At 36.5% G+C, this 56877-nt stretch carries 69 protein-coding genes (2 of these 69 cut by a window edge); 14 read left to right on the plus strand and 55 right to left on the minus strand.

The features are described 5' to 3' along the window. Window positions 1-445, minus strand: the 5' portion of a protein-coding gene (locus AC1DS7_RS17925) for a tripeptidase T (protein WP_002015107.1). It extends 674 nt beyond the left edge of the window; 445 of the gene's 1119 nt are visible here — the first part of the coding sequence; its start codon is at window positions 443-445; its stop codon lies beyond the left edge, outside the window. Window positions 446-572: 127 nt separating this feature from the next. Further along, window positions 573-1118 (minus strand): GNAT family N-acetyltransferase, encoded by a 546-nt coding sequence (locus tag AC1DS7_RS17930; RefSeq protein WP_002015105.1) that lies wholly within the window; start codon window positions 1116-1118, stop codon window positions 573-575. A 188-nt stretch (window positions 1119-1306) separates the two neighbouring features. Between AC1DS7_RS17930 and prli42 the strand changes: the two genes are divergently transcribed. After that, the gene (prli42, locus tag AC1DS7_RS17935) at window positions 1307-1399 is read left to right on the plus strand and encodes a stressosome-associated protein Prli42 (RefSeq protein ID WP_000549036.1); all 93 of its coding nucleotides are present in this window, start codon (window positions 1307-1309) and stop codon (window positions 1397-1399) included. A gap of 90 nt (window positions 1400-1489) precedes the next feature. Here the strand turns inward: prli42 and AC1DS7_RS17940 are convergent, their stop codons facing one another. The 19 genes from AC1DS7_RS17940 to AC1DS7_RS18030 form a co-directional block, all read right to left on the minus strand. Then, window positions 1490-1729 carry a DUF3894 domain-containing protein gene (locus AC1DS7_RS17940; protein ID WP_002088543.1) on the minus strand — a complete coding sequence of 80 codons (240 nt, stop codon included), beginning with the start codon at window positions 1727-1729 and terminating at the stop codon, window positions 1490-1492. A gap of 64 nt (window positions 1730-1793) precedes the next feature. Beyond that, the gene (locus AC1DS7_RS17945) at window positions 1794-2354 is read right to left on the minus strand and encodes a L,D-transpeptidase (RefSeq protein WP_002015103.1); all 561 of its coding nucleotides are present in this window, start codon (window positions 2352-2354) and stop codon (window positions 1794-1796) included. 16 nt (window positions 2355-2370) lie between these two features. Further along, window positions 2371-3339: an aromatic acid exporter family protein gene (locus AC1DS7_RS17950; protein ID WP_002033971.1), complete on the minus strand. Its 969-nt coding sequence runs from the start codon at window positions 3337-3339 to the stop codon at window positions 2371-2373. Window positions 3340-3439: 100 nt separating this feature from the next. Continuing rightward, complete coding sequence (locus tag AC1DS7_RS17955) at window positions 3440-4162, minus strand: amino acid ABC transporter ATP-binding protein (RefSeq protein ID WP_002088545.1); 723 nt, start codon at window positions 4160-4162, stop codon at window positions 3440-3442. Next, entirely contained in the window at window positions 4155-4814 is a 660-nt protein-coding gene (locus tag AC1DS7_RS17960; RefSeq protein ID WP_002067073.1) for an amino acid ABC transporter permease, read from the minus strand. The genes AC1DS7_RS17955 and AC1DS7_RS17960 overlap by 8 nt, the downstream gene beginning before the upstream one ends. A gap of 36 nt (window positions 4815-4850) precedes the next feature. Next, window positions 4851-5630: a transporter substrate-binding domain-containing protein gene (locus tag AC1DS7_RS17965; protein ID WP_215588484.1), complete on the minus strand. Its 780-nt coding sequence runs from the start codon at window positions 5628-5630 to the stop codon at window positions 4851-4853. A gap of 250 nt (window positions 5631-5880) precedes the next feature. Continuing rightward, window positions 5881-6294: a BrxA/BrxB family bacilliredoxin gene (locus AC1DS7_RS17970; protein WP_002015097.1), complete on the minus strand. Its 414-nt coding sequence runs from the start codon at window positions 6292-6294 to the stop codon at window positions 5881-5883. A gap of 143 nt (window positions 6295-6437) precedes the next feature. Further along, a complete protein-coding gene (locus tag AC1DS7_RS17975; protein WP_215588485.1) occupies window positions 6438-6845 on the minus strand; it encodes a YjdF family protein in 408 nt (135 codons plus the stop codon). Window positions 6846-6967: 122 nt separating this feature from the next. Then, window positions 6968-7432, minus strand: coding sequence for an NUDIX hydrolase (locus tag AC1DS7_RS17980; RefSeq protein ID WP_476999145.1), 465 nt, complete (start codon window positions 7430-7432; stop codon window positions 6968-6970). Between the two features lie 73 nt (window positions 7433-7505). Continuing rightward, window positions 7506-8210 (minus strand): DUF421 domain-containing protein, encoded by a 705-nt coding sequence (locus AC1DS7_RS17985; protein ID WP_215588487.1) that lies wholly within the window; start codon window positions 8208-8210, stop codon window positions 7506-7508. Window positions 8211-8316: 106 nt separating this feature from the next. Further along, on the minus strand, window positions 8317-9495 hold the full coding sequence (locus AC1DS7_RS17990) for an FtsW/RodA/SpoVE family cell cycle protein (RefSeq protein WP_000831174.1): 1179 nt from the start codon (window positions 9493-9495) through the stop codon (window positions 8317-8319). A gap of 340 nt (window positions 9496-9835) precedes the next feature. Then, window positions 9836-11161 carry a dihydrolipoamide acetyltransferase family protein gene (locus AC1DS7_RS17995; RefSeq protein ID WP_340813200.1) on the minus strand — a complete coding sequence of 442 codons (1326 nt, stop codon included), beginning with the start codon at window positions 11159-11161 and terminating at the stop codon, window positions 9836-9838. Between the two features lie 15 nt (window positions 11162-11176). Next, window positions 11177-12160: a 3-methyl-2-oxobutanoate dehydrogenase subunit beta gene (gene bfmBAB / locus AC1DS7_RS18000; protein WP_000290070.1), complete on the minus strand. Its 984-nt coding sequence runs from the start codon at window positions 12158-12160 to the stop codon at window positions 11177-11179. 13 nt (window positions 12161-12173) lie between these two features. Further along, a complete protein-coding gene (gene bfmBAA / locus AC1DS7_RS18005) occupies window positions 12174-13175 on the minus strand; it encodes a 3-methyl-2-oxobutanoate dehydrogenase subunit alpha (RefSeq protein ID WP_000852549.1) in 1002 nt (333 codons plus the stop codon). 27 nt (window positions 13176-13202) lie between these two features. Continuing rightward, complete coding sequence (lpdA, locus tag AC1DS7_RS18010; protein WP_002033960.1) at window positions 13203-14624, minus strand: dihydrolipoyl dehydrogenase; 1422 nt, start codon at window positions 14622-14624, stop codon at window positions 13203-13205. A gap of 4 nt (window positions 14625-14628) precedes the next feature. Further along, entirely contained in the window at window positions 14629-15732 is a 1104-nt protein-coding gene (gene buk, locus AC1DS7_RS18015; protein WP_002088555.1) for a butyrate kinase, read from the minus strand. A gap of 87 nt (window positions 15733-15819) precedes the next feature. Continuing rightward, window positions 15820-16920, minus strand: a complete 1101-nt coding sequence (locus AC1DS7_RS18020; RefSeq protein WP_002015088.1) for a leucine dehydrogenase — start codon at window positions 16918-16920, stop codon at window positions 15820-15822. Between the two features lie 35 nt (window positions 16921-16955). Further along, complete coding sequence (gene yqiS / locus AC1DS7_RS18025) at window positions 16956-17855, minus strand: phosphate butyryltransferase (protein ID WP_002033959.1); 900 nt, start codon at window positions 17853-17855, stop codon at window positions 16956-16958. 195 nt (window positions 17856-18050) lie between these two features. Beyond that, window positions 18051-20123: a sigma 54-interacting transcriptional regulator gene (locus tag AC1DS7_RS18030; protein ID WP_476999146.1), complete on the minus strand. Its 2073-nt coding sequence runs from the start codon at window positions 20121-20123 to the stop codon at window positions 18051-18053. Between the two features lie 137 nt (window positions 20124-20260). Between AC1DS7_RS18030 and AC1DS7_RS18035 the strand changes: the two genes are divergently transcribed. Further along, window positions 20261-20494, plus strand: coding sequence for a DUF2627 domain-containing protein (locus AC1DS7_RS18035; protein ID WP_001190193.1), 234 nt, complete (start codon window positions 20261-20263; stop codon window positions 20492-20494). Window positions 20495-20545: 51 nt separating this feature from the next. On the opposite strand, the gene AC1DS7_RS18040 is transcribed toward AC1DS7_RS18035, so the two are convergent. Next, window positions 20546-21274 (minus strand): glycerophosphodiester phosphodiesterase, encoded by a 729-nt coding sequence (locus AC1DS7_RS18040; RefSeq protein WP_002033957.1) that lies wholly within the window; start codon window positions 21272-21274, stop codon window positions 20546-20548. A 50-nt stretch (window positions 21275-21324) separates the two neighbouring features. Between AC1DS7_RS18040 and AC1DS7_RS18045 the strand changes: the two genes are divergently transcribed. Next, window positions 21325-21471, plus strand: a complete 147-nt coding sequence (locus AC1DS7_RS18045; RefSeq protein ID WP_001247671.1) for a YycC family protein — start codon at window positions 21325-21327, stop codon at window positions 21469-21471. Between the two features lie 240 nt (window positions 21472-21711). On the opposite strand, the gene AC1DS7_RS18050 is transcribed toward AC1DS7_RS18045, so the two are convergent. From AC1DS7_RS18050 to accB, 15 genes are all read right to left on the minus strand, one after another. Further along, window positions 21712-22275, minus strand: coding sequence for a PRK06770 family protein (locus tag AC1DS7_RS18050; RefSeq protein ID WP_215586823.1), 564 nt, complete (start codon window positions 22273-22275; stop codon window positions 21712-21714). Window positions 22276-22572: 297 nt separating this feature from the next. After that, window positions 22573-23367, minus strand: a complete 795-nt coding sequence (gene spo0A, locus AC1DS7_RS18055; RefSeq protein WP_002015081.1) for a sporulation transcription factor Spo0A — start codon at window positions 23365-23367, stop codon at window positions 22573-22575. Between the two features lie 286 nt (window positions 23368-23653). Beyond that, complete coding sequence (gene spoIVB, locus AC1DS7_RS18060; protein WP_476999147.1) at window positions 23654-24946, minus strand: SpoIVB peptidase; 1293 nt, start codon at window positions 24944-24946, stop codon at window positions 23654-23656. A gap of 119 nt (window positions 24947-25065) precedes the next feature. Then, window positions 25066-26805 carry a DNA repair protein RecN gene (gene recN / locus AC1DS7_RS18065; RefSeq protein WP_002088564.1) on the minus strand — a complete coding sequence of 580 codons (1740 nt, stop codon included), beginning with the start codon at window positions 26803-26805 and terminating at the stop codon, window positions 25066-25068. Window positions 26806-27075: 270 nt separating this feature from the next. Then, window positions 27076-27525, minus strand: coding sequence for an arginine repressor ArgR (gene argR / locus AC1DS7_RS18070; RefSeq protein WP_002015076.1), 450 nt, complete (start codon window positions 27523-27525; stop codon window positions 27076-27078). 142 nt (window positions 27526-27667) lie between these two features. Next, entirely contained in the window at window positions 27668-28507 is an 840-nt protein-coding gene (locus AC1DS7_RS18075; protein WP_002015074.1) for a TlyA family RNA methyltransferase, read from the minus strand. 3 nt (window positions 28508-28510) lie between these two features. After that, window positions 28511-30403 carry a 1-deoxy-D-xylulose-5-phosphate synthase gene (dxs, locus tag AC1DS7_RS18080; protein ID WP_002143098.1) on the minus strand — a complete coding sequence of 631 codons (1893 nt, stop codon included), beginning with the start codon at window positions 30401-30403 and terminating at the stop codon, window positions 28511-28513. A gap of 307 nt (window positions 30404-30710) precedes the next feature. Further along, a complete protein-coding gene (gene ispA, locus AC1DS7_RS18085; RefSeq protein WP_215588491.1) occupies window positions 30711-31604 on the minus strand; it encodes a polyprenyl synthetase family protein in 894 nt (297 codons plus the stop codon). After that, on the minus strand, window positions 31604-31834 hold the full coding sequence (gene xseB / locus AC1DS7_RS18090) for an exodeoxyribonuclease VII small subunit (protein WP_000428422.1): 231 nt from the start codon (window positions 31832-31834) through the stop codon (window positions 31604-31606). The genes ispA and xseB overlap by 1 nt, the downstream gene beginning before the upstream one ends. Beyond that, window positions 31824-33182, minus strand: a complete 1359-nt coding sequence (gene xseA / locus AC1DS7_RS18095) for an exodeoxyribonuclease VII large subunit (RefSeq protein WP_002015068.1) — start codon at window positions 33180-33182, stop codon at window positions 31824-31826. The genes xseB and xseA overlap by 11 nt, the downstream gene beginning before the upstream one ends. Window positions 33183-33208: 26 nt before the next feature. Then, complete coding sequence (folD, locus tag AC1DS7_RS18100) at window positions 33209-34069, minus strand: bifunctional methylenetetrahydrofolate dehydrogenase/methenyltetrahydrofolate cyclohydrolase FolD (protein ID WP_002067081.1); 861 nt, start codon at window positions 34067-34069, stop codon at window positions 33209-33211. Window positions 34070-34092: 23 nt separating this feature from the next. After that, on the minus strand, window positions 34093-34485 hold the full coding sequence (gene nusB / locus AC1DS7_RS18105) for a N utilization substance protein NusB (RefSeq protein ID WP_002067080.1): 393 nt from the start codon (window positions 34483-34485) through the stop codon (window positions 34093-34095). A gap of 348 nt (window positions 34486-34833) precedes the next feature. Beyond that, window positions 34834-35226 (minus strand): Asp23/Gls24 family envelope stress response protein, encoded by a 393-nt coding sequence (locus tag AC1DS7_RS18110; RefSeq protein ID WP_000807630.1) that lies wholly within the window; start codon window positions 35224-35226, stop codon window positions 34834-34836. Window positions 35227-35248: 22 nt separating this feature from the next. After that, a complete protein-coding gene (accC, locus tag AC1DS7_RS18115; RefSeq protein WP_002015065.1) occupies window positions 35249-36601 on the minus strand; it encodes an acetyl-CoA carboxylase biotin carboxylase subunit in 1353 nt (450 codons plus the stop codon). 16 nt (window positions 36602-36617) lie between these two features. Then, window positions 36618-37106, minus strand: coding sequence for an acetyl-CoA carboxylase biotin carboxyl carrier protein (gene accB / locus AC1DS7_RS18120; RefSeq protein WP_002033941.1), 489 nt, complete (start codon window positions 37104-37106; stop codon window positions 36618-36620). Window positions 37107-37577: 471 nt separating this feature from the next. On the opposite strand from accB, the gene AC1DS7_RS18125 reads away from it, so the two are divergent. Continuing rightward, window positions 37578-37775: a hypothetical protein gene (locus AC1DS7_RS18125; protein ID WP_012261697.1), complete on the plus strand. Its 198-nt coding sequence runs from the start codon at window positions 37578-37580 to the stop codon at window positions 37773-37775. A gap of 58 nt (window positions 37776-37833) precedes the next feature. On the opposite strand, the gene AC1DS7_RS18130 is transcribed toward AC1DS7_RS18125, so the two are convergent. The 9 genes from AC1DS7_RS18130 to AC1DS7_RS18170 are packed head-to-tail and all read right to left on the minus strand — an operon-like array spanning window position 37834 to window position 43355. Further along, window positions 37834-38490 (minus strand): SpoIIIAH-like family protein, encoded by a 657-nt coding sequence (locus AC1DS7_RS18130; protein ID WP_002015062.1) that lies wholly within the window; start codon window positions 38488-38490, stop codon window positions 37834-37836. A 15-nt stretch (window positions 38491-38505) separates the two neighbouring features. After that, window positions 38506-39168: a stage III sporulation protein AG gene (gene spoIIIAG / locus AC1DS7_RS18135; protein WP_002088572.1), complete on the minus strand. Its 663-nt coding sequence runs from the start codon at window positions 39166-39168 to the stop codon at window positions 38506-38508. Further along, complete coding sequence (gene spoIIIAF, locus AC1DS7_RS18140; protein WP_002015059.1) at window positions 39158-39790, minus strand: stage III sporulation protein AF; 633 nt, start codon at window positions 39788-39790, stop codon at window positions 39158-39160. The genes spoIIIAG and spoIIIAF overlap by 11 nt, the downstream gene beginning before the upstream one ends. Window positions 39791-39802: 12 nt before the next feature. Next, window positions 39803-40975 (minus strand): stage III sporulation protein AE, encoded by a 1173-nt coding sequence (gene spoIIIAE, locus AC1DS7_RS18145; RefSeq protein ID WP_002067101.1) that lies wholly within the window; start codon window positions 40973-40975, stop codon window positions 39803-39805. Window positions 40976-40985: 10 nt separating this feature from the next. Continuing rightward, window positions 40986-41369, minus strand: coding sequence for a stage III sporulation protein AD (gene spoIIIAD, locus AC1DS7_RS18150; RefSeq protein WP_078172833.1), 384 nt, complete (start codon window positions 41367-41369; stop codon window positions 40986-40988). 23 nt (window positions 41370-41392) lie between these two features. Continuing rightward, window positions 41393-41596 (minus strand): stage III sporulation protein AC, encoded by a 204-nt coding sequence (gene spoIIIAC / locus AC1DS7_RS18155; protein ID WP_000020914.1) that lies wholly within the window; start codon window positions 41594-41596, stop codon window positions 41393-41395. A 14-nt stretch (window positions 41597-41610) separates the two neighbouring features. Next, on the minus strand, window positions 41611-42126 hold the full coding sequence (spoIIIAB, locus tag AC1DS7_RS18160) for a stage III sporulation protein SpoIIIAB (RefSeq protein WP_002088574.1): 516 nt from the start codon (window positions 42124-42126) through the stop codon (window positions 41611-41613). Beyond that, window positions 42120-43046 carry a stage III sporulation protein AA gene (spoIIIAA, locus tag AC1DS7_RS18165; RefSeq protein ID WP_002143102.1) on the minus strand — a complete coding sequence of 309 codons (927 nt, stop codon included), beginning with the start codon at window positions 43044-43046 and terminating at the stop codon, window positions 42120-42122. The genes spoIIIAB and spoIIIAA overlap by 7 nt, the downstream gene beginning before the upstream one ends. A 27-nt stretch (window positions 43047-43073) precedes the next feature. After that, window positions 43074-43355, minus strand: coding sequence for a YqhV family protein (locus AC1DS7_RS18170; protein ID WP_000816054.1), 282 nt, complete (start codon window positions 43353-43355; stop codon window positions 43074-43076). 178 nt (window positions 43356-43533) lie between these two features. On the opposite strand from AC1DS7_RS18170, the gene AC1DS7_RS18175 reads away from it, so the two are divergent. Further along, complete coding sequence (locus AC1DS7_RS18175) at window positions 43534-44115, plus strand: GNAT family N-acetyltransferase (RefSeq protein WP_016100631.1); 582 nt, start codon at window positions 43534-43536, stop codon at window positions 44113-44115. Then, window positions 44096-44416 (plus strand): hypothetical protein, encoded by a 321-nt coding sequence (locus AC1DS7_RS18180; protein ID WP_016100630.1) that lies wholly within the window; start codon window positions 44096-44098, stop codon window positions 44414-44416. Before AC1DS7_RS18175 ends, AC1DS7_RS18180 begins: the two co-directional genes overlap by 20 nt. 35 nt (window positions 44417-44451) lie before the next feature. Here AC1DS7_RS18180 and efp read toward each other — a convergent pair whose 3' ends face one another. From efp to AC1DS7_RS18200, 4 genes are read right to left on the minus strand one after another with little or no spacing between them, the layout of a single operon-like run. Beyond that, entirely contained in the window at window positions 44452-45009 is a 558-nt protein-coding gene (gene efp / locus AC1DS7_RS18185) for an elongation factor P (RefSeq protein ID WP_002033989.1), read from the minus strand. A gap of 21 nt (window positions 45010-45030) precedes the next feature. After that, on the minus strand, window positions 45031-46092 hold the full coding sequence (pepQ, locus tag AC1DS7_RS18190; protein WP_002033991.1) for a Xaa-Pro dipeptidase: 1062 nt from the start codon (window positions 46090-46092) through the stop codon (window positions 45031-45033). Window positions 46093-46096: 4 nt separating this feature from the next. Further along, window positions 46097-46537, minus strand: a complete 441-nt coding sequence (aroQ, locus tag AC1DS7_RS18195) for a type II 3-dehydroquinate dehydratase (RefSeq protein ID WP_002015049.1) — start codon at window positions 46535-46537, stop codon at window positions 46097-46099. 55 nt (window positions 46538-46592) lie between these two features. After that, window positions 46593-47078, minus strand: a complete 486-nt coding sequence (locus AC1DS7_RS18200; protein WP_002015048.1) for a YqhR family membrane protein — start codon at window positions 47076-47078, stop codon at window positions 46593-46595. A gap of 244 nt (window positions 47079-47322) precedes the next feature. On the opposite strand from AC1DS7_RS18200, the gene AC1DS7_RS18205 reads away from it, so the two are divergent. After that, window positions 47323-48243: a DUF1385 domain-containing protein gene (locus tag AC1DS7_RS18205; protein ID WP_002015047.1), complete on the plus strand. Its 921-nt coding sequence runs from the start codon at window positions 47323-47325 to the stop codon at window positions 48241-48243. 79 nt (window positions 48244-48322) lie between these two features. Next, window positions 48323-48724: an SA1362 family protein gene (locus AC1DS7_RS18210; protein ID WP_002015046.1), complete on the plus strand. Its 402-nt coding sequence runs from the start codon at window positions 48323-48325 to the stop codon at window positions 48722-48724. 80 nt (window positions 48725-48804) lie between these two features. Here the strand turns inward: AC1DS7_RS18210 and AC1DS7_RS18215 are convergent, their stop codons facing one another. From AC1DS7_RS18215 to splB, 3 genes are all read right to left on the minus strand, one after another. Next, entirely contained in the window at window positions 48805-49452 is a 648-nt protein-coding gene (locus tag AC1DS7_RS18215) for an HAD family hydrolase (RefSeq protein WP_002033993.1), read from the minus strand. A gap of 53 nt (window positions 49453-49505) precedes the next feature. Next, on the minus strand, window positions 49506-49934 hold the full coding sequence (gene mntR / locus AC1DS7_RS18220; RefSeq protein ID WP_002143106.1) for a transcriptional regulator MntR: 429 nt from the start codon (window positions 49932-49934) through the stop codon (window positions 49506-49508). 133 nt (window positions 49935-50067) lie between these two features. Further along, a complete protein-coding gene (splB, locus tag AC1DS7_RS18225) occupies window positions 50068-51093 on the minus strand; it encodes a spore photoproduct lyase (RefSeq protein ID WP_002015042.1) in 1026 nt (341 codons plus the stop codon). Window positions 51094-51249: 156 nt separating this feature from the next. On the opposite strand from splB, the gene AC1DS7_RS18230 reads away from it, so the two are divergent. The 3 genes from AC1DS7_RS18230 (at window position 51250) to AC1DS7_RS18240 (ending at window position 53284) form a co-directional block, all read left to right on the plus strand. Beyond that, complete coding sequence (locus AC1DS7_RS18230; protein WP_002143107.1) at window positions 51250-51567, plus strand: PadR family transcriptional regulator; 318 nt, start codon at window positions 51250-51252, stop codon at window positions 51565-51567. A 5-nt stretch (window positions 51568-51572) separates the two neighbouring features. Then, entirely contained in the window at window positions 51573-52244 is a 672-nt protein-coding gene (locus AC1DS7_RS18235; RefSeq protein ID WP_016100629.1) for a DUF1129 family protein, read from the plus strand. 200 nt (window positions 52245-52444) lie between these two features. Continuing rightward, entirely contained in the window at window positions 52445-53284 is an 840-nt protein-coding gene (locus AC1DS7_RS18240) for a hypothetical protein (protein ID WP_061689629.1), read from the plus strand. 28 nt (window positions 53285-53312) lie between these two features. On the opposite strand, the gene AC1DS7_RS18245 is transcribed toward AC1DS7_RS18240, so the two are convergent. Beyond that, on the minus strand, window positions 53313-54149 hold the full coding sequence (locus AC1DS7_RS18245; RefSeq protein WP_002033999.1) for a lipoate--protein ligase family protein: 837 nt from the start codon (window positions 54147-54149) through the stop codon (window positions 53313-53315). Window positions 54150-54318: 169 nt separating this feature from the next. On the opposite strand from AC1DS7_RS18245, the gene AC1DS7_RS18250 reads away from it, so the two are divergent. Continuing rightward, window positions 54319-54702, plus strand: coding sequence for a rhodanese-like domain-containing protein (locus tag AC1DS7_RS18250; RefSeq protein ID WP_002034000.1), 384 nt, complete (start codon window positions 54319-54321; stop codon window positions 54700-54702). Between the two features lie 35 nt (window positions 54703-54737). Here AC1DS7_RS18250 and AC1DS7_RS18255 read toward each other — a convergent pair whose 3' ends face one another. After that, window positions 54738-55274 (minus strand): hypothetical protein, encoded by a 537-nt coding sequence (locus tag AC1DS7_RS18255; protein WP_016100627.1) that lies wholly within the window; start codon window positions 55272-55274, stop codon window positions 54738-54740. Between the two features lie 317 nt (window positions 55275-55591). Here AC1DS7_RS18255 and AC1DS7_RS18260 point away from each other — a divergent pair, with 317 nt between their 5' ends. Beyond that, window positions 55592-56569: a LacI family DNA-binding transcriptional regulator gene (locus AC1DS7_RS18260; protein ID WP_002034002.1), complete on the plus strand. Its 978-nt coding sequence runs from the start codon at window positions 55592-55594 to the stop codon at window positions 56567-56569. A 98-nt stretch (window positions 56570-56667) separates the two neighbouring features. Beyond that, on the plus strand, window positions 56668-56877 hold the beginning of the coding sequence (locus tag AC1DS7_RS18265; protein ID WP_002034003.1) for a TetR/AcrR family transcriptional regulator. 372 nt of this gene lie beyond the right edge of the window; the window shows 210 of its 582 coding nt (coding positions 1-210); it begins with the start codon at window positions 56668-56670; its stop codon lies off the right edge, out of view.

Raw genomic sequence — 56877 nt, forward strand, 5'->3', positions numbered from 1 at the left:
CTTTTGCGCCAATAAGACCAGATTCTTCTCCAACTGTAATAATAAATTCAATTTTACCATGAGGAATGTTTTTCTCTTTTAAGACACGAATTGCTTCAAACATAGATGCTAATCCAGCTTTGTCATCGGCTCCTAAAATTGTAGTACCATCTGATACGATATATCCATCTTTAATAGAAGGCTTAATTCCATTACCAGGAACTACTGTATCCATATGAGAAGTGAAATAAATTGTATCAACACCGTCTTTTGTTGCTGGTAAAGTACAAATTAAGTTACCTGCACCATGACCAGTCACACCCATCGTGTCATCCTCAAATACTTCTACACCTAAAGCAGTAAATTTCTCTGTTAACACTTTGCAAATTTCTGCTTCAAATTTTGTTTCAGAATCTACTTGTACTAACTCCATAAATTCATTTACTAAACGTTCTTGATTAATCATAAGACTGCGCCTCCTGCACTACCATTATGTATGTAACAACATTAATTATAACAGAATTTCGCAAAAGTTTCGAAATACAAGACAAAAAACAGATGGTTAACACATCTAGATACCCATCTGCCTTCTATTACTCGTTTAACAATACCCAGCGCATATGATCTTCCCAGATGCCATTTACCATTAGCATTTTTCGAGATACACCTTCATATTGAAATCCTATCTTCGTCACTACTTGTATAGATGCTAAATTTCGTGGCATAATTGGTGCTTCTATACGATGTAAATGAAATTCTTCAAAGGTAACTTGAATTGCTTTTCTAAGCGCTTCTGTTGTGTAACCTTTATTCAATTCTTCCTTATCTAATTTATAACCGAGTACACAAGATTGATAAATTCCGCGAACAATTAGATTAAATGAAATACATCCAATAATTTTTGTATCATCACCCTTTTTAAAAATCCAAAGCCTGATAATCTTGCCTTCCGCGAACTCTTTTCTATCCTTTTGTAACTTTTTCTTTTGATAATCTAACGTGAAAAACCCCTCCGGTCTATACTCTTCCCACGCTTTTAAAAATTCACGATTTTTGTCGTAATATTGAAGAACTTTTTCCGCATACGACTCATCAATTTCTCTTAAATGTAAACGATCTGTCTCGTATATTTTCATCATTGTATCTCCATTCTTCAGCTTGCATAACAAAAAATTAATAATCTATCTTTTAACATATTCTCTACGTATGCTCAAATTTCCTGTAATATTTTGCACCCCCTTCCCGAATTTTGTCCTTTCTCTCCCCTTGTCCACAATTTCATTTCTCGTTACAATGAAATTGTACTGATTTGCAAGGAGGTTTAACGATGCATAAAAAAGCTCAAAAAATTATGGTTTATATAATGCTAATTTCTATGCTTGTAACAACATTACTTACTGGCGCAAGTATGTTTTGGTAAAAAGGACGATTCACTCGTCCTTTTTTTACTGCTTACACATACAAAATAGACCATCTCGAAATCGAGATAGTCTATCTTGTAATGAACATTTTATTTTATATATATTACAATTGCTACAATGCTAAAGGAAAAGGCCATTACAAGTGCTATTACAAAACTTGTATATTGTTTCTGCTGAAATGCCCCAATAACAAAAGTAAGATTGAGTAATGCCATAAATACGATCGCTACAACGTAAGAACATATATTAAAAGTTGCCAATATGAATGTAATAACAAATAGAAAACCAACACAAAACTGCATGTAAGAAATTTTTGGATTTAAATACATATGAGCAACCCCTTTACTCAATTATCTTTATATATTCTCATTAACGCATGGTTATGTACACATGTCAAGACAACTTATAATAAAAGAAAAAGCCAACCGTTTCGTTGACTTTTCCAAATACTATGGCCCCTTTTTCCTTCGCCAATTGCTGAAATGTTTTTTTCGATTTCACAATCGATACTTTCGTTCCAATTGGAATACGATCAAACAAATATTCCACATCATGTTTCTTCATTCTTATACATCCTTGCGAAATATATTTTCCAATTGAACTAGGTTGGTTTGTCCCGTGTATCCCATACTTACTTCCATCCGTGCCTCTTGCATTAAATCCCATCCATCTCGATCCAAGTGGATTTTTGGGAGAGCCCCCAGGAATATCCTTCGCAATATAATAGGGATCCTTCGCCTTCAATACAATGTCAAAGGTTCCTTCTGGGGTTAATTCATTTGTTTTCCCTGTCGCTACTGGAAAAACCTTTTGGATCTTCCCATCATCGATGTAAGCTAGTTTATTCGTTGCTTTATTTACAATTATAAAAGGATCTCCAGCACGTGGGTTATCACCAAGAGGCCAGATCGGCGATAGAGAAAGACATAATAATAAAGAAAGAAGATACGGCATATATAGTTCCTACCTTCTAAATAAGTTCTTTTATATTATCCTTTCCCTTAAAACGACTTTTAATGAGTAAATATTGCTCCATCTCATAAACAAGTTGAACAAGTTTTGCACGTATTTCAAATTCTTCTCGCGAGACTGGTAAAGGCATTTCTCTAAATACTTCTCGCATTTCTTGAAGTTGTCTTAACGAAATGACCCCTGTACTTTCAGGTCGAATAGAATTCCCTATATTTTCAATTACGTCTGCAATCATATCAGCTTGTTCATACGTCCAAGATAGTGATGCAGCTAATGGTATCATGCGCTCCAAAATTTCAAATTGTTGCATACGCATATCAAAATACCGATAATAATAGTCATCTTCACGCATAAATTCATTCTCAAGTTTTTTAAATGATAAATCTTTCGCTTCTTTCAGCATCATTTCTGTTTCAATTAATTCGGCCCCACTCCAATTACTATCTCGATTCCGTAAATAAACGACCATTTCAAACAAAATCGTTCTGAAATGCTCTTCTATTTTTCCTTGATACTCTTTCAGTTTATTCTCACTGCTTGGCATGTACATGTTTACTAATAAAGCGACACTAATTCCAATCGTTAATATAGCAATTTCATTACCAACTATAGACCATGTAATTTGCTTTAATGAATACAGATGCATAACGATAACCGAACTCGTAACAATCCCTTCTTGAATTTTGCACATAACTGCAGTTGGAATAAAGGTAAGCAGTAATACGCTAATCGCAAGTGGTGTATAACCAATCGTTTCAAAAATACAAAACGCAAATACCATCGATAATACACAAGCTAAAAAACGGTGCAACGATACTTGAACGGATTTTCGTTTCGTATTTTGCACACATAAAATGACTAAAATACCAGCTGAACTATAAAATTCTAATCCTAATAACTGAGCAATAAAAACTGCCGCTCCCGTTCCAAGCGCTGTTTTCACTGTTCTATATCCAATTTTAAACATATCATTACCCCTATATGTATAAACGTATTTACAGTTAGTATAAAAAAAGGATGACGCAATGTCATCCTTTTCTACCTATTATTCACGTACCCTTCACATATTACAATATCTTTTGCAAAAATTCTTTTGCACGGTCACTTTTTGGTGCTGTAAAAAACTCTTCCGGATTACTATCTTCTACGAGCTTTCCACCATCTAAAAAGAGAACACGGTCTGCTACTTCTTTTGCAAATCCCATTTCATGTGTAACGATTGCCATCGTCATTCCTGTCGTAACTAATGATTTCATAACTTCTAACACTTCTTTCACCATTTCTGGATCTAGCGCAGAGGTAGGTTCATCAAATAACATAACTTCCGGTTCCATCGCTAACGCTCTTGCAATTGCTACACGTTGCTTTTGTCCTCCTGAAAGACGATTTGGATATGCATCTTTCTTATCTAATAACCCCACTTTTTCTAGAAGTTTCTCAGCTTTTTTTTCAGCTTCTTGCTTCGTTACTTCTTTTACATTGATAGGAGCATACGTAATATTTTCTAATACAGTCATATGAGGGAATAAGTGAAAATGTTGAAATACCATTCCGACATTTTCACGAACGTGCATAATATTTGTTTTCGGATTCGTTACTTCTTCCGTTCCAATCCAAATGTGACCATCTGTCGGCGCTTCCAATACATTCATACAGCGTAAAAACGTTGACTTTCCAGATCCAGACGGTCCAATAATTGCAACAACCTCTCCTTTCTCAATCGTTGTTGTAATTCCTTTTAATACTTCATTTTTCCCAAATGATTTATGAAGGTTGTCAATTTTAATCACTTTTCTTCATTCTCCCTTCAATGGCTTTCCCGACTAATGTAAGAATAATTACTAATATATAATAAATAAGTCCAACAAAAAGTAATGGCTCAAGATATTTAAATGTTTCACCACCTACAATATAAGCACGGCGCATTAAATCAGTCGCTCCTATTACGGTTACTACAGCCGACTCTTTCGTAAGTGTCGCAAACTCATTCACAAGTGCTGGTAATATATTTTTTAAAGCTTGAGGAAAAATAATATTTCTCATCATTTTACTGTACGGAATACCTAAAGCCATTGCTGCTTCTGTTTGTCCTTTATCGACTGCTTGAATGCCGGCACGAATTACTTCTGACATATATGCACCTGAATTTAAGCTAAATGCAAGTACAGCTGCTAAAAAGGCCGGTATCTCATAACCCATCATTTGCGGAACACCGAAATAAATAATCATTAATTGTAATACTAGCGGTGTGCCACGAAATATTGACGTATAAATATCTGCTGCAATATTTAATACTCGTATTCTAGCAATTTTGCAAAGTGCTAATAACGTTCCTAAAATAAATCCTACCACAGCTGATGCAGCTACAATTTTCAATGTAACTTCTAATCCCTTTAATATATATGGTATTGAAGGCGTAATTGCCGAAAAATCTAGATTCATCCTTTTCATTCCCCTCACAGAAAAGTGAAAGGCAGCTTATTTTCCGCTGCCAAACCATTTCTTCACTAATTTATCCATTTCTCCATTTTCTTGCATTTTCTTAATTACTTTATTAAATTCTTCTGTTTTATCACTATTTTTCGGAAGAGCAATTGCTGCACCTACTTCTTCTGGTGCTTCTTGAATTTCAATTCCTTGTAGTTCTTTCATTTTTTCTAAATAATTTTTTGCAACTGTGTCTTCTATAATTGCAGCGTCAAAACGACCAGCTTTAATTTCTTGTACGATTTCTGGTATACGGTCACGTCCCTCAGCTTTGAAATCGACTTGTTTCTGAAATTCTTTTGCCTTTTCTTCTTGAATTGATCCTGTTTGTACTCCTACTTTTTTCCCTTTTAAATCTTCTAACGATTTAATATTAGAGCCCTTTTTTGAAACGATCATATTTTTTGCAACAAAATATATATCTGTGAAATCAGCATTATTTTTACGCTCTGCAGTTGGCGTCATACCCGCCATAACGAAATCAACTTTTCCTGAATTAAGAGATGCTAATAATCCGCCGAAATCCATGTCTTTCACTTTCACTTCGTATCCAAGTTCTTTTCCGATATATTTGGCAATATCAACATCAAAGCCGATAATTTCATCACTTTTTGAAGCTTCCACGTATTCATACGGTTTATAGTCTGCTGAAGTCCCCATAACGAGTACTTTTTTATTTTTGCCATTCGCCTTTTCTTCCCCATTACTACAAGCACTGAACATACTTACAATTAAAATAAGTGCAAATGATATTGATAATAACTTCTTCATCTTTCTTCCCCCTAATAATGTATATTTAAAAGTTTAATAGAATATTTATTCGATGTTTGTATTGTATCAGCACTTTCATTTTTATGCAATATTTAAAATAAAAATAAATATAAAAACAGCATTAAAGCTGTTGTCAATGCATAAAAACATGTATAAAATAATAACTTCCTGCATGTTTAATTATTTTAAAAACTAAATAAAAAAGGCGGTACACCCACTTGATCGTGGACGTACCGCCTTTTTCTCTTCCTTATAGTTCTTCGCAATTATCTTCGAAATAAGATTGTAGTTTTGCAATTACTTGCATTGGTTCATGACCTTCAATTTCATGACGTTCTACCATCGTTACAATTTTTCCATCTTTCAATAACGCAAATGATGGAGATGAAGGTGGATATCCTTCAAAATATTCACGAGCTCTTGCTGTTGCTTCTTTATCTTGACCCGCAAATACTGTTACAAGGTGGTTAGGGCGTTTATCATAATGTACGGAATGTGCAGCAGCAGGACGAGCAATGCCACCTGCACAACCACATACAGAGTTTACCATTACAAGTGTTGTACCATTTCTTTTAAATGCTTCTTCGACTGCTTCTGGTGTCGTCAATTCTGTATATCCCGCAGAGACAATCTCTTCACGCGCTTGACGGACAACATCATTCATAAAAAAGTTAAAGTTAATCAATCTTTTCCCTCCTCTAATTCTACCTATTTGTATCTTACCAGTTAATGTTTAGAGAATACAAGTAAGTTTACTTGTATTTCAGCATAGAAAAGGTGTTAGAGCCCTTCTCTAACACCTTTTCTTTAATGACCACGATGTTTTTGCTTTGCTTTTTGTACTTTTATAAAACGTTTTCTCTGCTTTTCAGCTTCCCGTTTCTCCTTAGATTGCACTTTCTGTTCTTGTTTATGCAGTTCATAAGATAAACTAATTGCTTCTTGCGCCTTTGTAAAACGTTTTACATTTACTTCTTTTGCCGCTTGTCGTATGATACGTTTTATATTTTTGGGACGCTGTTTTTCTTTCACTTCCACACCGCATTTTGCAACGTGCTGGAAATATACTAACATTGGACCATTCACAAATATAAGTACTTCTTCATCTGAAGGTTCCATTCCAAAAATATACCTTGCTCCATACAATTTTCCTTTTTCTTTATGCGTAATAATTCCTACGAAAAATTGACCATCGTGATATACTGTCAAATCCATTGACAGCCCCTCCTTTTAAAAAATTAGAAATACAGGACATCCCGGAGGGGAAGGTTACTGACATGAAATCATGTGTCTGGACTACCGACCAGAACTGTGTTTTTGTATTTCTTCCAATATTATTATATATTCTTTTCCATAATTTTCATATATTCCGCAATCATTTTTTTATGCGATCCTACAATATAATCAGGTAGCTCTGTTACCGGGAAGAATTTAAGCTGAACCGCTTCTTCTTTATTCATAACAAAATTCCCTTCGTATTTATCGGTATAATAGGCTGTCGTTACGGATTGAAACTCATCACCGTTTGTTAATTTTGAAAAATAGTTCGCTCCAGAAAATACATTGATTAATCGGAGGTTCTTTACTTCTATTCCTGTCTCTTCATATACTTCACGGTAAGCTGTTTCTTCTGGTGATTCACCAAGCTCCATTAGCCCGCCAGGCAACCCCCATTTTCCGTACGGCTCTGTTCTTTTCTGTAATAATACATATCCACTTTCATTTATAACGAGTACAACAGCACCAACTAAAATTAAAGGGCGATGACCAACTACTTTTCGTAATTCCTCTACATATCCCATGGAAACACCTCCCATTTTTTCGTTGTCTACACTATTGTATCATATGTATGAAACGACAAAATGCGTATATTTTTCATTTTTTTAACAAAATATTTATTTTATGCGCTTCATCTACTGTAGCTAACATAATGGATTCGATTTCTGCACTCTTCTCTAAACACTCTTTCGCCCACTCTTCTGTTTTTCCTACTAAAGCTAGAACATCTTGCTGAATCCTCCCATCCTTTACTAATACAAAAGAAACTGGAGATCTTCTTCCCGCCACTTTCAGATCAAGCCGCGAAACTGCTTCATATTCTGGATACTGAAATATAGAAACAACACCATTCGCTTCCCACAATGCTAATTTAATCGTTTGAATATCGCTCACATTTCGCATACGAATTTCCGAAAATAAATATTCCACCGTAATTCTCGCTTTTTTCAAATTGCTAAAATCAATGGAACCATTGTGTATAAGAATAATAGGTGCTGGCTCTAAAAAGCGTCTCCATCTATCCCATTTCAACATTAAGACTGAGCTTATAATGTGAAGTACAACGAGTATGAACGTTGTAATCATCGAGCCGAGTAACCCCACTTTTTCATCAGATAATGCGTTAGAAATATTCCCACCAAGCAATAATACTAATACGACATCTAAAAAACGAAGTTGTGCGATGGACCTTTGTCCCATCGCTTTCGCAACTAATATTAAAAATATGTATGCTATGATAGCTCGAATAACCCATTCACTATTAGATAGATGCCGTGCTCCTTCAAAAATATGCATATGCATCACTTTGCACTCCTTACCCGTCTCAAACTGCTATTCTGTCTTAGTTTGCAACGTTTAAGGGCATATATGTAAAAAAGCTAGTTCGTTTTTACACGAACTAGCTTTTTTACTTAACTGAAAACATATATTTTTTATACGTTTTCCGTACCGATAATATGAGCCCCATCATAATCATATTCGAAAATAAGGAACTTCCCCCATATGATAAGAAAGGTAATGCGATACCTTTTACAGGCATTAATCCAACGATCATACCGATGTTTTGGAATATTTGAACCGTTAGTATTCCTATTGATCCAGCACATAATAATGTACCAAATAAATTATCAGCAGAATAACCGATAATAATTGTTCGATATAGTAGTAATAGGAACAAGAACACAACTAACGCCGCTACTATAAATCCACCTTCTTCGGCAATTGTAGCGAAAATAAAGTCAGTGTGTTTCTCTGGAATATAGACGTTCCCTTCACCGAATCCTTTCCCTTCCATACCTCCACTACCTACAGCTAAAATCGATTGCTGTGTTTGATAGCCTTCATTTGCATTCTCAAATGGATTTAGCCAACCTATAATACGTGATTGTTGGTGAGGCTTTAACAAAGTAACTAATTTATTAAAGAAGAAATCTGGATATTTTACAAATATAAATATTAATGTAGACAATATGGTCACCGGAATGACTGTACATAACGCAATTAATTTCTTTTGAATTCCTGACATAAATAAAATACATGCGATAGCTGCTGCATATAAGAACACCATACCTGTATCCGGTTGGCTATATACAACGGCCATAGGCGGGAGGGATACTAGCATAATTTTACCTACTAATTTTAAATCCGTTTGGAATGTCCTTGCCATATACTGTGCATTATGCTTCACTGCTATACTTGCTACTACAAGAAGCAATGCGATTTTGAAAAACTCGGATGGCTGAATTTGTCCAAGTACTGGAAAAACGAACCACCTTTTTGCCCCTAACTTTTCAGGTGTGAAACCTGATGGTGGTAATACTTTCAAAAGAATAAGTGAAGCAAACCCAGCAATATAAAGCGGCCAAGACAATTTTTGCAACTGATCTAAGTCGATGCTAGCAACAAGAAGTAACAATACAACCCCAATTATGTAGTTAACTCCCTGCTTCATAGCAAAGTTTGCATCTCCATACTGTCCGGTTTGCTGACTGCTATATATAGCAGTTATACTTATAACACAAAATGCACACAAAATTAAAATTAATTTTACATCTAAACTTTTTAGAAACTCGGTACTTCTTTTCATGACATCCTCCTGAAACATTGTTACAGCAAAATAAAAAACCAGGAGTCAACATTCTTCATGTTTTGACGACTGATTACACATTATCTATAAAACACTTATATAGAATAACTCTCTTTTTCATACAATACAATATATTATACTACAGTTTCATCAGTAAGATTTGCCAAAAAAATTATTCTTTTCTTATTTTATATCCATATACCATATATCAGCAATGTATTTTCATAAATTCCTAATACATAATCGTTCATTGTAAGATTACTGGGAAAGATATTATACATATAGTAGGATGTAGATGAAGAAATAAGATGATAAAAAGCTCGCATAAGCGAGCTTTTTATTAATATACAGATGTATTATTTTCTGACGTATTTTCTAGAATTTCTTTTACACGTCCTAAGAACTTACCACAAATTAGGCCATCTAGTACACGGTGGTCAAGTGATAAACATAAGTTAACCATGTCGCGAGCACCGAACATACCGTTATCCATAATTACTGGGCGTTTTACAATTGATTCAACTTGTAAAATAGCCGCTTGTGGGTAATTAATAATACCCATAGATTGAACAGAACCGAATGATCCTGTGTTATTAATTGTAAATGTTCCGCCTTGCATTTCGTCCGCTTTTAACGATTTCGTACGTACTTTTCCTGCAAGCTCTGTAATTTCACGAGCGATACCTTTAATCGTCTTCTCGTCCGCGTGTTTAATTACTGGTACAAATAGTTCATCCTCTGTTGCAACAGCGATAGAAAGGTTAATATCTTTCTTCTGAACGATCTTATCGCCAGCCCACATTGAATTGATTTGAGGATACTCTTTTAACGCTTGTGCTACTGCTTTTACGAAGAAAGCAAAGAACGTTAAATTAAAACCTTCGCGCTTTTTGAAATCACCTTTAATTGAATTACGGTATGACACAAGGTTTGTCACATCTACTTCAATCATCATCCAAGCATGTGGCGCTTCGTGTTTACTACGTAACATGTTCGCTGCAATTGCTTTACGCACACCTGTTACTGGAATTTCGATATCGCCAGGCATTGTTGGTACAGAAACTGGTTTTGCAGCTTCTACTTTTTGTGCTACTGGCGCTGCTTTTGGTGCTTCTGGACGCGCTTCTACTACTGCTGCTGCTACCGCTACCGCTTCCTCTTTCTTCGCACCTGCTTGCGGAATATTTCCAGATTCCACTAGCTTTAAAATATCTTTACGAGTGATACGGCCATTTGCTCCCGTACCTTCTACTAAATCTAAATCAACATTATGCTCACCCGCAAGTTTTAAAACAGCTGGTGAAAAACGTGGTTTTCCATCAGTTGGTTGTTTTGCTTTCGGTGCTTTTTCAGGCGTAGTTATATCTGCCTTTGGTTCTTCTTTCGTTTTTTCCTCAACAGCTGTCGCTGCTACTTCATCTGCGCCTTCTACTTGAATAACACAAACTACTTCACCTACAGCTAACGTCTCACCTTCACCAGCGATTAATTCTTTCACAATACCAGTGAAAGAAGATGGTACTTCAGCATTTACTTTATCAGTCATTACTTCTGCAAGCGGATCATACTTGTTTACGTGATCGCCAACATTAACGAGCCATTTACTAATTGTACCCTCTGTAACGCTCTCCCCGAGCTGAGGCATTGTGATATTTTCTACAGCCATGTATAGTCCCCCCGATTAAAATTCCGCAAGTTCACGCATTGCTTTTTCAACTTTATCTGGATTTACCATAAAGAATTTTTCCATTGTTGGTGCATATGGCATTGCTGGAACGTCTGGACCTGCAAGACGTGCGATTGGCGCATCTAAATCAAACAGACAGTTTTCAGCAATAATTGCTGCCACTTCACTTATAATACTTCCTTCTTTATTGTCTTCTGTTACAAGAAGAACTTTACCTGTTTTAGAAGCCGCTTCAATAATCGCTTCTTTATCTAACGGATATACCGTTCTTAAATCAAGAATGTGTGCAGAGATTCCATCTTGTGCTAACTTCTCAGCTGCTTGAAGAGCAAAGTGAACACATAATCCGTAAGTGATAACAGTAATATCATCACCTTCGCGTTTTACATCTGCTTTTCCGATTGGTAATACATAGTCATCTTCTGGCACTTCACCTTTAATTAAGCGATATGCACGCTTATGCTCAAAGAATAATACTGGATCTTCATCACGAATTGCAGCTTTTAATAAGCCTTTTGCATCATATGGTGTAGAAGGGATAACAATTTTCAAACCTGGTTGGTTCGCAAACATCGCTTCTACAGATTGTGAATGATACAATGCACCGTGAACACCGCCGCCGAATGGCGCACGAATTGTAACTGGACAAGTCCAATCGTTGTTAGAACGATAACGAATTTTTGCTGCCTCAGAAACAATTTGGTTTACTGCTGGCATGATGAAATCAGCAAACTGCATTTCAGCGATTGGACGCATACCATACATTGCCGCACCAATTGCTACCCCAGCAATTGCAGATTCTGCAAGCGGTGCATCAAGCGCACGATCTTCACCAAATTGATCATATAATCCGTGTGTCGCTTTAAATACGCCACCTTTTTTACCAACATCTTCACCTAAAACAAATACTTTCTCATCGCGTTCCATTTCTTCGCGCATTGCTAATGTAATAGCATCAATATAAGACATTACAGCCATGAAACGTTCCCCCCTATTCTGCGTATACGTGCTTCAATGCATCTTCAGGTGCTGCATACGGAGCATTTTCTGCATATTCTGTTGCTTCATTTACGATATGCATAATTTCGTCTAACATTTGTTTTTCAAATTCCTCAGTTAACACGCCAGCTTCTTTTAAATAAGCTGCAAATGTTATAATTGAATCTTTTTTCTTTGCTTCTTCTACTTCTTCTTTATCACGATAAACACGATCATCGTCGTCACTAGAATGTGCTGTTAAACGATATGATACTGTTTCAATTAAAGTTGGGCCTTCACCACGACGGCCGCGGTCTGCTGCCTCTTTTACAGCTTTATATACTGCAAGCGGATCGTTTCCGTCTATTGTATATCCAGGCATACCGTAACCAATTGCACGATCTGATACGTTTTTACATGCTAATTGTTTTTCAACTGGAATAGAGATTGCGTATTTATTATTTTCACACATGAAAATAACAGGTAGTTTGTGTACACCAGCAAAGTTTGCTCCTTCATGGAAGTCACCTTGGTTTGAAGAGCCTTCTCCGAATGTAACGAACGTTACTAAATCTTTCTTCTCCATTTTTCCAGCTAGTGCAATACCAACTGCATGTGGTACTTGCGTTGTTACTGGTGATGATCCTGTAACAATACGATTTTTCTTTTGACCGAAGTGACCAGGCATTTGACGACCACCAGAGTTTGGATCTCCAGCTTTTGCGAAAGCAGACAACATAAGCTCTTTAGCTGTCATACCAAACGCTAGTACAACACCCATATCACGGTAGTATGGTAATGCATAATCTTTCTCTCTATCAAGAGCGAACGCCGCTCCAACTTGTGCAGCCTCTTGTCCTTGACAAGAAATTACGAATGGAATTTTACCTGCACGGTTTAATAACCACATACGTTCGTCAATTTTACGTGCAAGTAACATCGTACGGAACATTTCTAATACTTGCTCATCACTTAAGCCAAGCTCTTCATGGCGCTTTTCTTTTACTTCTGCCATTTTTCATAACCTCCTAAATCCACATTTTTATGCGTGTAACGCTCTTCCATCTACAGCAAGTGCAGCTTCACCAATCGCCTCAGATAATGATGGATGCGGATGAATTGTATGTGCTACTTCCCAAGGTGTTGCATCAAGTACTCTTGCAAGACCAGCTTCAGAAATCATATCTGTTACATGTGGTCCGATCATATGAACACCGAGAATGTCATTTGTTTCTTCATCAACTACAAGTTTTACAAAACCGTCTGATTCTCCGTATACAAGTGCCTTTCCGATTGCACGGAATGAGAACTTACCTACTTTTAACTTATAGCCTTTTTCTTTTGCTTCTTGTTCTGTTAAGCCGACAGAAGCAACTTCTGGACTACTATATACGCATTTTGATACCATAGAATAATCAATTGGTGTAACTTCTTTACCAGCGATATGTTCTACTGCAACAATTCCTTCATGAGAAGCAACGTGAGCAAGTTGCAAGCCACCGATTACATCTCCAATTGCGTAAATATGAGATTCCTTCGTTTGATAAAACTCATTTGTTTGAATGTATCCTTTTTCCACAACAATATCTGTGTTCTCTAAGCCCATATTTTGCGTATTCGCTTGTCTTCCGACAGATACAAGCATTTTTTCTGCTTTAAATGCTTTGTTCTCACCGTTATGTTCAGCTTGAATTGTTACTCCATTATCTTTTACCAATGTTTCTGGTAATACTTTTGCACCAGTTACCACTTTAATACCTTTTTTCTTGAATAGACGTTGCATTTCTTTTGAAACGTCATTATCTTCTAGTGGTAATATGTTTTTCGCATATTCTAATACAGTAACTTCTACACCGAAGTCAGCAAGCATAGATGCCCACTCAATACCAATTACACCGCCACCAACGATAATGATTGAGCTAGGAAGCGTTTCCATTTTTAGGGCATGATCCGAAGACATTACATACTCTCCGTCTAACTCTAATCCTGGTAATGAATTTGGACGAGAACCTGTTGCAACAAGCACATTTTTTGGAATTAACATTTCATTCTCTTCTCCACTTGCAAGTTCAACTGAAATTGTACCTGGCATTGGAGAGAAAATAGATGGGCCAAGAATACGGCCAATACCTTCAAACACATCAATTTTACCTTGTTTCATTAAATGCTGAACGCCTTTATGAAGCTGCGTTACAATCTTCTCTTTACGCTCTTGTACTTTAGCAAAGTTTAGTTCTACATTACTTGCAATAACTCCGAACTCTTCTCCTTTTTTAGCAGTTGCGTATACTTCCGCACTACGTAAAAGAGCTTTACTAGGAATACATCCTTTGTGTAAACAAGTACCACCAAGATTTTCTTTTTCAACAAGTGCAGTTTTTAACCCTAGTTGTGATGCACGAATAGCAGCAACATATCCACCAGTACCGCCGCCAACGATGACTAAATCATATTCTCTTGCCATTATCTCAACCCCTAGCTACTGTTTGTTTTTCTCGTACAATATATTCTTTTGGAGCTTCTTCTTCACGTAATACACGAAGTGCTCCTTCTGCTAACGCTTGTAATTCATCTTCTCCTGGATGTACGATAACATCTGCAATCCAGTGAACACGTTCTTTTATTTCATCGACAAGAATTTTACTGTACGCAAGTCCACCAGTTAATACGATTGCATCGATTTTCCCGTGAAGTACAGCACTAGCTCCGCCAATCTCTTTTGCAACTTGATACGCCATTGCTTTATAAATAAGAGTTGCCTCAGGATCACCTTTTTCAACCATTTGTTCTACTTTAATTGCATCGTTTGTACCGATAAGGCTTACAAGTCCACCTTGTCCGACAAGTTTTTTAACCATTTCGTCTCGGTAATACTCACCAGAAAAACACATTTCAACTAATTGTCCTACTGGTACTGTACCAGCACGCTCTGGACTAAATGGTCCTTCTCCGTTTAAGCCATTATTCACATCGATAACTTTTCCTTTTTTATGAGCACCAACTGTAATACCGCCGCCCATATGTGTAACTAATAAATTTAAATCCTCATATTTGTGATTTAATTCATCTGCTACTTTACGAGCAACTGCTTTTTGATTTAATGCATGGAAGATACTTTTGCGTTCCATACCAGCAATACCACTTATACGAGCAATTGGCTCCATCTCATCTACAACGACAGGATCCACAATGAATGCAGGAATGTTTAATCCAGAAGCAATTTCATATGCTAAAATGCCTCCAAGGTTTGAAGCGTGATGACCGCTAAACCCATTTTTCAAATCTTCTAACATCGCATCGTTTACTGTATACGTACCGCCTTCGATTGGACGAAGTAATCCACCACGCCCACAAACAGCGTTTAATTTTGAAATGTTAATACCATGAGAATGTAGAACTTCTAAAATCGTTTCTTTACGAAACTCATATTGGTCGATAATTCGCTTATATTTTCCAATCTGTTCTACGTCATGACGAATAGTTTCTTCTAGAACGGGTCTTTCATTATCAAAAACACCAATCTTTGTGGATGTACTACCTGGGTTAATAACAAGAATTCGATTTACAGACAATGTTGCTACCTCCACTAATAAATTTAAAAGGAAGTGGAAACCTCATAAGAGGTAACCACACCTTTTGTAAAAGTTATATATGAATGATTAGCGACGGCTAATAATGTCGTGACCGTTGCGTAAGTATGTGCTACGAGAGTTTTTCAAGCTTGCAATGCGCTCTTCAGCTAGACGATCTGCCGCTACATAAGTTGCTATGCCATCGCGTTTTGAAATTTCGATTACTTTTGCAATTGTGTCATAAATAGACTCAACACGTTTTAATGCACGTTCTCTATTGTATCCATATAATTCGTCTGCTACGTTAATTACGCCACCTGCATTAATAACATAGTCTGGTGCGTATACAATACCCATTTCATGAATAAGGTCGCCGTGACGATCTTCTTTTAATTGGTTATTTGCAGAACCAGCGATTACTTTTGCTTTAAGTTGTGGAATAGTTTCATCATTAACTGTTGCGCCTAATGCACATGGTGCGTAAATATCACATTCAACACCGTAAATTTCATTTGGCTCAACTGCTGTTGCACCGAATTCTTCTACTGCACGTTGTACAGCTTCTTTATTAATATCTGTAACGATTAATTTTGCTCCTTCAGCGTGTAAATGTTTGCATAGGTGATATGCTACATTACCAACACCTTGAATAGAAATTACTCTTCCTTCTAGGTTATCTGTACCAAATGCTTCTTTTGCAGCTGCTTTCATACCACGGTAAACACCGTATGCAGTTACTGGAGATGGGTTACCAGAAGAACCAAATGATGGTGAAATCCCTGTTACAAAATCAGTTTCCTCATGGATAATATCCATATCATCTACTGTTGTACCAACATCTTCAGCTGTAATGTAACGTCCGTTTAGTCCTTGAATGTAGCGTCCTAATGCACGGAACATCGCTTCGCTTTTATCTTTACGTGGATCACCGATAATTACTGTTTTTGCACCACCTAAGTTTAAACCAGCTGCTGCATTTTTGTATGTCATCCCTTTTGCAAGACGCAATGCATCTTCAATCGCCGCTTCTTCAGAATCATATGTCCACATTCTTGTTCCACCAAGAGCTGGTCCAAGTGTTGTATCATGGATTGCAATGATTGCTTTTAAACCAGATTCTTTATCTTGACAAAATACCACTTGCTCATAATCATATTTTTCTAAGTATTCGAAGATTTCTAATGTCATTGTCGTTTCCCCCTAATTGTTTTACCCTATTTGGTTTATTTTGAAGCAGTCGCAACTGCCAATGCTAATGAATATACTTTTGTTTCTGCTGAATCAGCACGTGATGTTAAAACAATCGGTGCTTTAGCGCCAGCAATCATCGCTCCTACCTTTGCATTTGCAAAATAGACGAGTGATTTATATAGCACATTTCCAGCTTCAATCGTTGGGACGAGTAAAATGTCTGCCTTACCTGCTACATCACTTACTATGCCTTTATGTTCTGCTGCAATTTGTGATACTGCATTATCTAAAGCAAGTGGTCCATCAACGACACAATTTTTAATTTGTCCGCGGCGATTCATTTGAGTTAACATCGCTGCATCAATTGTCGCTTGCATCGCAGGATTAACAACCTCTACCGCTGCAATTGGCGCTACCTTTGGCAAATCAATTCCTATTGCCTGGGCAACTTCTACAGTATTTTGTATAATAGCAGCTTTTTGTGTTACATCAGGTGCAATGTTCATCGCTGCGTCTGTAACAAAAATAAGACGATCGTAATTTGGAACTTCAAACGCTGCAACATGTGAAAGCACGCTGCCCTTACGAAGTCCCCACTCTTTATTTAATACAGCTTTCAAAATATTTGCTGTTGGGATGTTCCCCTTCATTAGCACATCTGCTTCGCCATTGCTTACAGATTTAACAGAAAGTTCTGCAGCCTCAGCACTTGACGCTGCTGCAATCACTTCAATATGTTCTGAAGTTTGTAGCCCATGCTCTTGTAGCATCCCTATTATTTTCTCTTGATTTCCATATAGACGAAATTGAGCTAGCTGTAACTTGATTGCTTTCGCTACAGCTTCAATTACTTCATGATCTTCAGCTACTGCTACAGCCACAGTTTTTTTAGGCTGTCCTGCTGCTTGATCAATTAAGTGTTCTAACTTCATATTTTGTAATCAACCCTTTCCGTCGTCCCTCGTCTATTCATTAAGCAAATACCGTGCCAACTTTCAAAAGTGGTCTTACCAATAATGAAAACGCATTCAAAATGCAGTGAAATCAATACTTTGGAAAACGACGAAATATTCCGTCTCGTTTTGTCGCTTTTTGTATACCACGCAATAAATTGCACGGTACGCAATTTATTGCATGCTATTTTTTGCGCAGTCATACTTTTCTAGCTTGTAATATAAGTTTCGAACTGAAATTCCTAACGCTTTTGCAGTCTTCGTTTTGTTTCCATCACATTTCTCTAAATATTCACGGATAATATTCCCCTCAAATTCTGTCACTAGGTGTTCAAGGGCCTTCTCTTCTAATTCAGGTAATAAATTATTTTGTTTCGGCTCTACTTGTTCTTCTTTATGTAAAGGCGGTAAATGATGTACATCAATATATATTTCGTTATAATTCATAAAGATAATAGCTCGTCCTAAAATATTTTCAAGTTCCCTAACATTCCCTGGCCATTCATATGATTGTAAATACGAAACGGCTGAATCGGTGAGTCCTTCTACATTACGACCATAATCTTGATTAATTTTTTGAATTAACCTTTCTGCAATCGCTGGTATATCTCCTTTACGCTGACGAAGGGAAGGAATTTGAATCGGGATTTTATTTAAACGATAATATAAGTCCTCTCTGAACTCTCCTTCTAGAATGCCCTTTTCTAAATTCACATGTGTTGCTGCAATTACCCGGACATTAATAGGTATCGCTTTCGTTCCCCCTACTTTCACAATTTCTTTTTCTTGTAGCACACGAAGGAGCTTCGCTTGCGTATTTGCAGATAACTCTCCGATTTCATCTAAAAAAACACTTCCATTATTCGCTTCTTCAAAGAATCCTCGTTTCCCGCCTCTTTTCGCTCCAGAAAACGCGCCTTCCTCATAACCGAATAATTCACTTTCTAATAAGGTCTCAGAAATAGCAGCACAGTTTACTCGTACAAACTTATTGTATTTTCGATTRCTACTGTTATGAATAGCGTGTGCAAATAACTCTTTCCCCGTACCAGATTCCCCTCTAAGCAATACTGTTGCCGGTGTATTCGCTCCAAGTTTTGCTTGTTCAATAGCTGCCGTCGTTTCATCTGAATCACCAACAATATCATCAAATGAATATTTTGCTTCTAACGTTCGAATAATTTGTCTTGCCCTATTCAATTCATTTGTTAACTTTTGAATTTCTGATACATCGCGAATTACCCCGACGCTCCCTTTCAATATTCCATCGACAATAACCGGTGCTACGTTTACAATTACATCTCGCTTTTTTTGCCCAATCTTCATATGTATTCCTCGTACCGCTCGGCGCGTCCGAAGTACTTTCATATGCATACTTTCACCTTCCACAATATCAGTTGTAGCCGGCTTCCCAATAATTTCTTCTTCAGTCAAACCCGTTAACTTCGTATAAGCAGGGTTTATAACTAGTCCTCTTCCTTTCTCATCAACAACCGAAATTGCTTCCTCAGATGAGTTAATAATCGCCTCAAGTAGCGTTTGAATTTCTTTTAAGTCTGTAACTTCTTCCGCTAAATCTACAACTTCTGTAATGTCTTTAAAAATCGCAAATGCCCCTTGAACCTCTCCATCTTCTTTTAATATCGGAATACGCGTTGTAATAATCTTTTTTTCATTCTCTAACGTCAGTTCATGATTCACTTCTATTTTTTTCGTGCGTATAATACGAAGCAACTTACTCGTTGGAATAACTTCTAAAATATATTTCCCTATTGCTTCCTCTTTTTTATATCCAGTAATACGCTCTGCGCTTTTATTAAACAGACGAACTTGTCCCTCTTGGTCTATAACAATCATACCGTCATGCGTTGAATTTAAAATTAAATTCCCTTGTTGCGTCTGTTCTTCTAGCTTTCCAATTAAACTTTCCTTCTCATGCGCTAGTCTCGTAACAATTTTTGCAATATCCCCTGGTATAAGAAGGGTGTCTTTATGCTTGCTTCCCAATAAAACTTTATGTAAATCATAATCACCTGTCATATCAAACATTACATCAATATGCATAGAAAGAAACGGAGTTACACTATCACCAATCGGAGTCCCATATTCCTTTGCGATTTGTAATCCTTTCGCAATTGGATTACTATCAATAACTCCTATAATTTGAAATATATTCGAATTTTGCAACAGACTCAGCAGTGTACTCCCACCTTCACCTGCTCCAACAATTAACACATTTTGTTTCATACATTACACTTCCTCTCGAAGTATCTCTGCAAAATTTTTCACATTCTTATCTTACTCGTTCAGCAACCTCTTGACAAACCCCCATTCCATATAACATCATTAAAATACACAAAATAATCTGAAAAGGAGCGTTATGTATGCAGCGTTACCTCGCTCTATTATTAGCACTCATCCCCATTTCATTAGCCGTGCTTGGTATTAAACTAATGAGAGATACTGTATTTGGGATTTTGTTCTCCCCAATCCCTATATTATGGTTACAATTTTTAATCGGCGCTCTTTGCTTCGCACTCGGGTTTTATATCTTCGGCGGCTTCGTCTTACACAGAGATCGTAAGAGAAATAAAGTACAAGCACGCTTCAGAAGATAAAACAAAGTTTTCACATATCATAAATAAAAAATGAGACCATTATATTAGGTCTCATTTTTTTATCGGTAATAAAGTTCTTGCTGTTTCAGGATAATCAGTAATAATCGCTGATATATTCATATCAAAATATTTACGCATAAGCGTTTCTTCATTTATCGTGTAAGGACGAACCTCCACACCACTTCCCATCGTTAATTCAGCGATAGCATCTTGAAGATAACGATAATTCGGATGTACTGCAGTAGCACCCATCTTTTTTGCATATGCCCACGGGCTATGCAAACCTTCACGATACAAAATAGCTGTTTGAATATCAGGAGCCATCATATGACATCGCTTCATACTGTAGTGATTAAAAGAAGAAAACACAATCCGATCCTCTAGACTAAACTTACGTACAAGTGTTATAACCTCTTCTTCTAAACCTCTGTATGGGATTTTATTATTTTTCAGTTCAATATTGAGTAGCAATTTCGTTTTTGCGAGCCATTCTAACACCTCTTCTAGAAGAGGTATTTTGCAAAAACCTACTTTGTCACCGAATTTATAACTCGCATCCAACTTACATAAATCCTCATATAAATAATTTCGAACCGCACCTTTTCCATTTGTTGTCCGATCCACCGTTTCATCATGAATAACGACAACTTTTCCATCTTTCGTGAATTGAACATCGAGTTCAATTCCATCTGCCCCGAAAGCCTCTGCTGCTTCAAATGAAATCATTGTATTTTCCGGATACGTTCCCGCCGCACCACGATGCGCAAATATAAGAGTCATCCTCACTCCCCCAATCTTATGCTATACTATACGAAAAAGGAGGTACTTCTATGAGACCATTACAAATTTCTCCAGACACTGCGGTCCGCCTATCAAAAGCGTTAGGTGTTCCACTTGAACAACTTATGCATATGCCACAGCATATTTTAATCCAAAAGTTAGTTGAATTAGAAAAACAAAATAAAGACGAAGAATAATATAGTCCTGTTTTGCAGGGCTTTTTATTATCATCTATTATATCATGGATGACTTCCCCGCTAAAATCCTTTAACAGATGTACTACGATGCGATTTAGCCTTTACTTCATCATTTAATAATGAATTATATATCTTCTTTTTTGTTACAAGTCATAAAGAAAGCAGAATATTTATTCACAAGTCACCATTGCCCCCTTAAAGCAAGGTAATAAAAAAACTAGAAGCCCTTCATATTATTTTTTATTGAACGTGCGGAGTATCCCCTGATTCGTATAGTTCTTTCGCTTTTTCCTCCCCGAATGTAGTTAAAATATAATGTTGCTCTTCTACCGCATCCATCGCTCTAGTGGCTTTACAAACATTACCCTCTTGAGCATCCGAGAAAAAATTGTGATCTTCTACAATTTTACTAAAATCTTTTTTCGCCCATCTATCAGCAATTGCTACAAGCTCATTTTTCTTCGCAAAACTACTCTTATTTATGATTTTTTTTAATTTTTTAGCGTTATTTTGAATCATTGGGATGGATCCCGATTTTCGTTCTGCCACTACTTTTTGATGAGTCATGTGATACATCGCTGTAATGACTTCGCTTTCAGTAGAATTTTCAGTAACATACACATCAACAAAGACTCCATCTACCTCTCTACCTACTATCGTTGGGTCTTCTTTTTTATCTATTTGAGCACTCACTTCTTTATCTACTGGATTATCGGCAAGCTCTAACATTCCAAATGTAACTGCAACAGCAAGAACTCCCATAGCTGCTACTATTCCTAGCCAAGTTAATATTTTGTTTTTCATTTTCCTTCTCCCTCTGTATACCTATTTAATTACCTTAAAAAACTCACTTATATGTAATATTACTAAAAACAGGTTTTATTTTCCATAATATCAAACAACCCTTTTTATCTACCCAAATAATTTTGATAAAATCGATATCACTTCCCCCTCTTTTTCTCAACAAAATAAAAAGACCAACGAATTCTAAAATTCATTGGTCATTAAATAAAAGTTTATTGGTTTTAAAATTGATATCGAGTATAAATTTCAAGAATTATTAAGCTCTACTAAAACTTAAATCCCTTACTACTTTTCCTCTCAGCTAGCCTTATGTTCAAGTCTTAGCTTATCCGCAACCATTGCGATGAACTCGGAATTCGTAGGTTTTGCTTTTGACATGGATACAGTATAACCAAATAAGGACGAAATAGAATCAATATTCCCACGGCTCCAAGCTACTTCAATTGCGTGACGGATTGCGCGCTCGACACGGCTTGCTGTTGTATTATATTTCTTTGCAATATCTGGATATAATACTTTCGTAATAGATCCTAGTAATTCGATATCATTGTACACCATAGAGATTGCTTCTCGTAAGTACATGTACCCTTTAATATGAGCGGGTACACCAATTTCATGAATGATACTTGTAATACTCGCATCTAAGTTTTTCGGTTTTCCATCGATCGTTGTTGCTGATCGGAAAGATGGTAATGGACGTTTAATAGTAGCACTTTCCTTACCACTAACTTGACGAATATGACTTGTTAAATTCTCCATATCAAATGGTTTTAATATGAAATATGATGCCCCTAAATCAACCGCTTTTTTCGTCACATCTTCTTGTCCGAATGCTGTCAACATAATAACGCTAGGTTGTCTTAACCTTTCAATATGTCGCATTTTCTCTAGCACAGCTAGACCATCTAAATGTGGCATAATAATGTCTAAAACGAGTATATCAGGCTGCTTTTCTTTCAATAAGTTTAAACATTCTTGACCATTGTAAGCAATTCCGATAACTTCCATATCATCTTGGGCAGCAACATAACTCTCTAGCATCGATACCAATTCTTTATTATCATCCACAAGACATACTTTAATTTTCTCCACAGTTTTTCCTCCCTTACCGAATCGATTCTTCCGACATGTGTAAGCTTCTAGGCTACATGAATTGTTCGACAATTGTGTGAAAATTCCCTTTAAAGTTTCTTACTTTCCGATAAAATCACAAAAAAATATGTTTATCGTTCATTTTTTTACTTTCGCAACACATTCCATCATAGAATTACAGCGAAACGTTCAACCCTTTGCTTATATCTTACAACAAAAAACAGCTCTTGCGGAGCTTTTACAAAATTTCAACGAATTTTTCAAAAGAAAAGCGAGCTAATATGTATTAGCTCGCTTTTTTCTCTTGATCATAAATATTAATTCCAGCCTCATGTAACATCCATTCAATATGAACACCGTATCCTGACGTTGGATCATTTACAAATACATGTGTAACCGCACCAATTACTTTCCCATTTTGTACAATCGGACTTCCACTCATTCCTTGTACAATACCACCCGTTTTTGCTAGTAAACGTTTATCTGTCACTTTTATAACCATACCTTTTGTAGCCGGGAACTTTTGTGGTACCGTACTAACAACTTCAATATCAAACGCTTCCACCTTATCTTGATCAATAACTGTTAATATTTTCGCTGGCCCTTCTTTTACTTGATGGGATAATGCGATAGGCATTGCTTTATCCATTATGCCGTTTGTCATATCTGTGTTTAATTTCCCAAAAATACCATACGGGCTATTTATTGTAATATTACCAATCACTTCACGATCCGGTGAAAATCTTGCTAATTTTTCTCCCGGGTTCCCGTGACTTCCTCTTTCAATAGACGTTACTGTCGAACGCATAATTTGTCCATCTTCTACTTGAATCGGCTTTTTTGTATCATTATCGGAAATTACATGACCAAGCGCTCCATATTTCATGGAATCTGGATGTACAAATGTCATCGTTCCGATACCAGCTGCTGAATCACGAATATACAGTCCAATTCGGTAAGAGGATTCACCATTGTCTTTTTGTGGTGTTAGCTTAGCACGAATATATTTTCCATCTCTTAATAAAACAAGATTAAGCGGTTCACCTGTTTCTCCACTATTATGAATAAATGGTGCTACATCACTCATTCTTTCAATTGTTTTACCATTGATTTCAGTAATCATATCTCCAATCTGTACACCAGCTGTTTCACCAGGAGATACTTTACCCTTTTCAGTTTGAATTAAATGATGGCCTACAACAAGTACACCTTTTGTGTTCAATTTTACACCAATCGATTGTCCACCTGGAATAACTTTAAAATCTTTTAATACTTTCACATTTACTTTTTTCACTGGAAAACCAGCAAGTTGAAACACCATATCAGCTTCACCATTTTGGTGAGAATTTACCATAAGTTCTTGTTCATTTGAACTTACAGTAAATACATTACGATTTGTAGATGCAGCCTTAAAAACTGGTAATGATGCTATTTCTGATTGTTGTCCTTCAAAAACAACAAGTTGCTTCGGCGATGAAATAAACGTTCGAAGCGGTTTAAAACATCCAATAAAAACTAGAGAAACAAGGAGACAAAGACCTAGTATTTTTCGAAATCTTTCTAATTTCAATTTGTTCACTCTCCTCGCTCCTACCCCACATTCAGCCTCTTGGCTTCACTTTTTAATCTCTCCTTGCAGCGCTTTATTTATAACCGGAAGAATTAAGAAATCGTCATTTGAGAAAAAAAAGCTATCCATTACTGGATAGCCTCTGCTGTCTGTTTGAAATGATGCGCTTGCGTAAGTAACTCTTTCGCATGCTCTGTCGTTAAATCTGTAATTTCAACACCAGAAATCATTCGAGCAATTTCTGTTACTTTTTCATCCGTACTTAACACAGTAACCGATGTAATCGTACGATCATTCGCCACTTGTTTTCTAATAAATAAATGAGAGTCCGCCATTGAAGCTACTTGAGGTAAGTGTGTAATACAAAGTACTTGCGAGTTTACTGATACACGATAAATTTTTTCCGCAATAGCCTGTGCAACCCGACCACTCACACCCGTATCCACTTCATCAAAAATAACAGATGCAACACCTTGATGCTTAGAAAAAATGCTTTTTAAAGCTAAAATAATACGAGATAACTCTCCGCCAGAAGCGACCTTTGAAAGTGGCTTTAACGGTTCACCCGGATTCGTTGAAATATAAAATTCCACATGATCGTAGCCATCCGCCGTAAGTTTTACCGGTGTTCCTTCCACGAGAGGTTCTTCTACATTTCCTACCCTCTTCATAATTCTCACTTCAAATTTCGTTTTTTCCATATATAGTTCTTTTAATTCTTGATGAATAGCGCTTGTAAGATGATCTGCAAGCTCATGACGCATAGTACTTAACAACGTTGCTTCTTTTACAATAACACCTTCTAATTTCGTTAACTGCTTTCTCGTCGTTTCAATATGTACGTCTTTATTTTCAATCGTAAAAATTTCTTGTTCAATTTTATCAGCATACGCTAAAATCTCTTCTACAGTATTTCCATACTTTCTCTTTAACATACGGATTTCATTCAAACGTGTTTCAATTTCATCTAGACGTTTCGGATCATATTCCATCATATCTAATTTTTCTCTAAGCTGATATGCAACTTCTTCTAATAAGTAATAACTATTCGCAATAGAATCATGATTTTCTTGATACGCTTCATCTAAGTGCGTAATACTCTCCATTTGTCCCATTGCATTTCTTACGTGATCCAATCCCTGTCCGTCTCCACTTAACGAACGATACGCATCTCCTAATGCTTTATAAATCTTTTCAAAATTGGAGATTTTTAATCGTTCCTCAGTCAATTCATATTCTTCATCCATTTTTAAATCCGCCTTACGAATTTCTTCATGTTGGAATTGAATTAAATCTAGACGATGGGCCATTTGTTGTTCATTTTCACTTAAAGATTTCAGCTGTTTTTTTAACTTCTCATAGTCTGTATATACATTTTGATATATGCCCAATTGTTTAACAATGCGATTTCCATCAAAATGATCAAGCATAAACATATGACGTTCTTCATTCATTAAATCTTGTGTTTCATGCTGTCCATGAATATCAACTAGCGTTTTTCCAATCTCTTTTAATATGCTGAGTGTAACAAGTTTCCCATTTACACGACAGACACTTTTTCCGTTCGCAGCGATGTCACGCTTCAAAATAATCATGCCATCTTCTATTTCTATATCTAACTCTTCTGCCTTTGCGATACATGGATGCTTGTCATCTTCTACATAGAATAAGCCTTCTATCTCAGCCTTTTCTGTTCCATATCGAACAAATTCTGCTGAACCACGGCCACCAACAAGCAAACTAATTGCATCAATAATAATGGATTTTCCAGCTCCTGTTTCACCACTTAAAACGGTTAAACCTTTTTGAAAAGAAATATTTAATGCCTCAATAATAGCAAAGTTTCTGATCGATAATTCCGATAACAATGCCCCATTCACCTCGTTATAAACTAATCCCCTATTAAGGGCTTTTCTCAGTATTCTTCATTCAAATAGTTATACTATATGTTTGTATGTATAAATTACTCTTCTAACCCGCTCCATTGTACCAAACATTCGTTTTACGGGTCAATCCACCTATTTTCTAACTTCATTCAAAAAAAATAATGTATTGTATTTGAAAATCCGTATTTTTCGCCAATAAAAATATCTTGTTTACTTTCCACTTTACAGAGGAAAGTAAACAAGATTTTTCTGTTAAAGCATATTTAAGAAACGATCAGAGACAACACCTGTATCTTCAGGTGTACGGCAAATAATTAAGCAAGTATCATCACCACAAATGGTTCCGACGATCTCATCCCACTCTAAATGATCAATGAGTGCCCCAAGTGAATGAGCGTTACCAGGCAATGTTTTTAGCACAAGCATATGTCCTGCCGTGTCTAATTTTACAAATGAATCCACTAGATTTCGTTTTAATTTTTGCAACGGATTAAATCGTTGATCTGCTGGCAAGCTATATTTATAGCGGCCATCATGTAATGGCACCTTCACTAAGTGCAGTTCTTTAATATCGCGCGATACTGTTGCTTGCGTTACATTAAACCCCACATTACGTAAAATATCAACTAGTTCATCTTGTGTTTCAATTTCTTTGTTAGCAATAATTTCCCTGATTTTAATATGGCGCTGACCTTTATTCATACATTTGCACCTCACACTATCTCTTACCATAGTTTAAACATTGGTATACTTCATTTATTTATGTTACCGTATAATCCATTACTTGTACACAATTGTTTTTACAATCATTATACGATTACAACAAAAAGAGGAACAACATATGTTATTCCCCTTTCCCTTTTTGTTTTAAAACATCATGTGCTTCTGTAACAACTTGCTCAATAGAAACCGGAGAATGATTTTCGCCATTCTCACGCTCACCGTGCCACTTTAGATGAATTAAAAATTCAATATTTCCATCCCCGCCTGTAATTGGTGAGAATGTTAAACCTTCGATATTATAGCCTTCCTTAAGAGCAAAATCGACAATCATTTCCACGACAGCTTCATGTACTTTTCTATCACGAACAATGCCTTTTTTCCCGACTTGTTCTCGTCCAGCTTCAAACTGAGGTTTAATCAATGCAGCTACATCACCATTTGGCATAAGCATTGTTTTTAAAACCGGCAATATAAGCCTTAATGATATAAATGAAACATCAATACTTGCAAACTGCGGTAAACCACGCTCTAAATCTGCCGGTGTCACGTAACGAAAGTTCGTTCGTTCCATCACAACAACACGCTCATCTTGACGCAATTTCCACGCAAGTTGATTATATCCTACATCTAATGCGTAGGATAACTTCGCCCCATTTTGAAGCGCACAGTCTGTAAAACCACCAGTTGATGAACCAATATCTATCATAACCTTATCTTGTAAATCAAGTTGAAATGTTTCTAATGCCTTTTCAAGCTTATAACCACCACGGCTTACATACGGCATGACTTGCCCTTTCACCGTAATCTCCGTATCTTGTGAGATTTTCTCCCCTGGCTTATCGAGTCTCATTTCATTCGCATATACAAGACCTGCCATAACAGCACGTTTAGCCTTCTCACGCGTTTCTATAAGTCCTCGCTCTACTAATAGTACATCTACTCTTTCTTTTTTTACGCTCATTTGTTACGCCCTTTTTTGTTTTGATGGAATCATTGTATGAATACGGTCTACAACAGCATCTGTTGTTAAACCAATTTCTTCTAACAGTTTTGTTACACTACCATGCTCTATGAAGCGATCAGGAATACCCATTCGTTCAATTAAAGCACTATGGTATCCGTTCTCAGAAGCAAATTCAACTACTCCCGTTCCAAAGCCACCGATTAAACAAGCCTCTTCAATCGTTAAAATCGGTATATTTTTCCCTAAAAGATCATGTAAATATGCTTCGTCCATCGGCTTAATAAAGCGAGCATTCACTACTTTCACTGATACTCCAGCTTGTTCAAGACGCTCAGCTGCTTCCATTGCCATCGGGATTGTCGTACCAAACGTTAAAATTGCTGCTTGTGTGCCTTCTTTTAACGTTTCCCATGTACCGATTGGAATCGCCTTTAATTCTTCATCCATTTGAACGCCAAGTCCATTTCCGCGTGCATAACGTAAAGCAATCGGTCCATCTTCGTATTGCATCGCTGTATATACTAAATGTTGACCTTCATTTTCATCTTTCGGCATCATAAGCACCATATTCGGCAAGTGACGTAAAAACGCGATGTCAAATACACCTTGATGCGTTTCACCGTCTGCTCCTACTAATCCAGAGCGATCTATTCCAATGAAAACATTTAAATTTTGGCGACAAATATCATGAACAACTTGGTCGTATGCTCTTTGTAAAAATGTTGAATAAATTGCTAAGAACGGCTTCATCCCTTGTGTTGCCATACCAGCTGCCATTGTTGTAGCATGCTGCTCTGCAATACCTACATCAATCATGCGATCCGGAAATTCTTTTTGGAATTTCTCAAGTTTCGATCCAACAGGCATTGCAGGCGTAATTGCAACGATACGTTCATCCGTTCTCGCTAGCTTAAGCACTGTTTCACTAACAACAGCACTCCATGCTGGTGCAACTTCTTTCGGTTTAACGAAGTCACCTGACTCAATTTTATACGATCCTGTTCCATGCCAAGTTCCAATAACGTCACTTTCAGCTGGTTTATAACCTTTTCCTTTTTTCGTAATAACATGAACAAGTACTGGGCCTTTTGTTTTCTTTGCATATTGCAACGTTTCGAATAACTTTTCATAATCATGCCCATCGACCGGACCTAAATATGTAAAGCCTAATTCTTCAAAAAAGACGCCTGATACTAGTAAATATTTTAGACTATCTTTTATTTTCTCTGCTGTCGCAGCAACTTTCCCGCCGACTGCTGGGATTTTCTTCAATATATACTCTAGTTCATCTTTTACCCAATGGTACTTCCCTGCGGTACGTAAACGACCAAGTACATTATGAAGTGCACCGACGTTTGGTGCAATTGACATTTCATTGTCATTCAAAATAACAATCATGTCCGTTTTTTCATGCCCAATGTGGTTCAATGCCTCTAAAGCCATTCCGCCTGTTAATGCCCCATCGCCAATGATTGGTATAACGTATTCTTCCGTTTTCTTTAAATCACGTGCTAGAGCCATTCCCATTGCAGCAGATAACGACGTTGAACTATGACCAGTTTCCCAAACATCATGCTCACTCTCGCAGCGTTTTGGAAAACCACATAGACCTTGGTATTGCCTTAATGTGCCGAATTCTTTCGCACGCCCTGTTAAAATTTTATGTACATAGGATTGATGTCCTACGTCCCATAAAAATTTATCTTTCGGACTATCAAATAATTTATGCAGAGCAATTGTGAGTTCTACTACACCTAAATTAGGTGCAATATGTCCACCTGTTTGAGAGAGCTCTTCAATTAAAAACTTACGAATATCCTCACTCAACCCCTCTAGTTCACTGATAGACATATCTTTCAAAAAACTAGGGTTTTGAATTTGCGTTAGATCCACATGGATCACTCACTTTCATTTCATAATCTGTCAACATGTCAAATATTATAAGAAACATTTACACAACACAAGAAATTATCTTTTCTATTCTTTTTATCTTGTCCTGCTTTCAGAAAACACTTCCATTTTTTCACTTATCATATTATACATCATATTTCTTTACGTGATGAAAAAAATAGCCGCTAACACGAAGTGATAACGGCAATGTAATCTACATATATTTTTGCCAATAACAAGAAAAGAAAAACCTTTCCTACATTTATATCATAAAATGATGAATGACTCAACAAATGGAAACGCTGTTATATTAGTTATTACGTTTTGCGATTAAATCACAAATAGATAGTAAATATTCATCTTGTAATTGTAAGGAGCTAATAGAATCTTTTGCTTTTGCAATTTTCTCCTCTAAAATAGATTTTGCTCTATCTAAAGTAAATAACGTCGTATATGTGCTCTTCTCGTTGGAAGCATCACTACCAATCGGTTTTCCAATCTCTTCTTCTGTTCCTTCTACATCCAAAATATCATCTCTAATTTGGAAAGCTAGACCGATATATTTCGCAAATGCAAGTAACTTCTCTTCTTGCTCTTCTGTAGCATCAGAAAGTATCGCGCCTGCAAGTACAGCAAACTCAAGCAGTTTACCTGTCTTATGATTATGAATGTACTCTAATTCATTAATTGTAAGTCGTTTTCCTTCAGCTTCCATATCTGCCACTTGTCCAGCAACCATTCCTTCAGGTCCTGCTGCTTTCGCAAGCTCAAGTACAAGTCTTACTTTTTTTTCAGCAGAGATTTCTTTTTGCTCATATGCCATAATAACTTGAAAAGCATATGTCAACAAACCATCTCCCGCTAAAACTGCCATTGCTTCACCAAATACTTTATGATTTGTAGGCTTTCCTCGTCTTAGATCATCATCATCCATACAAGGTAAATCATCATGAATTAACGAATATGTATGAATCATTTCAAGGGCACAAGCTGCACCCACTCCAAGATTTCTTTCTTTCCCAAACGCTTGTAACGTTGCAAATAAAAGTAACGGGCGGAGACGTTTCCCACCCGCTTCCAAAGAATATGCCATCGCTTCACGAAGCACATTTGGACATTGTAATTCATTTGCATAGCTTACAAGCTTTTCTTCTACGAAAGTTTTACTCTCTTTCAAAAAAGCATCAAAAGCTATATGTGTCACTATGCTTCATCTCCTAAAGCAGTAAACGGTTTAAGCTCTCCATCTTCCCCAAGGATAACTGCCATTTGTTCTTGTACATCTTTCAATTTCTCATCACAAAGCTTAGATAATTCCATGCCTTCCTTAAAATAAGAAATTGCTTCCTCTAAAGGTACATCACCTTGTTCAAGCTTAGAAACGAGATGCTCAAGCTGCGAAATTGCTTCTTCAAAGCTTAACTTATTTTCCATTATTCAATTCACGCTCCTCTATGCTTGATACGCTACAATCTAGTATTCCATCTTGTAATTGAACCGAAACAGCATCTCCAAGGCTAACATCTTTCACGCTTTTTAATACTTGTTTCTCTTCATCGTATACAAGCCCATACCCTCTCATCATTACTTTAAGCGGGCTTAATACCTCAAGCTTTTGAGCCGCTCTCACAAATACGAACTCCTTCGTTTGAAGTAATGTTTGCATTTCACGTTGCAACTGCTTTTGCAACGTTTCAATTGCCGTTTTCGTTTGTATAATTTTTTGAGATGGGTGGTGCTTTTCTAAATAAAATGAAAGTTGCTTTAATTGATTTACTTTTTTATCTATATAACGCTCTTTCGCTAAAACAAGTTGTTCAAGAGCCCTGTCTAACTGCTCTTCTTTTTGCTCGTACACTTGCCTTGGATAACGGAACGCATAAGATTTTTGTAACACTTGCAGTTTTTCTTCTTTTTTATGTACTCTCTCTCTCATTGCTCTTTGCAATCTCAGAGTTCTTTGTAATACCTTTTCTTGTAACTCTATAGTATTAGGTACCGCCAGCTCAGCTGCTGCAGTCGGTGTTGGTGCACGTAAATCCGCGACAAAATCTGCGATTGTAAAATCTGTTTCATGGCCTACAGCCGAAATAATCGGAATCTCACTTGTGAAAATTTCTCTTGCAACTACTTCCTCATTAAAGGCCCATAATTCTTCAATAGAGCCTCCACCACGTCCAACAATTAAAACATCAATATCTCCCATTTCATTCGCTGTACGAATTGCTTGTACAATCGAGGGAGCTGCTGACTCCCCTTGTACAAGTACAGGAAACACAATAACATTTCCAATTGGATAACGACGTTTAATTGTTGTTATAATATCGCGAATTGCTGCTCCTGTTGGCGACGTGATTACACCTATTGTTTTAGCATACGGAGGAATTATTTTTTTATAAACTTGAGAAAACAAGCCCTCTTCCTCTAAACGAACTTTTAATTGCTCATAAGCTAAATGCAAGTTTCCAATTCCGTCAGGCTGCATGTCTTGAATATAAATTTGATAAGAACCACTCGCCTCGTAAACAGAAATCTTTCCTTTTACAAGTACTTTCATTCCATTTTCCGGCCTGAATTTAATGTTACGATTATGACCCGCAAACATAACCGCTGCAATTCTTGCATTTTCATCTTTCAATGTAAAATACATATGACCACGACTATGATATTTAAAGTTGGAAATTTCTCCTTTTAACCAAACAGACTGTAAATGCGGATCATACTCTATTTTTGTTTTAATATAGCGTGTTAATGCTGTAACGGTTAAATATTGTTTCTCCATTTCTCTCTCCTCATAGCCGATTCAAATTATTGACAAACAACACCTGCACGCTTTGCAGACTCCACAGTGTTGTGAAGAAGCATTGTAATAGTCATTGGGCCGACTCCTTTTGGCACAGGCGTAATGTAACCTGCAACGTCTAATACATTGTCAAAATCAACATCACCACAAAGTTTGCCTGTTTCTAAACGGTTAACACCAACATCAATTACAACCGCACCCTCTTTAATATAGTCAGCTGTTACCATTTTCGGTCGTCCAACGGCTACGATTAAAATATCAGCTAACTTCGATAATTCTTTTATATTTTGCGTCTTAGAATGACAATATGTGACAGTTGCATTTTCATTTAAAAACAGTTGCCCCACTGGTTTACCAACAATATTACTTCTTCCAATTACAACAACATGCTTTCCAGAAATATCAAGATTCGTTTCTTTTACTAATTCTAAAATGCCATGCGGTGTACATGGAAGGAATGTGTCTTGTCCCGTCATCATACGTCCTACGCTGATTGGGTGAAATCCATCTACATCCTTTTCCGGTGAAATTCTTTCAATGATAGCTTTTTCTTCAATATGTTTTGGTAAAGGTAATTGTACCAATATGCCATTAATGCGGTCGTCTCCATTTAAGCGATCGATTTCAGCAAGCAAACGCTCCTCAGTAATCGTTTCAGGAAGTTCAATTAGCTCTGAATAGATTCCTACTTGCTCACAGCCTTTTTCTTTTCCTTTTACATAAGAACGAGATGCTGGATCTTCTCCAACTAAAATAACTGCTAATCCTGGTACAATCCCTTGCTCTTTTAACTTCACAACTTTTTCTTTTAATTGTGCTCGTTTTTTCTCCGCAACTTCATTTCCTTTGATGATTACTGCTACCATTTTAAGTTTCCCCCTTAAAGAAATTACAGTGTATCTTTTATATTAGATAAAACGCCGTTAATAAAACGACGAGATTCCTCATCCCCAAATGTTTTTGCGATTTCAATTGCTTCGTTAATTGTTACATTGTGCGGAATTTCTTCCATGTATTTCATCTCACACACAGCTACACGTAAAATACTGCGATCAACAATACTAATACGCTCAAGCTTCCACTTTTTTAAATTTTGACGAATTGCTGCGTCAATTTCTTCTTTGTTGTCTACAAATCCTACAACAAGTGATTCTAGAAACTCATTTGTTTCTTCGCCTTCATCTAGCGTATTTTCCACCGCTACTTTCGGTTCTAATTCACCTGTAATATCCATTTGGTATAATGCTTGCATTGCTCTTTCTCTAGCCGTCCTACGTTTCATTGTAACTCTCCTTTATACTTCAAGTCTTTCCTTATGTTTTGTTATATTATTATAATTTATAAGCCGTCAATTCACTTACTCTTGCAGTTTTCATTGATTTTCCAACCTTATAATACAATGATAATAACACAATTTATCGTTTCACACACGGGGTACAAGGCTGAAAAATAATAAAAAGATTAACTTCAAGTTCCATATCTTATCACAATGTACGTTTTTTGGAAAAATGAAACATACCGTTTTATTTTTCTTTTTTTTTGAAATAGTATAATAATTAGAGGGTTTTAATTTGTGAAGAAATGAAACGATAAAAAAGATGCCTATTTTACTAGGCACCTTTTTCCACTCTTACACTGGTTCGATTTCTGTTTTTTGTGTTTCGAATGTTACGCCAACGATGTGAACGTTCACTTCTTTTGGCTCAAGTCCTGTCATTGTAAAGAGTGCTTGGCGAATATTGTCTTGAATTTTTTGTGCAACAACCGGAATCGCTACACCAAAATACATCACAACATAAAGGTCAACAATAATATCTTCGTTTGCTAATTCAACCTTTACACCTTTACCATGATTTTTCTTACCTAACTTCTCAACAACATCTGTAGCAAAATTACCACGCATTGCCGCTACACCTTCTACTTCAGCAGCTGCAATACCTGCAATTACTTCGATTACTTCTGGTGCAATTTCTACTTTTCCAAGAGTTGTATCTTGACCCATATCTAACATATGTTCAGCCATGAAAAAAACCTCCTTTAATGTATCACTGCGTCACAAGTTCATGCTCTTCCAAAAATTTCGTGTTAAACTCACCTTTTACAAAATCAGGATGCTCTAGCAATTGCAAATGGAACGGGATTGTTGTATGTACGCCTTCAATGACAAACTCACTGAGCGCTCGCTTCATTTTTGCAATTGCCTCTTCACGTGTTTTTCCGTGAACAATTAATTTAGCAACCATCGAATCATAGAAAGGTGGTATTGAATATCCCGGATATACAGCTGAATCGACGCGAATACCAAATCCGCCTGGTGGTAAGTACATTTCTACTTTACCTGGAGATGGCATAAATTTTTTGGCAGGGTTTTCCGCATTAATTCGACATTCCATTGCCCAACCATTAAATTGTACTTCTTCTTGCTGTAACGATAACTTTTCTCCAGAAGCAACAAGAATTTGTTCTTTAATTAAATCCATCCCTGTTACCATTTCAGTAACTGGATGTTCAACTTGGATTCTCGTATTCATCTCCATGAAATAAAAGCTTTTCGTTTTATATTCATAAATAAACTCAACCGTACCAGCACCTGTATAATCAACCGCTACCGCCGCTTTAACTGCTGCCTCACCCATTTGCTTGCGAATATTCTCATCAAGTGCAGGTGATGGACTTTCTTCTAATAGTTTCTGCAGACGGCGCTGAATTGTACAATCACGCTCTCCTAAATGAATGGCATTTCCATGTGTATCTGCCATTATTTGAATCTCAACATGGCGGAAATCTTCAACGTACTTCTCCAAGTATACACCAGGGTTCCCAAAAGCGGTACTGGCTTCTTGCTGTGTAATTTGAATTCCTTTTACAAGCTCTTCTTCATGGCGCGCAACACGAATACCTTTTCCGCCGCCACCTGCAGTCGCTTTAATGATAACTGGATATCCAAGTTGATTAGCAAGCTCGATCGCTTCTTCGGTATTTTTAATAATCCCTTGTGAACCTGGTACAATCGGAACCCCTGCTTCTTTCATTGTATCACGTGCAACGTCTTTTGTGCCCATCTTTGAAATGGCTTCTGGGCTTGGACCGATAAAAATCAAGTTACACTCACGGCATAATTCTGCAAAATCTGCATTCTCTGCTAAAAATCCATATCCCGGATGAATTGCATCACAACCTGTTAATTTCGCAACACTAATAATGTTCGTCAAATTTAAATAGCTTTCTTTTGAAATCGTTGGTCCAACACAATACGCTTCATCTGCAATTTGCACATGAAGTGACTCTTTGTCTGCTTCTGAATAAATTGCAACTGTTTCAATATCCATTTCTTTACAAGCACGAATAATTCGTACAGCAATTTCCCCACGATTGGCTATTAATACTTTTTTTATCATCACAAAGACTCCCTTATTACGCTTTTACAAGAAATAGCGGTTGTCCATACTCAACAAGCTGTCCGTTATTAACAAGAATCTCAACAATTTCGCCCTCTACATCTGCGTCAATTTCGTTAAATAATTTCATAGCTTCAACAATACATACGATAGAATCTTTCGATACTCTGTCCCCAACACTTACATATTGAGGTGTATCAGGCGAAGAAGAGGAATAAAATGTCCCTACCATCGGTGATGTGATTTTATGTAGGTTTTCATCTTGAACAACTTTCTTCTCTTCTTGTTTTGGCGCTTCTACTTGCGCTGCCGCTACTGCTGTTTCTACTTCGACAGATGCTGCTGGCTGTACTACCTGTTTCGTCACCGGTGCTTGCACAGTAACTACTTCATTACCACGTTTTTTCATTTTGATTGTTGTACCGTCTTTTTTGTATTCAAATTCATCAATATTAGAGCTATCAATTAATTTAATTAATTCACGAACTTCTTGAATTTTAAACATGTAAAATCCACTCCCATACTCTTGTTTGTCCCGTTTTTACAGATTGGCATCAAACTGATTTACTGTAAAAATACGATGTATTCTATTAGAAAATTTATTCCTATGACATTTACTAATAGAAATATTTACTATTCCCATCTTACGCTAAATTTTTTAAACATTCCAATTTATATTTCTTTATTATAAATCGAAACTCCTGTAAAAATATTATTCCACCAAAAAATTATTACCTAGTAATAATACCAAGTTTCACACAAAATTGGCAAGACCACTTCCTAAAAAACATTCTTTACTTTTTCAAAACTGCAAAGTGTAAAAACGTAATTCCCTCAGCATTCTTCATTTTATCCACGGTAAAAAAACATATTTTTACCAAATATTATTTTTTTGTTTACGCGCCGTTCATTCTTCCTTCATAAAAGAATAGTATGTTCAAAGTGTAGCAAATTTATTGTAGTGAGGTGCGGACATATGATATGGCTCATCCTGTTCTTGCCTGCCGTAGTGATTTGGACATTGGTCCTCTTCATTCACGTCAAATCTGGAAAAACTAATCACCATCATCACGAACCATTAATCTTTTACTCACAGCGTATTTCCCCGTTTCCAATTGAAAATACTAAATACAACTGCAAAGATGAAATAGAAAAAAGCTATCGAAAACGATAGCTTTTTTCTATTATTCTTTTATCTAATTTGAAGCAGCAACACCTATTATAATTTCAATTTATTTTACTGATGGATCAAATTTCACACCTACATCTTTTGAACCACCTTCACTTCTTACGAGCTGAATAATTTTATTCGCTTCTTTTTGTGAATGCTTTGCCGATTTAACTGTTACTTTAATGTCTGTTCCATCAGCTCTTACAAGAGCATCCTTATATCCGCCTTGAGATTTAATCACTGTCTCAAGTAATTGTTGCTTCGTTTCCATCGTAGTGATTGCATCAAGATTATCTTTCGCTTTACTCTTTTCTTCTGCTGAAGATTTTGATGACTTCATTACATTTTGTAACTTTTCTTTCTCTACACTACGCTGATCTTCCATTTGCATACGTAGCGCTGTAAAATTCTCATCGCTTGATTGAACTGTTACGCTAGCCTCTTTTTTACTTGTTTCTTTTTTGTCATTCTCTTTCTTGTCTGTTTCTTTATTTGTAGTTTCCTTGCTTGTATTTTCTTTTGTTGTCTCTTTATTTGTAGTTTCTTTCGTTGTTTCTTTTGTAACTGCTTTATCAACACCTTGCTTTTCTTGTCCCATCTTTTCACCCGTTGCCGGTGCTGCTGTATTCATTTTATCAGGAGTTGTTACGTAATAAACAGATAGTACAACCACTAAACTTAACATCGTTAATAGCCAAACCGTTTGTTTTTTTAACACTTTATTTCCTCCCTATCAATTTTTCGGTGATACTGAAACGCGATGAGCTGGTACATCTAATAATCGCGTCACAGCTTCTTTTACCATTGCTTTTATTTGTATATTATCCACTCCCTTTGCTACGACCAGAACACCTCGTACTTTCGGTTTCTCTGTTCGCAAAACAATTGGAGTTTCTTTATCACCTTCACGTATAATGACTGTCTTTTCATCAAGAGACTCGTCTTCTACTTCCCTTTTCCCGCCTGCTTTATCAGTTTCACCTGTCGTTTGTGAACGTTTTACTGTATTTTTCTCGAGTATTTTTTCTTCAGATGAATCTAAGTTCACTTTAATAGTTACATCTTTTACTCCGGCTATCTCTTCTAAAGAAGCTTTCAATTCTTGTTCATACGCTTTTTCGTATTTTTCTACATTTGACATATTATCATTGTTTTTTTGACCGAAAGTTGGTACATCTTTATCTTGGCTTTGACTTGTCTTTTCTTTAAACACAGGCACTTCTTCTTTTTTAGGTGATAAGAAATTACTAGAAAACATAAGCGCAATCCCAAGTATGAGTAGGACAAGCAAAAACTTAGGTGTTACCTTTTTCCCCTTCTCATTACTTTCTTTTCCATCCCCATTTAATAGGTTTCGAAAAAATGAGAACCTCGAATTTTTATCTTTATTGTCCATTTACGCTACCTGTCCTCCCTTCCATCTGAACTTGGATTTGTTTATCCTCTAGTTGCCACCTGCTTGAAAAGAAATCTTTCATTTCTACATTCGTTTCTTCTATTTTTTTTGGAGGTTCTTTCATATTAATTTCAATTGGCTTTACTGTTTCGATTGCATCATTTTTACTACGTTCTTTTTCTTTCAACGTCACAACAACAGATTGAATATCTTTCGCTGACTTTACTTCTTCTGCATGTTCCACTGCGACTATTTGTATTTCAGAGACTGTCATACCATACTTTTTCTCAAACTCTTTTCCTACGTCTTTTTTCATTTTGGTAGCCATCTCTTCTAAACTATATGCACGTGTTAGAGCTTGTATTTCTTTTTTCTTCGAATCTATCGAATTTTTTACAGATCCATCTGCTACGTACTTTTCCTCATTGAAATTTGCGATAACTTCATTTACATCTGTTTGTAACAACTTAAATAGAGGCGTTAAAATTAATACGACTAACAATAGACTTACAACGAATTTAACGTACTTTTGCAAATTTGAATTTGGAAGAATAAGATGAAGCATTGTCGCTAAGAGTAAAAAAACGATAATATTTCTAATCCACTCTGTAACAAATTGCATACTCTTCACCTCCTACCGCATCATGAGAGTAATGTTCCCGGCAGCAATAATAATTGTGATACTTAAAAAGAACATAAATGATACGATAGCTAAGCAAGCAAATACGTAAATGATACTTCGTCCAATGATATCTAAACATTGAATAATTGCTCCTCCGCCTACTGGTTGCAATACTGCTGCTGCGAATTTATAAATAAACGCGATACAAAAAATTTGAATCGCTGGGAAAGCGACAATTAAGCATAAAATAACGAGCCCGATAATTCCGACTGTGTTTTTTAATAATCCAGATGCACTAATAACAGTATCCGCCGCCTCAGTAAACATCCTTCCTACTACAGGAATGAAATTTCCTGTTACAAATTTAGCCGTTTTCACAGCTATACCATCAGCAACGGCTGACGCAGTTCCCTGTACAGATAATACCCCTAAAAAAACCGTCAAAAAGATACCAATAATCCCAACACTAACGTTTTGCAAAAGCTTGGACAATTTCGTAACTTTATATTGATCACTCATCGTGCTTACAATACTTAATATAGTTGCAAGTAATAAAAGTGGTAGAACGATATAGTTCATAAGAAGCCCACTCGTATTCATTAAGAAAATGATGATTGGATGAAAAAATGATACAGAAACAACACCGCCGCCTGTTGCTACGAGTGCAAGTAAAATTGGTAATAACGCTAGTATAAAATCTACCATTGTTTGTATCGTCTCTCTTGCATATGTCATAACGACATAAAAACTATTTAAAGCGAAAATAATAAGTACCATGTATACGACTGCATCAGCGATTTTACTCACGCTACTCTTTGAAAAAGCCGATTGCAACGATTGCAACAATGCACTGAAAATCGTGAGCATAATGAGCGTTCCGAGTAACTTTCCATTTGCAACAAGCTCATGAAATAAATATTTTAGTAGACCTATCATCCACTCTTTTATGGAGAACTCTTTTTCTCCCTTTACAAACTCCATAAAGCTTCCTTTTTGACTCTCTGGTAAATAGCCTCCATACTTTGTAACAAGCCCGTCCCAAAATTGCTTCACATCTTCAATTCCGAGCTTATCCAATTGTTGATCAACGACGTTTGTTTCTATAGGAGAAGCTTGTACAACAATCGGTAAAGAAAAGAAAAGGAAGCAAGCAAATAATAGCTTAGCTCCAAACTTCCTCAACATTCACTCCCCCTTATCCCGTAGGTAAAAAACCGAGAATTGTTTCAATTACAACCGTCAAAATAGGAATTGCCATGACGAGAATTAAGATTTTCCCAGCTAATTCAATTTTCGAAGCGATTGCACCTTGACCAGCATCCTTTGTAATTTGCGCACCAAACTCAGCGATATAAGCAATTCCTATAATTTTCAATAACGTTTCTACATATACGTTGCTAACCTTCGCTTCACTCGCCACTCTCTCAATCATTTGTAAAATAGAATGAATTTGATCGATTAAGAGAAGAAACATCATGCTACCAATGAACACAATAAATAACGATGTAATACTAGACTTATGCTGATTTAAAACAGCCGCTAAAAATGTAGCAACGAGGCCTAATCCGACAATTTGTATAATTTCGATTCGAACCGCCTCCTTTACTGGAAGAGAAAGACACTTTTAATCTTGTCGAATAGAGTATTAATTAAAAATGCAACATGAAACAAAATAACGACAAAACCGACAAGGATAACCCAATTTGCAATATCCTCTCGCTTTAATTCTTTTAGTACAGTATGAATGAAAGCTAAAACAATGCCGATTCCGGCGATTTGAAATATTAATCCAACATCAATGGACATCGCCTTTCTCCCCCCTATAGCAGTAAAATTACGATAAGTAGCCCTGCTAGTACCCCTAAACTCTTTATCATTTTTTCATATTGTAGTTGTAATGCTTTCGCTTCTCCTTCTTCTCTCTCCAAATGTGTAATACATAAGCGAATATGTTTTTGCTGTGATTCACGATCATGTTGTCCAAGTGTTTCACCAAATTGTTGTAAGATTTCATACTCGGTTTGTTTAAACGCCGTTAACGTCCAGTTCTCCTTCAAACTATCAATCCAAGCTTCTCTAACTGTTTGCTCCCCGTCCTCTAGCCGTTTCGAAAAGCTTTGAAATATCCAATTTAACGGCTTCGGCATTTGTTTGACTAAACGCTCTGCAGCCTCAGATAACGGCGTGTGTCCATACATAATTTCAGCTTCTAATGATTGCAATGCTGCCTTCAATAACCTAAGTTGCCGCGGTCTCTCACTGTACCTTTTAGCGTATGAAAATCCGAAAAAAGTGCTAACAGCAACTATTAATACCGCACCAAATATTTTCACCATACGCCTTGAACCTTTCTATGGGATAATACTGGTTTTCCATCTCTATCTTTCACTTGCATAACTGTTCCTGGCCCTCTCGCTTTTGATAATTCCACAAACCTATCAAATACACCAAGTTCCAGCACCGCCTGTAACGATGGACGTTTCACAACATCATCATAAGAAAATCCATGTGCACTTATAAAAAGCTGAACACCTGCATGTACCGCCTCCATAATCGCTTCACTATCTTCTTTACGTCCAATTTCATCTACGATTAATATGTCTGGGCTCATAGAACGAATCATCATCATCATTCCTTCAGCTTTTGGACAAGCGTCTAATACATCTACTCGCACGCCAAAGTCATATTGCGGGATTCCTTTCACACAGCCCGCAATTTCTGATCGTTCATCAACAATCCCCACTTTACATGAAGGAATTTTCGAAGCACTTACACCTTGACTCATACAGCGTGCTACATCTCTTAAAAGTGTTGTTTTCCCCGTTTGCGGTGGGCCAATTACCATCGTGTTTAACCATCGCGATTCATAAAGATATGGCAGAAGCGGCTCAGCAATCCCTATTTTTTGACGGGCAATACGAATATTAAAAGAAGAGACATCTCGAATCATTTTCACTGCGCTTTTTTCTGTAATGACTTTTCCAGCTAGGCCAATTCTATGTCCTCCTCGTAGTGTCACATATCCACGTTTCAATTCCTCTTCCATCGTATAAATTGAGAATTGACTTAACTTATTCAATAAATGGATTGCATCTTCCGCTGTAGCGATATAGTCATAGAAAAACACTTCTCCATGTGCAATACACTCTAGTGGCCTTCCAATTCGAACGCGAATTTCCTCTAGAGTATCGTATTGTTTACAGCCTTCAACTAACTGTCTCATCGCTTTCGGTAAAACTTCTAATACTTCTTTCATAAGCTTCTCCCCACTATACTCGACTTACTATTTCAACAACGCGATAAAAATGCAGCCAATTCCAAGCGCTAGAAAAAAGAGTTTCAAGAAAGAAATCTCACTTGCTACACTCGCTATGCCAATTGTCATTGTTAAAATTAATACGGTCGGTCCAACAAACGCCAACATACCATTTATAAACAATGCTTTCTTCGCATCATTCACGTAAAGCATAAGCAGAGCGGCGAATATTTCCGCGCTTCCTGAAAACAACCGAAGTAATCCCATAACAAGCACGGATGTTTCCATTGCCGCTAGCCACTGTTTCATTCTCCCACCTTCTCCCATAACAGTTACTACTTCCTTATTCTGAAAAAGAATATATTTGTACAACCATATGCAGAGGTTGTCTATTTCAGAAGTAAAAACATAATTTTTCTCTATCGACTTAACCTAAAACTGAATATTCTAATTAATTTATGGTATATTTAATAGAAAAGGAGCATAGATGATGAAGCAAGTTACTTTATTACCGCTCGATTTACGATATGCAAATGTGATTTTTGAGCTATCAAGCAATCCACATGTAAAAAATGCATTAGGGCTAAAAGTAGAATCAGTGGAAGATACAAAAACATTCATTCTTTTTGCAATTGAAGAGGAACGAAAAAAGCACTCCTTATCAAGAGTGATTGTAAATGAAGAAAATGAAATAATTGGCCTCACCACACTTAAACATATTAATTATGAGAAAAAGCAATCTCACATTGGCAGTTGGATCGGCTATCCATACTGGGGAAAAGGATATAACGAGGCCGCTAAAAAAGAAATCTTTAAAGTTGCTTTCTTAGACTTACAACTCACATACGTATTCGCTGGTGCCAAAACGACTAACATTCGCTCTTTAAAGGCGCAAGAGAAACTATCTTACATTTCATTACATGTGGAAAAACAATTTCCAGACGTACACGCTGCACTTGAGAAAGAAGTAAAGTCACCTTGCTCACTACATGTCGTATCACGCAAGAATTTTTCAAATTGGCTGGACGTACAAAATGAGGGGGGAAAATATGAAAGCATTAAAAATTAGTTTAACAATTGTAGTAGAATTAGCTATTATTTATCTTTTTTCAAAAATGGTCGGCTGGTCATTTTTGGAGAGCTTTTTCCTTGGCAGTCTAGCAATATTTGCAATTACGTGGTTAATTATTATGAGTAACTTTAGAAATAACAATATGGATCATGTAACGAATAAAACTTTTACCGGTATTGAAACTGGTGAAATACGCCCGTTTCAAATTGTTTTGACTCCATATATTATGGGTACCCTTTCACTCGTCACAGTTAGTTTTGTTATAACTGCAATTTACTATCTGCCCTATTTCCTATAAAAAAAGCACTCGTGATAATCACGAGTGCTTTTCTACTATGCACGAGAAACGTATTTACCTTCACCAGTGTTGATGATAAGCATTTCGCCTTCGTTAATGAAGATTGGTACTTGTACAACAAGACCAGTTTCTAATTTAGCTGGTTTTGTTACGTTAGAAGCTGTGTCACCTTTAATACCAGGTTCTGTTTCTGACACTGTTAATTCAACTGTGTTCGGAAGCTCAACACCAAGTACTTCATCTTGGTATGTCATAATAGATACTCCCATGTTTTCTTTTAAGAATTTTAATTCGCGCTCGATTTGGTTTTCGCCAAGTTCGATTTGCTCATAAGTTTCGTTATCCATAAATACGTGAGACTCACCGCTCGCGTATAAGTATTGCATACGACGGTTTTCGATGTGTGCTTTTTCTACTTTTTCACCTGCACGGAATGTTTTCTCTTGAACAGATCCTGTGCGAAGGTTACGTAGTTTAGAGCGAACGAATGCAGCACCTTTACCTGGCTTTACGTGTTGGAAATCCATTACTTGCCAAAGGGCATTGTCCACTGAAATTGTTAAACCTGTACGAAAATCGTTTACTGAAATCATGTAAAAAAATCCTCCTGTGTATTACAAAATAATAAGTTCTTTTGGTGATTTCGTTATTACTTCATTGCCTTCACTTGTTACAATGATATCATCTTCAATACGTACCCCGCCAACACCTGGAATATAAATACCTGGTTCTACTGTTACAGCCATACCTGGTTCAAGTACTGTATCAGAACGGAACGCTAAACCTGGTGCTTCATGGATTTCAAGACCGATTCCATGACCAGTAGAGTGTCCGAAGTATTCACCATATCCTTTTTCCGTTATGTAATCACGCGTTAATGCATCAGCCTCACGACCCGTTAAACCAGCTTTAATACCGTTCACACCACGTAGTTGTGCTTCTAAAACGATATTATAAATTTCTTTTAATTTATCAGATGGTTCACCGACTGCAATCGTACGAGTAATATCAGAGCAATATCCTTTGTAATAAGCGCCGAAGTCTAATGTAACGAAATCTCCTTTTTCTATCACTTTTTCAGATGCCACGCCGTGCGGTAATGCCGAACGAAGACCTGAAGCAACGATAATATCAAACGAAGAAGATGTTGCTCCTTGTTTTCTCATGAAAAATTCAAGTTCATTTGACACTTCAATTTCAGATACTCCCGGGCGAATGAATGATAGAATATGCTCAAAGGCAGCATCTGCAATCTGTGCAGCTTCCTTTAATATCTTAATCTCTGAATCAGTCTTTATCAAGCGTAACTTTTCTACAAGCCCAGAAGTTGGGATGAATTCAGCTTCGATCGCTTCATTATGCGTTACGTAAGAGCTATATGTAAGAGTATCTTGCTCAAATCCTAGCTTTTGAATTCCAAGTTCTTTAACTTGTTTCGCAACTTCATCAAGAATTAATCCTGGATGCTGCACTATTTCGTATCCAACCGCTTGCTTACTAGCTTGCTCTACATAACGGAAATCTGTAATAAATAGAGCACGCTCTTTTGAAATTAGTACAACACCAGCTGTTCCTGTGAAATTCGCCATATATCTACGGCTATGTTCATTCGTTAATACGATACCGTCAATACCAGCCTCATCAAACGCACTTCTTAATCTCTCGATCTTTTCCATTACTTTATGCCTCCCTCAATTTCTCCATTAATGCAAATAACGCTAACTTATAGCCATAAAAACCAAATCCAACAATTTGTCCCGCACAAACAGCCGCCGTCACAGATTCGTGACGGAACGATTCACGCTGGTGAATGTTAGAAATATGTACTTCAATAACAGGAATCGAAATGCTCGCAATTGCATCTCGAATCGCATAGCTATAATGCGTAAATGCTCCAGGATTTAAAATGATCCCTTCATATATATCTTCAGCCTCATGAAGACGATCGATAATAGCACCTTCATGATTCGATTGGAAACATTCTAACTCCACTCCCATTTTCTCTGCTTCGTGTTTCATATCTGTTTCAAGCGTCGCTAACGTTCCTTTTCCGTATACATTTACTTCCCTAACGCCAAGGCGATTTAGGTTAGGACCATTTACGAGGAGTAACTTTTTCATTTTCTTAAAACTCCTTAATATTAAAAAATGTCTATACGACATTTTAACATAGGAATCACTTATTTGAATAGTTTGTCTTCTCGACCCCTTCTCCTCTATTTGTATTATTCGATTCGAATGCTACAGAATACGAAATAAAAACACCATATAATATAAAGATACATATTGTCGTTACAATTGTTTCTTTCGGTAAATGGAGTGCACTTTTAATAACAGGTGCCATTAGCCCCATCCCCAAAAATAATAATGCCCACCAAAACAAACCGTATAGTACGCCAGGGAATACTCCTTCAAACTTTTTAAAAAGGGCTTTATAGAGAAATGCCACTAAAATTGAAAGAAGTCCCATACAAACGATACCTAGTACATTTCCCCAAACCCCTTCTTTCCAATCTCCAAATGCAAACGGTAAAAGTAAATAGTTAGGTCCAGCTTCTGTAAATGAGAATATATGAAGGAAATACCATATACCTCCCCAAAATAAGCCACCAAATAAACCAATTTGTACAAAGTTTCTTATTGTTGATTGTTCTTGATTCACATTGACACCTCCGCTCACTAGTATGCCCGAAACTATTTTGAGGCATGTTTAAATCCTGCAAAATTTGTCTATAAAAAGAATAAGAAATGTCCGACTCTCGTAACATTTTCCCTTGTCATCTGCCTGTATTTGTCGATAAAATAAAGGAAACTCGGTGATTGTCTTATTTCAAGATGACAAAACCAAGTATGACAATTGCCTCTTTTTCTACATAAGAGAGAAACAAATACAGGTTGGTGTTAACATGGCAGAAGAATCAAAACAAATATATGGCGGGCAGGCAGTCATAGAAGGAGTTATGTTTGGCGGTAGAGAATATACTGTTACAGCGGTTCGTCGTAAAGATAAATCGATTGAATTTTATCGTTTACCACGCGTTCGTAATAAAGCATTATCTCTACTAAAGAAAATTCCATTTTTACGAGGTATTGCCGCTATTGTGGATGCAAGTGCGAATGGAGCGAAACATTTAAACTTTGCTTCAGAACGATTTGATGTCCACCCAGAAGAAGATGAACAACTTGCAAATAAAAAAGAAGAACAATCAAAATTAACGATGGTATTAGGAGTTGCAGCAGTTGGCGTTTTATCGTTCATATTTGGTAAAGTAATTTTCACAGCAGTTCCTGCACTTTTAGCTGAATTAACGAGACCGATTTTCCCATCTCATACAGGGCAAATCATTGTCGAAAGTGTCATTAAGCTCATGCTATTATTGAGCTATATATACTTCATTTCTTTAACCCCACTTATTAAGCGGGTATTTCAGTACCACGGTGCGGAACATAAAGTAATCAATGCTTATGAGAATAATCTTCCACTGACTGTAGAAAATGTTCAAAAGCAAACTCGCCTCCATTATCGCTGTGGGAGTAGCTTTATTATATTTACAGTCATTATTGGAATGTTTGTCTATTTCCTCGTCCCTACAGATCCGCTTTGGGCAAGGGTAGTAAACCGAATTTTATTAATTCCAGTTGTTCTCGGTATTTCTTTTGAAGTATTACAATTTACCAATCGATTACGAGATGTCCCTGTTTTACGAGTACTTGGATATCCAGGATTATGGCTGCAACTATTAACAACGAAAGAACCAACAGATGATCAAGCGGAAGTTGCAATCGCATCGTTTGAAGAATTATTACGTTTAGAAAACAAACAATAATTATTTAAAAATGGTGTTCAACTCCTTTCCTCATCGTTAATATACTAATTTTAATATATGTTTTTAGGAGGTGTCCCTTATGAACGGTCGTTCGTTTACATTCGCTATATTTGTGCTTATTATCGGATTGGCAATATTCGGCCTTGTTTCATCTGTTATTACAAATCCAATGGAAGTATTGAAAAACATTGGTATCATGTTAGCTGTCGTCGGTATCTTTTACTTACTCTACAAAATGTTTACAAACTCTAGTGGTTCTGCAAATTCGCAAAGCTCATATAAGCGTGCAGCGAAACAATCGAACCGCAAACACGGGAAACAAAATGTAGCACCCCTAAGCAATTCTTTCTTGAAACGAAATGCTTCTGATGACAAGGGGAAAAAGGGTAATTCTCCATCGTTGAAAAGAAAAAGAAAACAATCTCATTTAACTGTCATTGAAGGTAAAAAAAACAAAAAGAAAGACCGTGCTTCCTTTTAGGAAATACGGTCTTTTTTTATCCCGGTTGGTGCGGGGCTAATAATCAGTGGAAGATGCGAAAAACCCTACTGATTAAAGTTTCACTTTATATGTTGAAGCACTTCTTTCAAACTTTTCTCTTTCATACTTTCGATACGAAGGTGATGGTTTTCAAATTGCAAATTTCTTGTCACATCATTAGGTACGACGACACACTTTAATCCTGCTGCCACCGCTGCTTTCAATCCATTCAATGAATCTTCAAATACAACAGCTTCTGATGGTTCAATTTCTAATTCTTCTATCGTAACTTTATAAAGAGCTGGATCTGGTTTTACCTTCTCTACATCTTCTCGCGTTTTAATCACTTCAAAATAATCTCTAATTTGTAGCTCTTCTAAAAAACGAACGACCCACTCCCTAGATGAACTAGAGGCTAATGCGATTTTCAATCCAAGTTCTTTCGCTTCTTCTAAATATTCTTTTACCCCGTCACGCGCTTTTGGTATTTTCATTTTCTCTTTATGTAAAGTTGTTACTTTTCCCTTTAATGCATGCTCGTTAAATTTTTCTTTTAATTGCTCTTTTAAATATGCATAAAGCACTTCATCTGTCGTTCCAATACATTTTGCAAATTCCCCTAAAGGTAACTCGCCGCCGTATTCACGAACAGCATCTCTGAAAGAGTGAAACCATATTGTTTCTGTGTCCACAATTAATCCATCAAAATCAAAAATAATTGCTTTCATTATTCTCCCGTCCTTTTCGATTGAAATAAAAAAGGAAACGCCACACGTTCCCCTTAATTACTTTTCTCTTCATTTGCTTTTTGAACACCACGAAGTGTTTTTACTCGAACTTCATCTTGTTCAAAGTATTGTACTAAATCACCGATACGGTCAATTGATTCCCAACTTAAATGATGTTCAATTCCTTCTACATCATTATAAATTTTGCTTTCATCCACACCGATAATGCGCATAAACTGTTCTAACAATTCATGACGATATACGAGACGTTCTCCGATTTTTTTACCTTTTGATGTTAATACAAGCCCTCTATATTTTTCATAAATTAGATATTCGTCTTTGTCTAATTTTTGTACCATTTTTGTTACAGAGGATGGATGTACACTAAGCGCTTCAGCAATATCAGATACACGGGCATAACCCTTTTCATCAATCAACAAATAAATTTGTTCAATATAATCTTCCATACTAGGGGTAGGCATCGGTTTCCTCCATCCGATTTCATTTTGCTTATTCCGTACGAAGCAATCAATAAAATGATACACCAGAAAGAATAACGTGACAAGGTGGAAACGAGCCTAAATATATAAAACAAAAAAAGAATCCAGATTCCCCTTATGTAAAATATTGAATTTCTGCATCGGGAAAATACTCATATATATAACCTCGTATTGTTTCTTCTAATACTTCCACATCATCCTTTTGATATACATATTTCCCAATACCGTATCGTCCCCATTTATATTTCCGCTTCTCTTCATCCATTTCAAGTTTCGTATTCGGATAACGTTCTTGAATGACTTTTTTGGCTGGTTTCGTAAAACGATGTTGAATTAATTCGAACGTTAAATTTGGTATCGTCATGTCTTTTAACGCATTGTACAATCGTTCAAACAATTCACGGTACCCTTCTTCCCACCCTTCATGCATATAAATTGGCGCAACAATAAAACCAAGAGGATAATTAGCCCCCGCTACTTTACGAGCAGCCTCAATTCGCTCTTCAAATGGCGATGTCCCTGGTTCAAAATTTTTAATAACATAACGTGAATTAATACTAAATCGAAAACGCGTTTTCCCATTATGCTTTGCATCTAATAAATGATCAACATGCGAATATTTGGTAACGAAGCGTAAACGTCCATGTTCACTTTCTCCGATAAACTCTATCGCCCGCTTTAATGCATGTGTCAAATGATCAATTCCAACGATGTCTGATGTACACGCCGCTTCAAATCTTGTTATTTCAGGGGCCCTTTCATCCATATATTGCTTTGCCTTCTCAAAGATTTCATCTAGATTCACATACACCCTTACGTAAGGTTTACTCCCAAGTGTCGTTTGCAAATAACAATAATGACAATGTCCCATACACCCTGTTGCAAGCGGAATTGCATATTCAGCTGAAGGTTTTGATGTATCGAACTTTAACGTCTTCCTCACCCCAACGACAAGTGTTGCTTTTGCATTACGATACTTTTGCAATTCATTTTCCCCTGGAAAATTTCTAATTTGATTGTGTGATGTCGTTTCACGGATTTCTAATCCCATCTTCGTAAACTTCTCATAAAGCTCTTTTCCAAGCGGATATTCGAGTGCCCTCGGTTCAAAGTAAACGAGTTTTGGCATAAATGGTTTCATGTGCTTCCCTCCTCTCATTAGTATGGGAAGCACATGAAAATTAACACAGATTAAAGTTTTCCACTTCAGTAACTTGCGTTGCAAGTTACTGAATGTTATAATTTGGATAACAGCTACCTTGCAACGCAAGTTACCTGGATAAAAGGTGGTGAAATCATGCACAGCCAAATGTTAAAAGGTGTACTAGAAGGTTGCATTCTATATATCATTTCACAAGAAGAAGTGTACGGATATGAACTAAGTACAAAATTAAATAAACACGGCTTTACATTCGTAAGTGAAGGAAGCATCTATCCTTTATTGTTACGCATGCAAAAAGAGAAACTTATTGAAGGTACATTAAAGACTTCCTCTCTTGGACCGAAGCGAAAATATTATCACGTAACTGATAAGGGATTAGAACAACTTGAAGAATTTAAAAAAAGTTGGGGAATGGTTTCAACGACGGTAAACAACTTATTACAAGGGGAGTGATAGGGATGAAAGCGAAAGACATGGTTGAATTGAACAATAAAAAACGCGAACTTCTAACACCTGAAAACGAAGCTGCTTACGGTGATATGCTAGTATATCTTCGGTTATCTAACGTACCCGAACAAAAATTAGAAGAACTTTTATTAGAAATATTAGATCATCTCATCGAAGCACAAGCAGAAAATAAAAATGCTTATGATATTTTCGGAAATGATTTACGATCTTACTGCGATGAACTTATATCAGCTTTACCAACCCAAACAAAGCTAGAACAAACTTCTTTAATCGGTTTTGTTATTAGCTTACTTCTTGCTATACAGTTTGGAATAGATGCACTTGTTTCGACTTTCATTTTAATCTTCGGGAAGAATATCGAACAGTTAAGCCCAGCTTTTAGCATCCCTGGAACCACTTTGTTCGTTTCACTTATTATACTAGGCATACTTTTCATTTTATATTTATTAAAGCGCTATTCCTTTGATCAAAAGATGAATTGGAAAAGAAGGATTCTATTTGGATTTGCATTTGCTACTCCATTTTGTTCAGCTGTATTTTTAAATGTCTATTTTAAAAAACAACCTTATCTCATTTATCATCTAACCTTTTGGCAAAACGCTTTAATCGCTATTCTATTTTATATTTTATATAAATTACTATACAAAAAATCAAATTTTTAACAGCCCTTCAAACGGCTGTTTTTCTTCTGTATAATTTTACAAATTGAAAAATTTCATAAAGAAAATAAGAAAAATGCAAAATAATTAAAGTTAATTGTTGACGTGATGCTTTTATTATCGGTATCATAAATCTTCGTGAGCAATTATTTTTCGTTATACGATTTTTTTATTATTACTGAATTTTTGAGAGGAGAAATTAGATGTCAGTTAAGAAGAAAACGCAAGTACGCACCGGCAAAATGGTACGTGAACTAATGTTAGCAGACGAAGATGTAAATGCTTCGCTAATTATGGTATACAGTGAAAACGGTGTAAACGCAGAAATTAAAATCGAGGGCTTAACGCCGAAATGTAACGAAGAATTATTTTTGAGCGGAAACGTGGATTGGAACAAGAGTGTTATTTATAAAATTGTTGATTTCACTGGGAACGCTGAGGTTGGTAAAGTTACATTAACAGCGATGAACAAAAATAATGTTTCTCTAGAAGTTGAACGCGTTATGTGGAGCAAAGAAAATAAAGAAGCTGCTGAGCAAGAAGAAACAGTTGTAGAAGCTACTCCGAAAAAAGAAGTAGTTGTAGAAGCTCCAAAAGCAGTTACACCTGCTCCAAAGCCTATTACGCGAGTAGAAACACCTGCTGCATCTAAACCTACTCCGGTACCAACGCCGAAGTCAGTAAGTGTTGAAGCAGCTATAGAACTATCTACTCCAGCACCTGTGAAAAAAGCAGTACCTACTCCAGTTACAAAGCAAGAGACAGCACCGGTTACTCCTATAAAACCGAAGCAACCTGCTTTGACTGAAACAAATACAAAACTACAAGAAAATTATGTTAAACTTGTGAAAAAGACAATTGAAGTTTGTCAAGATTACGAGCTTGGCATCGACATAGATGATTCTATTGAAGGATTAAAAAAAGAGCTACAAAGCCAAGGTATTAGCGTTACATTCGACAAAGAAATTATGGACGTTGTAAATCGCCTTCGTTCTTTACAAGATAAAGGAATCAAAGTAGAAAAAGTACTTAATTTACTATAAAAATAAGGAGATGGCGGTCGCCATCTCCTTATTTTTTATAATTCCATTCATTACTTTCATACTTCTCTTTTGCTAAAGTTTGAACTTCATGAAGCTGTTCTTCTGTTAGTTCATACGGCACAAGCTCTATATCTAAACCTTTTTCAAATCCAGTTTCAAACGCTTTAATTAACTGTTCAATCGTAAATGTGCGGTCTGTTAATTCATTAATCGCTACCGCTTTAGAAGAAAACATGTTTTTCATACGCTCTTTTACTCGCTCATTTGGGAATAAAAATAGGTCGTATAACTCATCTAAATCTATTTCTAACGGAATAGAACCGTGTTGTAAGATAACACCTTTTTGACGTGTTTGGGCACTACCCGCGATTTTTCTTCCTTCAACTACAATCTCATACCAAGATGGCGCATCAAAACATACTCCTGAACGCGGATTTTTTAAATTCTCACGATCCGCTTCTGTTTTCGGAACTGCATAATACGCTTCTAATCCTAATGCCTTAAAACCGTCCAATAAGCCTTGCGAAATAATTCGGTATGCTTCTGTAACTGTTTTTGGCATATTCGGATGATCTTCAGACACAATAACACTGTACGTTAATTCTTTGTCATGTAGTACACCCCTGCCGCCTGTTTGACGACGAACGAATCCATATTTTTTTTCGTTAACTACATCCATATTTATATCTTTTTCAACACGCTGGAAATACCCGACTGTTAATGTTGGTACTTCCCATTCGTAAAAACGAATTGTTGGTGGCATTTTCTTTTCACTTTGCCAATTTAATAAACATTCATCTAACGCCATATTAAATGCTGGTGAACATTGACCAGAGTTAATATAACACCATTTTTCTTTTCCCATCCTGCACCTCATATAACCAATTATTTTTCACATTCTCTAGTCTACCAAATTCGACAAAATTTGTGAAAGAATACGAAATTTCTTCTTATATACAAATGAATCTGTTGCATAAATACATACGGGCATTATAATATTGAAAGTAGGATAAGAAAAAAGGAGCGATAGAATCGTGTCAACAAACTTGATTATTATACTAGCCGCAATTGCAGCATTCATCGGCTACACTGTATGGATGTATTTCTATCAGAAAAAATTAATTAAAACACTTTCAGAAGAAGAATTTCGCGCTGGCTACCGTAAAGCACAGCTTATCGATATTCGCGAAGCGGATGAATTTAACGCGGGACATATTTTAGGTGCGCGTAACATTCCATTATCACAAATTCGCCTTCGCCACAAAGAACTTCGCCAAGATCAACCGGTTTATTTATATTGCCAAAGCGGATTCCGTACAGGTCGTGCAGCTCAATACTTAAAAAAACAAGGCTACACAGATTTCTACCAATTAAAAGGTGGATTTAAATCTTGGTCAGGCAAAATTAAAAAGAAATAACATACAAAAACTAGCTGCACGATACAGCTAGTTTTTTATTCCATATTGTTCGCAATGTACAGTAGATTTTGTTTAATCACATCTTCATCTTTCTCATCTACATTACGATATAATAGCTGATATTCAATCCCCTTCTCTTTCCATATAAGCGTAGCAAATTCGTCCCCTCGCTCGTAATCATCCTTATTTTTAAAATAAGCAGGTGCTCCATTATTCAATTTCATTTGTTCTTGAAATCGATTTTCTTCTACGAGGTATGGAAAACTGTAAGAAAAGTTGGCCACTGTTAATTCTATATAATCGTGCCTTCCTTTCTCTTGTTGCTTATATTTAATCGTTAAGACAGCATTCTTCTTTCCCATCGTTCTTACCTCTCCCTGCACATCACTCGTAATGTCATAAGGTAAAAACGTTGGAACTTTAAACTTTGCCGGAAAATATTTTGGAAGTTCCTTTAGCGGAATCGGATCAGTAACACGGTCCTTAGCCCCTCCTGTTGTTCCTACAAATGTTTTTTCTTCTTGCATCGTTTGCTGAAATGAACATGAGCTAAGTATTACACTAGAAAACACGAAACAAATGATTCCTTTTTTCAATTTGTTTCCGCCCTTTCATACCGCTCTCTTAACGAGTGAAGCGTTTATACTCTCTACTATTCGCTTCGTTATCAAACGCCTCCTCCGAAAACTTTCCACGTTATTCTCACACATTCTGACAAAAATTCTTTGCAGACATACAAAAAAGACCCCACTATTCTTACGCCCAAATAAAAAGGTTACGCGAACAACAGAAGTCATGCTTATAACATAGATTGTGAAAAGCTTTTCAGGTCAAGATTTTTTTCATTCTTATTATTTTCCCCTTATAATTAAGGAAAGAGGTGATACATATGGCCAATATAAAACAAATTGCAAAAACTGCTGGTGTATCTATATCAACTGTTTCTCGTGTCCTTAATAATCATCCTTACGTAAAAGAGGAAAAACGTAAGCGTGTTTTAGATGCAGTTGAAGAATTGAACTATGCAAAAAATATAAATGCTATCCATTTAATAAAGGGTAAAACATATACAATTGGCGTTATGCTACCTTTTATTAATCTTCCGTACTTTAGCACGATCATTGAAGGAATCGGAAACGAAGCGTTAGCAGCTGGATATCATATTAATTTATGCCAAACGAATTACGATAGTATTGAAGAAATTCGCGTTCTTGAAATGATGAAAATGAAACAATTTGACGGGATGATTATTTGCTCTCGCACGAGTTCATGGGAACAAATTGAACCGTTCGCAAAATTTGCCCCTATTATTTCATGTGAAAAAATGAACCATCCCCTCATTTCATCTGTCTATGTAGATCATTACGAAGGATTCCGCCTTGGTACTTCCTATTTACTCAGTAAAGGTCATGAAAAAATCGGCATTTGTTTAGCAAGAAAAACAAGTGTTAATTCAATCGAGCGTGAAAAAGCTTTCGCCGATACTCTTCGTCACGAAGGAAAAACAGTACACCCTGATTGGATTTTCCATCAATGTTATACGATGCAGGACGGGGCAAAAATACTTCATCGTATTTTAAACATGAAAAATCGTCCAACCGCTATTTTCACAGCGAACGATCAAGTAGCTGCTGGTTTATTAACAGAGGCAAAAAAACATGGCATTCGCATACCTGAAGACCTCGCTATCCTGGGATTTGATAACCATGAAATTTCAAAAGCATTAGAAATTACAACTATTGAGCATCCCGGGCTCACAATGGGATCACGTGCTTTTTCTTTATTTCATAAACAGATACAAAACGAACACATTATTGGAAACTCAGAAGAACTTTCATTCCATTTAATTGAGCGAAAAACAGTCTAGAAAAGAGTGCCAACCATAGCACTCTTTTTTCAGTTCTTCACCTATTGACTTTATATTTTTTATCTCATATAATGAACCTAACGAACGGTAGGTAGGGGATGAAAATGACAGCAAACCGCATTAAAGCTGTAGCACTTTCTCATTTCGCACGCTACGGCTACGAAGGAACTTCATTAGCAAATATTGCTCAAGAAGTTGGGATTAAAAAACCATCGATTTACGCACACTTTAAAGGAAAAGAAGAGCTATATTTTACATGCTTAGAATCCGCTCTTCAAAAAGATTTACAAAGCTTCACTGACGATATC

The sequence above is a fragment of the Bacillus sp. P4_E1 genome (assembly GCF_056401715.1).

What these genes read in the sequence shown, in the direction of transcription:
- AC1DS7_RS17950 (WP_002033971.1), bottom strand. Translation starts at nt 3,339, where the DNA reads ATGTTTAAAATTGGATATAGAACAGTGAAAACAGCGCTTGGAACGGGA.
- AC1DS7_RS18040 (WP_002033957.1), bottom strand. Translation starts at nt 21,274, where the DNA reads ATGACTCTTATATTTGCGCATCGTGGTGCGGCGGGAACGTATCCGGAA.
- AC1DS7_RS18175 (WP_016100631.1), top strand. Translation starts at nt 43,534, where the DNA reads ATGATGAAGCAAGTTACTTTATTACCGCTCGATTTACGATATGCAAAT.
- AC1DS7_RS18245 (WP_002033999.1), bottom strand. Translation starts at nt 54,149, where the DNA reads ATGGGAAAAGAAAAATGGTGTTATATTAACTCTGGTCAATGTTCACCA.
- spoIIIAF (WP_002015059.1), bottom strand. Translation starts at nt 39,790, where the DNA reads ATGCAATTTGTTACAGAGTGGATTAGAAATATTATCGTTTTTTTACTC.
- AC1DS7_RS18125 (WP_012261697.1), top strand. Translation starts at nt 37,578, where the DNA reads ATGATATGGCTCATCCTGTTCTTGCCTGCCGTAGTGATTTGGACATTG.
- spoIIIAA (WP_002143102.1), bottom strand. Translation starts at nt 43,046, where the DNA reads ATGAAAGAAGTATTAGAAGTTTTACCGAAAGCGATGAGACAGTTAGTT.
- AC1DS7_RS17970 (WP_002015097.1), bottom strand. Translation starts at nt 6,294, where the DNA reads ATGAATGATGTTGTCCGTCAAGCGCGTGAAGAGATTGTCTCTGCGGGA.
- AC1DS7_RS18205 (WP_002015047.1), top strand. Translation starts at nt 47,323, where the DNA reads ATGGCAGAAGAATCAAAACAAATATATGGCGGGCAGGCAGTCATAGAA.
- spoIIIAG (WP_002088572.1), bottom strand. Translation starts at nt 39,168, where the DNA reads ATGGACAATAAAGATAAAAATTCGAGGTTCTCATTTTTTCGAAACCTA.
- AC1DS7_RS18180 (WP_016100630.1), top strand. Translation starts at nt 44,096, where the DNA reads ATGAAAGCATTAAAAATTAGTTTAACAATTGTAGTAGAATTAGCTATT.
- spoIIIAC (WP_000020914.1), bottom strand. Translation starts at nt 41,596, where the DNA reads ATGTCCATTGATGTTGGATTAATATTTCAAATCGCCGGAATCGGCATT.
- bfmBAB (WP_000290070.1), bottom strand. Translation starts at nt 12,160, where the DNA reads ATGGCTGTAATGTCTTATATTGATGCTATTACATTAGCAATGCGCGAA.
- AC1DS7_RS17990 (WP_000831174.1), bottom strand. Translation starts at nt 9,495, where the DNA reads ATGAAAAGAAGTACCGAGTTTCTAAAAAGTTTAGATGTAAAATTAATT.
- AC1DS7_RS18240 (WP_061689629.1), top strand. Translation starts at nt 52,445, where the DNA reads ATGTCAGTTAAGAAGAAAACGCAAGTACGCACCGGCAAAATGGTACGT.
- prli42 (WP_000549036.1), top strand. Translation starts at nt 1,307, where the DNA reads ATGCATAAAAAAGCTCAAAAAATTATGGTTTATATAATGCTAATTTCT.
- spoIIIAE (WP_002067101.1), bottom strand. Translation starts at nt 40,975, where the DNA reads ATGTTGAGGAAGTTTGGAGCTAAGCTATTATTTGCTTGCTTCCTTTTC.
- mntR (WP_002143106.1), bottom strand. Translation starts at nt 49,934, where the DNA reads ATGCCTACCCCTAGTATGGAAGATTATATTGAACAAATTTATTTGTTG.
- AC1DS7_RS18230 (WP_002143107.1), top strand. Translation starts at nt 51,250, where the DNA reads ATGCACAGCCAAATGTTAAAAGGTGTACTAGAAGGTTGCATTCTATAT.
- splB (WP_002015042.1), bottom strand. Translation starts at nt 51,093, where the DNA reads ATGAAACCATTTATGCCAAAACTCGTTTACTTTGAACCGAGGGCACTC.
- AC1DS7_RS18110 (WP_000807630.1), bottom strand. Translation starts at nt 35,226, where the DNA reads ATGGCTGAACATATGTTAGATATGGGTCAAGATACAACTCTTGGAAAA.
- bfmBAA (WP_000852549.1), bottom strand. Translation starts at nt 13,175, where the DNA reads ATGGCAGAAGTAAAAGAAAAGCGCCATGAAGAGCTTGGCTTAAGTGAT.
- AC1DS7_RS17975 (WP_215588485.1), bottom strand. Translation starts at nt 6,845, where the DNA reads ATGGATTTGACAGTATATCACGATGGTCAATTTTTCGTAGGAATTATT.
- AC1DS7_RS18075 (WP_002015074.1), bottom strand. Translation starts at nt 28,507, where the DNA reads ATGAGCGTAAAAAAAGAAAGAGTAGATGTACTATTAGTAGAGCGAGGA.
- AC1DS7_RS18035 (WP_001190193.1), top strand. Translation starts at nt 20,261, where the DNA reads ATGCAGCGTTACCTCGCTCTATTATTAGCACTCATCCCCATTTCATTA.
- AC1DS7_RS17930 (WP_002015105.1), bottom strand. Translation starts at nt 1,118, where the DNA reads ATGATGAAAATATACGAGACAGATCGTTTACATTTAAGAGAAATTGAT.
- efp (WP_002033989.1), bottom strand. Translation starts at nt 45,009, where the DNA reads ATGATTTCAGTAAACGATTTTCGTACAGGTTTAACAATTTCAGTGGAC.
- AC1DS7_RS18260 (WP_002034002.1), top strand. Translation starts at nt 55,592, where the DNA reads ATGGCCAATATAAAACAAATTGCAAAAACTGCTGGTGTATCTATATCA.
- AC1DS7_RS17940 (WP_002088543.1), bottom strand. Translation starts at nt 1,729, where the DNA reads ATGTATTTAAATCCAAAAATTTCTTACATGCAGTTTTGTGTTGGTTTT.
- AC1DS7_RS17960 (WP_002067073.1), bottom strand. Translation starts at nt 4,814, where the DNA reads ATGAATCTAGATTTTTCGGCAATTACGCCTTCAATACCATATATATTA.
- AC1DS7_RS18020 (WP_002015088.1), bottom strand. Translation starts at nt 16,920, where the DNA reads ATGACATTAGAAATCTTCGAATACTTAGAAAAATATGATTATGAGCAA.
- AC1DS7_RS18050 (WP_215586823.1), bottom strand. Translation starts at nt 22,275, where the DNA reads ATGAAAAACAAAATATTAACTTGGCTAGGAATAGTAGCAGCTATGGGA.
- pepQ (WP_002033991.1), bottom strand. Translation starts at nt 46,092, where the DNA reads ATGGAAAAGATCGAGAGATTAAGAAGTGCGTTTGATGAGGCTGGTATT.
- AC1DS7_RS17980 (WP_476999145.1), bottom strand. Translation starts at nt 7,432, where the DNA reads ATGGGATATGTAGAGGAATTACGAAAAGTAGTTGGTCATCGCCCTTTA.
- AC1DS7_RS18045 (WP_001247671.1), top strand. Translation starts at nt 21,325, where the DNA reads ATGAGACCATTACAAATTTCTCCAGACACTGCGGTCCGCCTATCAAAA.
- argR (WP_002015076.1), bottom strand. Translation starts at nt 27,525, where the DNA reads ATGAATAAAGGTCAGCGCCATATTAAAATCAGGGAAATTATTGCTAAC.
- yqiS (WP_002033959.1), bottom strand. Translation starts at nt 17,855, where the DNA reads ATGAAGTTAGAACACTTAATTGATCAAGCAGCAGGACAGCCTAAAAAA.
- AC1DS7_RS17965 (WP_215588484.1), bottom strand. Translation starts at nt 5,630, where the DNA reads ATGAAGAAGTTATTATCAATATCATTTGCACTTATTTTAATTGTAAGT.
- AC1DS7_RS18170 (WP_000816054.1), bottom strand. Translation starts at nt 43,355, where the DNA reads ATGAAACAGTGGCTAGCGGCAATGGAAACATCCGTGCTTGTTATGGGA.
- aroQ (WP_002015049.1), bottom strand. Translation starts at nt 46,537, where the DNA reads ATGAAAAAGTTACTCCTCGTAAATGGTCCTAACCTAAATCGCCTTGGC.
- accC (WP_002015065.1), bottom strand. Translation starts at nt 36,601, where the DNA reads ATGATAAAAAAAGTATTAATAGCCAATCGTGGGGAAATTGCTGTACGA.
- xseB (WP_000428422.1), bottom strand. Translation starts at nt 31,834, where the DNA reads ATGGAAAATAAGTTAAGCTTTGAAGAAGCAATTTCGCAGCTTGAGCAT.
- accB (WP_002033941.1), bottom strand. Translation starts at nt 37,106, where the DNA reads ATGTTTAAAATTCAAGAAGTTCGTGAATTAATTAAATTAATTGATAGC.
- AC1DS7_RS18210 (WP_002015046.1), top strand. Translation starts at nt 48,323, where the DNA reads ATGAACGGTCGTTCGTTTACATTCGCTATATTTGTGCTTATTATCGGA.
- xseA (WP_002015068.1), bottom strand. Translation starts at nt 33,182, where the DNA reads ATGGAGAAACAATATTTAACCGTTACAGCATTAACACGCTATATTAAA.
- nusB (WP_002067080.1), bottom strand. Translation starts at nt 34,485, where the DNA reads ATGAAACGTAGGACGGCTAGAGAAAGAGCAATGCAAGCATTATACCAA.
- lpdA (WP_002033960.1), bottom strand. Translation starts at nt 14,624, where the DNA reads ATGGCAAGAGAATATGATTTAGTCATCGTTGGCGGCGGTACTGGTGGA.
- folD (WP_002067081.1), bottom strand. Translation starts at nt 34,069, where the DNA reads ATGGTAGCAGTAATCATCAAAGGAAATGAAGTTGCGGAGAAAAAACGA.
- AC1DS7_RS17945 (WP_002015103.1), bottom strand. Translation starts at nt 2,354, where the DNA reads ATGCCGTATCTTCTTTCTTTATTATTATGTCTTTCTCTATCGCCGATC.
- spoIIIAB (WP_002088574.1), bottom strand. Translation starts at nt 42,126, where the DNA reads ATGGTGAAAATATTTGGTGCGGTATTAATAGTTGCTGTTAGCACTTTT.
- AC1DS7_RS18215 (WP_002033993.1), bottom strand. Translation starts at nt 49,452, where the DNA reads ATGAAAGCAATTATTTTTGATTTTGATGGATTAATTGTGGACACAGAA.
- AC1DS7_RS17985 (WP_215588487.1), bottom strand. Translation starts at nt 8,210, where the DNA reads ATGCATATGCATATTTTTGAAGGAGCACGGCATCTATCTAATAGTGAA.
- AC1DS7_RS17995 (WP_340813200.1), bottom strand. Translation starts at nt 11,161, where the DNA reads ATGGCTGTAGAAAATATCACAATGCCTCAGCTCGGGGAGAGCGTTACA.
- AC1DS7_RS18235 (WP_016100629.1), top strand. Translation starts at nt 51,573, where the DNA reads ATGAAAGCGAAAGACATGGTTGAATTGAACAATAAAAAACGCGAACTT.